Source organism: Acinetobacter bouvetii, assembly GCF_902753875.1.
GTDB classification, from domain to species: Bacteria; Pseudomonadota; Gammaproteobacteria; order Pseudomonadales; family Moraxellaceae; genus Acinetobacter; species Acinetobacter bouvetii_A.
The window spans coordinates 56,849-112,758 of record NZ_CADDTS010000049.1 but is presented as its reverse complement, the minus strand read 5'-3'; the positions used below and the strand labels follow the sequence as shown (position 1 = coordinate 112,758).

Sequence of the window (55,910 nt, the reverse complement as noted above, 5' to 3'; positions counted from 1 at the left end):
CCCTTGCTGGAATTTCAACTGGCCCATGCACAGGCCAAAGATGCGGTTTTAAAAATACTGGATGTGGCGTCACTCACCGAAAAATTGGCAAACCTCGACAGCGACGTTTTGTATATTCAAAGTTGCTCAGAAAACAAGGACTGTTATTTAAAGCGTCCGGATTTGGGTCGACAACTGTCGGAACCCTCTAGAGCATTATTGCAGCAATACAAATTGCAGTACCCAGATGACGATGATGTGGTGATTGTTGCCAGTGATGGTTTGTCTGCACGGGCCATTGAAGATAATGCCCCAGCTTTTATTGCACAATTACAGCAAGCCTGTATCCATGAAGGCTGGTCACTTGCCCCCCTCATCATTGCTACAGGTAGCCGTGTGGCTTTGGGTGATGAAGTGGCACAGATTTTACAAGCCAAAATGCTGGTCATGCTGATTGGTGAACGTCCGGGTTTAAGTTCACCCGACAGTATGGGAATTTATTACACCTGGAATGCCTATAAAGGTTGCCATGATGCGCTGCGTAACTGCATTTCCAATGTGCGTCCGGCCGGACTCTCCAGCCAGATTGCCATTCAGCGTTTAATAGCCTTGATGAGAAAGTCACGACAGTTGCAGCTGTCCGGGGTACAACTGAAAGATGAACATGAAATGACCGTTGAAGCTCAGGAAACGACACATCTGGAACGGCTTTTTTAAGCTGATGAGACTAGCGGTTTAAAGTTGAATCAGCTGAATTTCAGCATGTGAACAGGGGAGAGTTAAAAGAACGGGCAGATTGTTTTCTGACGCTAAAAAATCTTTAAATAACAACTTTTTCTCAAGCGCTATTTTAAGTAAAAATTACACGTTTTCACCATGTCACTATGCTTTTATACATAAGCTTGCTCTAAGTGTTGCTAAGATAAAAATACGGAAACGACATAAAAAGAGGGGAAGCAGATGACACACGATTTCAATAAGCCGCCTCATGTAACGACTCCAGAAGAAAAAATGCAAAAAAAGCGTTTACCTGTTTATATTTTAATTCTTGTGGGGGTGTTCTTCGTTGCATTACTTGTGTATATGTTTGCGGACACTAAGCCAAATCCTCAAGATGCTCCTCCAGGACATCCAAATCCTAGCGCTCAACCTGCGACTCCAAATAACACCACCACAGGTACAGCTGGGGATGAAGCGACTGCTACCGACAGCAATACGGCTACTGCCAAAGACTATTAATTCAAACCCGAAACGATAGGGTGATCAAAGCTCTAGCCTGAGAAGGCTAGGGCTTTTTTGCAATCTAATGTGCGCTTTTGTTGTATTTGTGATGGTTTGTATTGAATAAAAAATAATCAAATTCTAATGTTGTTTTAATTTCATCATTTTAGGTCATTAAACACCCTTCAAAATCACAACAATTTGTTTGCAATAGAACTTCACTAAGCAATAACAAGAGGAAGTGACAACATGAATGAATATTTTTCTGGAGGCCCTAGAGGGGGTGAATTCGATGCCATGTATTATTGGAATCAGTTTCATCCTGTTTTAGCCGCTGTTGCTATTTTATTGATTGGCTGGATTGTTGCACTGATTATTGCAGCAGGAATTAAAAAAGTTTTAGAAAAACTCGGGACAAATCAGAAACTTTCGAATGCCACAGGACATCGTTCAAATATAGAAAGTATTGTGTCGCGGATCGTTTTCTGGATTGTAATGATCATTGCGGTGATTGGCGCACTTAATGTACTGAATCTCACCAGTGTCAGTGGACCATTTAGCAATATGATCCAGCAATTCTTATTGTTTATTCCACAGCTTTTGGCTGCTATCGCGGTCGGATTTGTGGGCTGGATTGTGGCAAATCTGGTCAAGATGGGACTGCAAAAATTACTGGATCGCACCCAGCTGGATGAAAAATTGAGTGCAGATGTTGGTGTCAGTCCAATTAGCCAAAATATTAGCGATATTGTGTATTGGCTGATTTTATTGCTGTTTTTACCAATTGTACTGTCTATTTTGGGCTTGAATGGACTGTTGTATCCAATCCAGAACATGGTCAATGAAGCTGTTTCATTCTTGCCAAATATCTTTATTGCCGGGGTGATTATTTTTGTCGGTTATATCTTGGCAAAAATTGTCCGTGGCATTATTGAAGGTTTGGTGCGCAGCCTGAATTTGCAACAGCAGGCACAGAAAATTGGCTTGTTCAAGAACTCCAACTTACCGCAAGTGTTGGGTTCATTTATCTTTGCTATCATTATTATTACCTCACTGATCGTTGCCTTTGAAGCTTTGGGTATTCAAGCCATTTCACAACCTGCGACCGCGATGTTGTATGAAATTATGAATGCCATTCCGCATATTATTGCGGCAGGCTTGATCCTGATTTTGGCTTATGTAGTTTCTCGCTTTGTTGCCAATCTGGTGGTGGATGTGGTCGCGGGAACTGGTGTAGATGAAATACCAGCGAAAATTGATGTACAGCGCTTTTTAGGTAACACCAAAGTTTCTTGTATTGTGGGTTATCTGATCGTGTTTTTTACCATGTTGTTTGCGGTTTCAGAAGCAGCGAATCGTCTGGGCTTTGAACAGATCAGTGCACTGATTGCCATGTTTATCCAGTTTGGCGCCAATATTATATTGGGTGCGGTCATTCTGATGATTGGCTTCTGGCTCGCAAATTTAGTGGCGAAAGTGATTGGTCGTGGTGAATATAACAGTTCCCGCTGGTTGGCCAATCTGGTGCGTATTCTAATTATGGGACTGGTGATTGCTATGGGTTTACGTGCCATGGGTATTGCCGATTCCATCGTTAATCTGGCCTTTGGTTTAACGCTGGGCGCTGTTGCGGTGGCTTTTGCTCTAGCCTTTGGCCTGGGCGGTCGTCAGCCAGCTGAACGGGTTTTGACCGATCTGATTGATAAATGCAAAAAAGATGCGCAGCAGCCCAATCCGGATTATCAACCGCATGCACCAGTCACGCCTGCAAGTACTTCCGTTGCTACACCACCATCAACCATTGTGGATAATTCAAGCAATGAAGCGCGTTTGAATCCCTCTGATAATGGCATTCAGGTTGACCCTGAACATAAGCCATTGAATAACCCTTATGGTTCAACAGGTGAGCCTGAGCAGGATGTTGATATTCATCCTGAGGATGACTCAAAATAAACTTTAACTTTTACTCAAAATCGATCACAGTCATGTGATCGATTTTGAACCGATGAAGTGGAAATCAATATGACGAAAAGACCACCAAATAAGTTTATCGCGCCGATTGTGATTGCCGGCATTACGGCAGGATTTTTTGTGAGTGCCTATAAATTTGTATTTGCTAAACCCAAGCCGGCTGAGCAACAGTTAAAACAGGATTTGGCAGAACAGTCACCGCAAAAAAATGATGAAAAATAGTTAAAAAATAATCGTTTTTAGAATATTTTTATGCTATTTATAAAATCAACGATTTCATAAAATTTAAATATTTATTTTAATAAAATGAAATATGTACTTCGCATAATAGGATGTGTGAAGTGTGATAATAATAGGAGAAATGTAATGTTATTCACTAAGGTCGTAAAACTCGTTATTCAAAGACGAGCGCAGAATCAACCTGTATATGTCACAGCTGCAAGGGCAAAAATGGACTTGACCATTGCACGTTTGCAGCAAAATTCGCAGGTTCATTTACTTCGTACCGATTATCTTGAATAGACAGGATTGCTGTTAAACATATTGTGATGCGGCATGTGCAGATGACCATGCCCATTGAAAGTTAAAACCACCTAAATGCCCCGATACATCTAATACTTCACCGATAAAATATAAACCTTTCTGTTTCTTGCTTTCCATAGTTTTGGAGGATACTTCGGTGGTATCCACTCCGCCTAAGGTCACTTCCGCAGTACGATAACCTTCTGTACCAGAGGGCTTCACTTCAAAAGCATGTAAGCGCTGGGCGATCTGTTCCAGTTTCTCATCACTTAAATTGGCAATGGCAATATCGGCTGATTCTGCCCAAATCAGGTTTTGCAGTTCCAGCACCACGCTTTTAGGCAGATGTTCAGTTAATAAAGTACGCAGCAACACTTTCGGCTGACTGGTTTTTTTCGTTTTAAAGAAATCCACTAATTCGAGATACGGTAGGAAGTTGATATGAAAACTTTGTCCGACATTCCAGTAATTAGAAAGTTGCAGTGAACTTGGACCACTTAAACCACGATGGGTAAACAGCAAGGCTTCAGTAAAACTGTTTAAATCGTTAGACAGGGTAGCATCGACCGCATTACCGCTTAAGCGTGTAGTGACTTCCTTGAATTGGTCGGAAAAGGTAAACGGCACCAAACCTGCGCGAGTGGGGTGAACATAATGCCCAAACTGTTTAGCAATGTCATAACCAATGCCGGAACCGCCTAGTGTCGGTACAGATAAACCGCCCGTAGCCACAACCACAGATTCAGCCTGAAAATAACCGACAGAAGTTGCCACTTGAAAACCCTGATCATCCACAGGAGTTACCGCTTTGACTTCACAGCTGGTCTTGATCTCGACTCGGCCAGTTTTATTACATTCAGCAAGCAGCATGGACAAAATTTCTTTGGCGCCATTTAAGGTGAATAACTGGCCGTGTTTGCGTTCTTCATATTCAATGCCATGTTCACAAACCAGCCCAATAAAGTCCCAGTTGGTATAGCGCGTCAAGGCTGAAATCACGAAGTGCGGATTATGGGAAATAAAGTTTTCAGGTTCGACATACAGGTTGGTAAAGTTACATTTACCGCCGCCCGACATCAGGATTTTTTTACCCACTTTGTTGGCTTTTTCCATGACCAAAACTTTACGACCACGCTGTGCCGCCATGTAGGCCAACATCAGACTTGATGCACCGGCACCTAAAACAATGACATCGTACTGATTTGAAAACATGGACAAACTCGCGGGAGATAAAAGCAGGGCATTATAGACAATTTTGCCATCAATTTCAGGATTGATCTTGGTTGGTCATCTGACCTTGCAGGCCGCCAGTGTGAATGACCAAAATCCGTGTCTGTGCAGGAAAGTGATTTTGCCGAATCACATCCACTAAGCCCATCATCATTTTACCGGTATAAACCTGTTCTAAAGGAATATGGTGCTCTGCTTCAAAGGATTGCATAAACTGAAATAGTGCAGGTGTGGTTTTGGCATAGCCTCCACAACAATAGGTATCGGTCATTGTCCAGTTGGTTTTCGTGGTCCATTGCTGGATTTCACGCTGTAGAAAATCACCTTTTAAGGCAGAGAAACCCAGCACGGTTTGATGGTCAGCACTGGCTTCAATCAGCCCGGTAATGGTTCCGCCTGTACCTACGGCACAGCAGATCACGTCATAATTCTGCCGATCTTCAGCCGTTAAAATTTCCTTGCAGCCCTGAATAGCCAGCGTGTTCGTGCCACCTTCAGGAATGAGGTAATGCTCTGGGTAGTGCAGTTTTAATGCTGCCAGATATTCAGGTTGATCTTTTTGCCGATACTGTTCACGTGAAACAAAATGCAGTTGCATGCCAAACTGCTGCGCCGTGGCAAGTGTGTGATTGAGTGCTTTAACTTTAAGTTCTTCACCACGAATGATGCCCACACTTTCAAAGCCAAACAGCTGCGCTGCATAAGCAGTCGCGGCGATATGATTGGAATAAGCGCCTCCAAAGGTTAAGATTTTATGGAAACCTTGGCGTTTTGCCTCAGCAAAGTTGTATTTCAGTTTAAAAAATTTATTGCCGGAAATTTGCGGATGAATCTGATCCAGTCGTTTAACCGTGACCGTTAGATCAGTATCAAGATTCAGTTTTTGGTAGGCGACTGATTGCGCAATACGCTCAAACATTTCATTACCATTCATGAATATTCCCTCGTATTGTACGCAATTTGGCATGCAGATATTTCATCTGATGTTGATCAGGACTTTGTATCGACTGAAGTGACGACGGACATGCCCGGACGGAGTCGTTCAATCCCTTTCTGGTTTGGCTCAATGGCAATTCTGACCGCAATACGCTGTACCACTTTAGTGAAGTTGCCGGTGGCATTATCGGCTTTAATGACACTGAACTCAGAACCGGCCGCTGGAGCAATGCGTTCGACATGACCTTTAAATTGTTGATGATTGAGTGCATCTACAGTGAAAGTTGCCGGCTGACCAATATGCATATTGGCAATCTGGGTTTCTTTAAAATTTGCAATCAACCAGGTTTTTTTCGGGATGAGATAGAGCAGCTGTGAACCTGCGGCAACGTATTGTCCAATACGCGGAGTCACTTCACCTAACTGACCATCCATCGGGGCCACAATGGTGCTGTAGTTTTTGGTGGTTTCTGCCTGATCCAGTTGCGCTTGTGCATTGTTAACCTGAGCTTTTAAACCGCTGGCAGCCACTTGTGCAGTCTTAAAGGCTTGCTGTGCAACGAGTACATTGGCTTCAGCCTGTTTTAGCAAGGCCAGATTGTTTTTGACATCGGCTGCAATTTTATCTTGCTCCGTTTTAGATGCCGCACCGCTATCGCCTAATTGTTGATAGCGAGATAGCTGTTGTAGCGAAAGTTGATACTGTGCATTGGCCTGTTCAACCTTGGCTTGAGCTGCCACGATATCGGCCTGACGCTGTGCAATGATCTGGCTCTGGTTGGCAAGGCTATTCTTGGCTTGATCTACCGATGATGAGGCTTGAGTTACCTTTTGGTCATAGGTCGTGGCATCAATATGCATTAAAGGCTGACCTTTTTTCACCTCATCAAAATCTTTCACCAGCACATCTTTAACATAACCGTTGATTTGCGATGAAAGAATTGTGGTTTGACCGCGTATATAGCTGTTGTCGGTTTGCTGAACACTGCTGTTAAATGGACCGATTCGCCACGCCCACATAATCACAATAATGCCAATAATCAGCACCAGGAACATCCACAGCAAAGTTGATTTTTTTGTTGCAATCAGCTTGCTGGAAGGTTGTTCAGTTGTGCTAGATGGATCAGGCGTCGCAGGCGGCTGTGCTGTTGATGAGTTTGGTTCTGAGGCACTTGGTGTTTCATCATGCGGGTGCATCGTTGCTGCTGTTTCATCTGTTTTATTTACAGCTGGATTGGCTTTATTTTCACTATTGCTTTGATCTTGTGGCATCTTTATTTCTCGATTAATTTCTATATTTCATGATTCAGGCTTGTGCGGTTTCTTTACGACCACGCCATTTTGCTCGTGCGATGTTGAATCCACCCCACATCAACAGGAAAACTGCAAATATGCCGTTTAAGGCGATCACATCGTTATAGGCACGCACTTGTGCTTCACGGCTGATCACCTGATTCATGGTTTTCATTTCCTGATTTTGTTGCAATACTGGATCATTGACGGTACTGGCTGTACTTTTCTGATAGATCGCTAGTCGCTGCGCAACCTGTGGATTGGTTGGATTTAGCTGGCTACTTAATTCCGCACGATAGGTCTGGGTACGCTGTTGCTGATAAGTAGAAAAGAAAGATGAGCCGAGCAGGCCGCCAAAGGTTTGGGTCGCTGAAAACAGCACTACAAAAGTCACCATATGAGTAGGACCGTGCTGTAAGGCACTCATCACACCGACCAGCAACAAGGGACCAATAAACATTCCTCCGGCAAAACCGACTAGAAACTGGCTGGCAAAGAAGTTGGAGGGTCGAACATCGCTGGTTAGATTGTAATCAAGCCCACATGCAACCAAGATCAGCAGTTCGGCAAACAGCAAATGCAGGATAATGGTGTTGCGGGAAAAAGTTGCTGCGCTAAAAAGGGTTCCGGCGACAATACCAAAGAAAATGACCACATAGAAGGGAACAAACTGGTCAGGCCCCATACCCATGGTCTTGAGAAAATTGACCGCAGCATAGCTTTGTTCTGACATGATGAAACGTATGAGTAGTGCTCCGAGTATGAATTGCAAGGTTGACTTGGTGCCTAACCAGCGCGTCATAATCAGTGGATTGACCCGATAATGCTCATAGACTAAACCGACTACAATCAGCACAAAACTGGCAATTAAGGCATAGGCCAGTTTAGGCGAATCAAACCACCATAAAATAGGTCCCTGAGCCAGAACAAAACACAGCAGTGCAAAACCCGGAGCCAGCAAGAAAAAGGTGAAGAAATCTTGTTTCTCAAACACCTGAATTCGCATACTGCGGGGCAGTTTTAACGAGACTACCATGGCCAGACAGCATAGGGCTAAGCCAAGTTCAAAAGTATAAAGCACCGCCCAATCATTAACGTTCACAAGAGCAGGGGAAATAATCCAGGCCAGAGGCAGGCCCAATTGTTGAAAGCCCAGACCTATATATAAACCTTTGGCCATATCCACACGCTTAAAGGCTTGCATAATGTAATACATGCCCAGCGAACTTAATGGTGCAGCGGTGAGACCACTAATAAAACGCACAAACAGTGCCATTTCATAATTACGCACAAATAAATGTAAAATCAGCACGGCAATAAAAATCACCAGTCCGATTTCTGAAAAAATCCGTAGCCCATACTGTTGCCGCGCTTTAAATAAAATCAGATTCGAGCTGACATTGGCCATAACATAGACTGCAGGAATCCAGGCGGCTTCTATAGGCGTCAGACTATATTCACCTTGAATGGCTGGTAAATTTGCCATAATAAAGCCATTACTCAAACCCGCAGAAATCGCAACAAAAACGCCTATAATAAAATACAGCAAACGTTTGGGGGGAGAATGCAGAATTGCCCCTGGTGAACCGGGCAGTGTTGGCTTCTCTTCAGGCGTCCAATCGGGTACGGGTTCAAGAAAACGTGGTTGTTTGGCCATAATGCAGACTCTTAAATCCGGATGCCGTTTAACAATAAATCTATGGCACGGCTAGCCAGATGACGCTGTTCAGTTTCAGTCAAGCCTTGAAAAGAACTGCGTAAAATGGCAGTGATCATGCTGTAATCCTGCGTGGTCAAATCGGCCCGACAAACATTATGTTTAATGGCCTTGTCAATCAGCGGTTGCAGAATGGCATTACGATGCTGATAAATTTCGATCATGCGTGGATCATCACGCCCAATTACCCGCCAATATTCCATTAAGGCGGTTAAATAGGGTAGATTCTCAACATGGTTTTCAAGGAGTTGAATAAGGCCATCATTAAACTGGGCATAGTATTCGGCCTTTCTTTCCAGGCGTTGTAAGGCCTGTTCCATCAGTGCCAGCACCAATGCCTGACGATCCTGAAAATTTCGATAGAAAGTGGCACGTCCTAATTGTGCCTGATCAATCACCAATTGCAGAGGTGCATTGATCCCATGCAGGCGAAACACATGAATGGCCGCATCCAAAAAAGCTTGGCGGTTTTGTGCTGCTATCTCTTGGCGAGTAGACATAGGCAAATAGAGTCTGAAAATATAATTCATGCATTTAACGGACAATTTTGTCCGTTGTAAATATTATTCTTCGTATCAATTTGTAAATTTGATAAATCAATTGATTTTAAATCAAAAAAATATGATCAAAAAATCTACATTAATGCTAATCTAGGAGCATAACAAGGATGAAAAGAGGATATGTGATGAAAAAGCTATCCGTGGCTGTCTGTAGTTGCTTGCTGTTATTGCTGACTGCTTGCGATGCCAAAAATGATTACAATAAGCCGAAAACAGAAGTACGCAGCATGGTGATTGGCGGTGTGCCTGTGTATGATCAGGATTATCGTCTTTCTCAGCTTAGCGCGCGTGAAATTCAGTCCAACATAGAAAAGTAAATCTGTTTAAATCAATCGCAGTTTGAGTGAATATTGAAATCTCTGTGTATCAAATAATTTTTTATTAATTTTATATCGAGCTCAATTTATTTTTGGCTTTTGATATTTATTCGGGATAGATATCGATTTGCATATGATTCTGTGTGTGATTTGGTCAAATGCTAGTAAATTAGAAGTTAAAATTTAAAAAATGAAGCCAAATATAGCGAGATATTCAGTTTTTAAAATTGTAGAATGTTCACCTAATTTATTTGGATGGGTGTTGCTGTGGAATCAGTATTGATTTTGGGTTCAATTGCATTTGCTTTAATGCTAGGTGCAATGAGTCCTGGACCGACATCTATTTATGTTGCTAAAAATTCAATAGCTATTTCACGTAAGCATGGCCTGTTTACCGCTTTAGGCACGGGTACTGGTGCGGCTGTTTTTGGTTTATTGGCAGTGTTAGGTTTGCAAGCCTTTTTATTGGCTGTTCCTTCGGCTTATTTGGCTTTAAAAATCTGTGGTGGTGTTTATTTGCTCTGGTTGGCGTTTAAAATTATTAAACATGCCAAAGAGCCGATTGAAACGGAGCAGCATCAAGCTTCGCAAATGTCGCTACGTCGTGCATTTAGTACTGGTTTGATTACTCAGCTTTCCAATCCGAAAATTGCGATTGTGCTGGCGAGTATTTTTACTGCGCTTTTACCCAAAGAAATTCCGACCTATTATTATGTCGTGTTACCGCTGTTGTGTTTCTTCATTGATGCAGGCTGGTGTTCACTGGTGGCGGTTGCCTTGTCGGCAGAAAAACCGCGCCGTGTCTATTTGAAGTTTAAAGCAGGTTTTGACCGCGCCGCAGGTGGAATTATGACGCTGTTGGGATTGAAGTTAATTTTTGGGATGAAATAAATCTCAGTATGGGGGACTCAATTGTGAATGGCTTACTCATTTATTATTTTATAAATAGATCTCTTTCATAAATCAAAATATTTAATATTAGATTTTTTAAATCAGCACAGCCATCATTTGATGGATTCAATTTCTATGTATTTGCATAGGCAATATCTCTACTTTTGAGAGGTTAACATGAGGATTCTCAAAATATATTTTGAGTCCGCAAGAAAACCATTGTCATCTAAAAAAACCTGTTCACCGCTTGAATCTTTTTCATTATTTCGCAGAAACAACATTATGCAGAGTACACGCAGGTTGTGGATGACGTTTCCGAGTCTCATTTTGATTGTAAGCTGTTGAACTCGAGTTAAGTCAGCATGATAGAGATCGTCTGTATATTCCAGACTGACATAAGATTAAAATAGAATGTAGAAAATAAAAGACCGACGATTCGAGTGATGATGAAATCGTCGGTCAAAAAATCTGTTGCAAGTTTTAGCTCGGGCTGCTGTTCCTTACTAAAACTTGAAACCAAGTTTATTGCTTTAGAAAAAGTTCACCGAAAATATTGTGGATGCCGGTACAAATTAACGGTTTATGAACTTCGTACACTATATAACGCAGCCGTTTACAGATTGGTTGACAAGAAAATGAAAAAAAATTCATTTTTTTTTATACTGGTCATCTAAAAGTTGCTCATGCAGGCCCATCGTGTCACTAACTCGATATTTTTTATGGTTTTTTTTATTCTGTTTTATTTTTACCTGTATCTGCGGTGTACTGGCTGCTTTACTGCCAACCGGTATGGGCGGAATTCTGACCATCGTACCCTATTTAACAGCCATGATTTTAGTGCTGTATAAGTTTTTAAAACAACAACAACGCGCTCCAACTGCTCAAGAACAAAAAAAAATCACCTTGGGATTTACCCTGATTTTCTGGGGTTACAACCTGGCCTTTTTATTGCTTGGCATTGTCCTGTTTGCCAAGAATGATCCAGAAATCTGGCAGAATTTTCTTTTATATCTCAAGAATCCGCAATTTATGAGTATTGTGCTGATCATGTTCTTGCTCGTTGCCATTCCGCTTTATCTGTTGACCTACTGGTTTTATGGCAAACAGGCCCAGCGCATGGCGCAAAAAATGTTTGGCTAAACGACACCGATGTATGCTTGAGTTTTAGACAGTCTTGTTCTATAGATAAGAAAAAACAGGCGAGACGCTAAAATGCAAAAAGCATGTGTTTTGATTACCGGCGGTAGTGGTTTTATCGGCTCGCATTTGCTGCCTTATTTGCTGGAACGTGATTATGCCGTGGTGGGGCTGACCCGTCAGAAAAATAAACGCTCAAATCATCCGGATCTCAGCTGGATTCAGCATTTAGATGAACTGAAAACCGACCGGATTGATTATGTGATCAATCTGGCGGGGGAAAGCATTGGTCAGGGACGTTGGACTGCGCAAAGAAAGCAGGTATTGATTGAGAGCCGGGTGGAAACCACCTATCAACTCTATCGCTATTTGGAAAAAAGACAGATTTTTCCGAAGCGGATTATTTCCGGTTCTGCTGTGGGCTATTATGGTATCGACCCGACCGAACAATGGTCCAATATCTGTACCGAACAGTCTGAACCCCAAGGCATTTTTATGTCGGAACTGTGCCAGTTATGGGAGCAGGCCGCCTTAAGTTTTAGCCAGCAAAAGACCAGAATTATTCGACTCGGTATCGTGTTTGGTCAGCATGGCGGGATTCTGCCGCGTATGCTCATGCCGATTAAACTCAATCTTGCAGGACGCATTGGCCATGGGCGACAACCGGTGGTGTGGGTGCATGTGCAAGATGTGCTGCGAGCGATCGAATTTTTAATGCTGCATGAAACCGAGGCACGCATATTTAATGTGGTGTCGCCAGAAAGGGTTTCACAAGCGCAGTTTGCCAAAACCGCTGCCGAGATTTTAAAACGTAACCCCTGGTTTTTTGTACCGGCTTTTGTTTTGCAATGGATGCTCGGTGAGCAATCGCAACTAGTACTCAATGGTCAATATGTAATGTCCAAAGCTCTGCAAGAGGCCGGTTTTGAGTTTAAATATCCAACTTTAAAAATGGCACTGGAAGAAGTCTTACTGCGCCATTAAACCCGCAGATTTCAGCCGCTCGGTACTATAGGCCGCAGGATGGGTCAGAGGGGTTTGATTCAGCATCAACTGTCTGAGTAAACGTGCAGAAGCCGGTCCCATACAGAGGCCATTACGGAAATGGCCGAAGTTGGCCCACACATTATCGATCTCCGGCATTTTCCCGATATAAGGCACACCGGTTGGGGAACCCGGTCTTAAACCAGCCCATTGTTTTTCAATCGGAAATTCGGCCAGTTCAGGCACCATCTCGAAACAGGCATCTAAAATCTTCTGCTTGGTGGCTGCAGTCGGGGTGGTATCAAAACCACAATCTGCCATGCTGGAACCGCACACCACATGACCATCCAGACGTGGAATCAAGTACATCACATCATTCATGCACATGGTCGGCAACCAGTTTTCCGGGGTTTTAAACAGCACCATTTGCCCCTGAACCGGATGAACAGGAATTTCCAGATCCAGTTGTTCAGACCAGTGCTGCGACCAGGCCCCGGTGGTGATCACAAACTGGTCTGCCTCATAAGTTTGGCTATTTTGCGCAACAATAGATTGAACCTTGCCATTCACCATCTGGAATTGTTCAATCGGACAATGCTCGATAAATTCCACTTGCGGATGCTGTTTTAAATAATGGGTGATGGACTGTAGTAAACGTGGATTTCGAATATTGGCAATTTGCGGAAAATAGATCGCGTGTTGAAATTTGGAATCAATGAAAGGATTAACCTGTTCGATCTGTTCTTGTTGTAGATATTCACATTGCTGCATCGGTTCCTGAAACTGCTGGGCATAATTCAGACCGGTTTCAAAATCGGCTTCATCGAAAATCAGCAAACCCGTTTCATGAATTTCAAAATCAATGTCTGAAACCGGTTTTAACTTTTCATTCCACTCTAAATACAGTGACTTGCCATATTGTGCCAGCTGATTCACGGCTTGTGGATAGCGCCAGGGATACATGGGGGAGAGAATGCCTCCACCGGCCCAAGAGGCCGCTTTGCCCGCCTGCTGCTGATCAAAAATCATCACGGAACATCCCTGTTCCACCAGCTCTAAAGCAGACATCAAACCACTGATGCCTGCTCCAATAATGGCAATTTTCATCGCGTGCGCCAATTATCCTTATTTCATGTCTTTCAGTTTAAGCGCAGCTTCTTCTGCAAAATAGGTCCAGATACCATCTGCACCAGCACGGCGGCAGCTCATCAATGCTTCAATGATCACGCTGTCGGATAGCCAGCCATTTTGAATGGCGCCGGCTAACATGGCATATTCACCGCTAACTTGATACACGAAAGTCGGAACGCCAAAGTTGTCTTTCACTTCACGAACGATATCCAGATAAGGCATACCCGGTTTCACAATCACCATGTCTGCACCTTCCTGAATATCCAGTGCAATTTCATGCAGGGCTTCGGCACGGTTGCCAATGTCCATCTGGTAATTGTATTTGTTGCCGCCTTTCAAGTTGCTTGATGAACCGACTGCATCACGGAAAGGGCCATAGAAGCTGGACGCATATTTGGCTGAATAAGCCATGATGTTGGTATAGATATGACCATTGGCTTCCAAAGCCTGACGGATTGCACCGATACGGCCATCCATCATGTCACTTGGCGCCACGACATCTGCACCGGCTTCGGCATGACTGAGTGCCTGTTTAATCAGACATTCAACAGTTTCGTCATTTAACACATAGCCTGTGTCATCAATGATGCCGTCCTGACCATGGGTGGTGTAAGGATCAAGAGCGCCATCGGTAATCAGTACCATTTCTGGTAATTCTTTTTTCAGTAGACGAACGGTATTTTGTACCAGACCGTCTTCACGCCAAGCCGCTTCAGCCAACAGACTTTTGTCTTCTTGTGGAGTTACCGGGAATAATGCAAGCTTCGACACACCCAGTTCCAGTAAGTGTTCGGCTTTTTTAAGCAGTAAATCAGCAGAAAGGCGCTGTACATTCGGCATGCTTGGAATGTCTTGGGTTTGGTTTTGCCCCGGAAGTACGAATACTGGGTAAATGAGATGATCGGTCGTCAGCTGGGTTTCACGCACCATGGCACGTAATTGGTCATTTTTACGGATGCGGCGCATGCGGGTGGCAGGAAATGCTGGACGATTGAACGTATAGGTCATAACAATCTCAATAATCAGTATTAAACTTGGGCTATTGTAGCCCTAGAATATGTTTTTGGGTGATGTTTAACAGATTTTTATTCGATAAGGAAAATCGGAAAAATGGCGAACGAAGCAAGTAAAAGTTGGACCGGCAATATTCATTTAGGCGCGCAGGTGGATATTGATGTAGTGCTGAAGCAGCTCTGCAAGGCATTTAATAGTTCTCCTTTTTTTCATCATAATGGCATGACCATGCGGGTAGTGGATGGGCAAATTGAAGCCTATATTGAAATGCAGCCGTTCATGATTGGCAATGTCGCGTTCCAGATTTTACATGGTGGTGTAGCTGCCACTATTCTGGATAGTATTGGCGGCATTACAGCCATGGGAGAGTTGTATAGAAAAGCAACGCCAGATGATTTACCTGAAACCATTAAAAAAGTATCGCGTCTGGCAACGGTGGATATGCGGGTGGATTATCTGGCACCGGGCCGTGGCCAGTTCTTTACTGCACGTGCCGAGACGCTACGCTTGGGCCGTAAGGGATGCACCATGCGCATGACCTTGGTGAATGATGAAGGGAAGCAAATTGCTACAGCAATCGCGTCTTATGCATACTAATTGCAAATGTAGCAAAACTTTATTTTCCCAGCATGGCGTGGCGGTTTAATCGCCATTGAATGCTGGATTCGTTTTTAAGACTGACGAGTTACATTTTTATTCTCAAATCATGAAACTTTCACATTAAAATCACGCCATAAAATTGAAAAAAATGACTTTCTCATCCACATCTTAAGACAAATATTGTCTCTGTGCGTAGATTTAAATGATTCGCACTGAGGATGGCTGGTGACCAAGTCTGTTGGATTTAGGATATATTGATGACAGATGCTCAAAACACCCTGCCAGAAACCAAACAAGATGAACCCGCTTCAGATGCGGCCTTAAAAGCCAAACGTAAAAAAGCCTTGGGTTTTGTCGCGCTGATTTTAATCATTGCTGCAATTCTGTATGCCATCTGGAAATTACTGCTCAGCCATTCTGTGGATACCGATAATGCCTATGTGGGCGCAGAAACAGCTTCCATCACCTCGATGGTGACGGGACAGGTTGAACAGGTACTGGTGAGTGATACACAAACGGTCAAAAAAGGGCAGTTGCTGGTTCAGGTCGATCATCGTGATGCAGAAATTGCGCTGGCGGCAGCCAAAGCGGAACTGATCAAGGCACAACGTCAATACAAACAAACCCAAGCCAATAGCAGCTCGCTGAATTCACAAATTTTTGTCAGTGATGATGCCATTCACAGTGCCGAAGCTAAAGTGGCTCAGGCCAAAGCTGAAATGGACAAGGCTCAGGATGATTTAAATCGTCGTGAAAAACTCAGTGCTTCTGGCGCCATTTCTAAAGAAGAACTCAGTACCGCACAAAGTGCTTTCAATACTGCTAAGGCTGGTTATGAATCGGCTCAAGCCGGTCTGGCACAAGCCAAATCCAGCCAAAAAGCGGCGCAAAGTAATTTGGCGGCCAATGAAGCACTGATTCGTGGTGCTAATGAAAATAGCACGCCCGATGTTTTGGTTGCACAAGCCAAATTGAAACAGGCTTTGTTGGATCTGGAGCGGACTGAAATCAAGGCACCTTTTGATGGTGTGGTGACACGCCGTAATATTCAGGTCGGTCAACGTGTGGCACCGGGGACAGTCTTGATGATGGTAGTTCCGACCTCACAGCTGTATGTCGATGCCAACTTTAAAGAAAGCCAGCTGGAGAAAGTCCGTCCGGGTCAAAAAGCGGTGTTAACCTCTGACTTGTATGGCGATTCTGTTGAGTATCATGGCACGGTAGAGGGCTTCTCTGGTGGAACTGGTTCTGCCTTTGCCTTAATTCCTGCACAAAATGCAACGGGTAACTGGATTAAGGTGGTTCAGCGCTTGCCAGTTCGCATCAAGCTGGATCCTAAAGAATTGGCTGAACATCCGTTACGGGTGGGCTTGTCCATGGAAGCGAAGATCGATTTGTCTTCGAAGTAGTCATTTATGAATAACTACACTCCGATACCGAATCTGACCGGTGGCCGCCTACTGCTGGCGGCATTTGTACTGGCCTTTGCCAACTTTATGGTCGTGCTGGACATGACCATTGCCAATGTCTCAGTGCCACATATTACCGGTAGCCTTGCCGTTTCTGCATCGCAAGGGACTTGGGTCATTACCTCCTACGCCGTTGCCGAAGCCATTTGTGTACCTTTAACCGGCTGGCTGGCGGGACGCTTTGGTACAGTCCGCATCTTTGTGATCAGTTTGTTTGGCTTTACCTTATTTTCGGTATTGTGTGGCTTATCCACCAGTCTGGAAATGCTGGTATTTTGCCGAATTGGACAAGGCCTGTTTGGCGGACCGATTATGCCACTCAGTCAAACCTTACTAATGCGTATTTTTCCACCGGAGAAACAGTCGCAGGCCATGGGGATGTGGGCCATGACTACCGTTGTGGGACCGATCTTAGGGCCTATTCTGGGCGGAACCATTAGTGATAACTGGTCTTGGCACTGGATTTTCTTTATCAATATTCCGGTCGGAATTGGCTGTGCACTCGCCGCGATGCGTTTGCTGAAACCTGCTGAAACGGAAACCAACAAACTTAAAATTGATCTGGGGGGATTAATGCTGCTGGTCTTATGGATTGGGGCATTGCAGTTGATGCTGGATTTAGGCCATGAACGTGACTGGTTCAACAATCCGTTTATTGTCATTCTGGCGATTATCGCCTTGGTTGGGCTCATCATTTTTACCATTTGGGAACTCACCGAACGCCATCCGGTGGTAAATATCCAGATTTTTAAATATCGTGGATTTACCATTTCCGTCTTGGCTCTGGCCTTTGGCTTTGGTGCATTCTTTGGCAGTATTGTCATGATTCCACAATGGTTACAGATCAATCTGGGTTATACCGCCACTTGGGCTGGTTATCTGACCGCGACCATGGGATTCGGCAGTTTGCTGATGTCTCCGATTGTGGCCAAACTGGCGACCAAATATGATCAGCGTGCATTGGCCAGTTTTGGATTATGTCTGCTGGGTGGTGTGACCCTGATGCGGGCCTTCTGGACCACAGAAGCAGACTTTATGGCCTTGGCTTTCCCGCAAATTTTGCAAGGTTTTGCTGTACCGTTCTTCTTTATTCCATTATCCAATATGGCCCTGGCTTCTGTATTGCCACAGGAAATGGCTTCGGCTGCGGGGCTGATGAACTTCCTCAGAACCATGGCTGGAGCCATTGGCGCCTCTATTGCCGTTACTATTTGGGATGATCATGGCAAAGTGGCACGTAGTGAAATGGTCGGAACTTTACATGTCGATGAAGTGCAAAATACCCTGATCCAAAGGGGAATGACCCCGGAAAGCAGTTTGGGTTATATTGCCAGTCTGGTTGATAAAGAAGCCTCGACCTTATCGGCAAACCATGTGTTTTTAATTTTGGCGATGGTATTTATTTTTGCTGGACTCATCATCTGGCTCTGCCCACGGCCGAAAGTGGGTGTCACCGGTGGTGGTCATGCACACTAATAAAAAAACCGCTTTTCGAAGCGGTTTTTTACAGTTTTGGATAAGCAGGTTTCTTACATAAATCAAAAGGTGTTTAATCTTGGATTATTGTTAAATCAGTACGGCCCCATTTGATGGATTAAATTTTTATGTTTTTGCGTAGGCAATATCTCGACTTTTGAAAGGTCAAAAGTCGACAAAAACCTTTTGTTTCCCATACACGACGTCCTGAGCCAGTTTTAAGCACTGCTTTAAAATGCAGCGCAAGGGATGGGAAACGTGTGGCATCCATGCCACATTCATAAATCCAATACCTGCTAAAATCTATTTTTTTATTTTGGTAGTACAAACAACTTATAGTTATTGGAAAATGATTTATGAAAGAAGTCTAGAATTTAAAGGTATTAAATATCTGATTTAGCCCGTTTTAAGGCCGTTTGCCATTTGTCTAGATGAAACTGGCGCTGATCTTCATTCATCTTGGGCTCAAATGAACGCTCTAGTTGCCAACAGGCTGAAATATCCGAAAGACTGGAAAATACCCCAGATTTTAATCCAGCCATGGCTGCAGCTCCCCAAGCGGTAGATTCCAGCATTTTAGGCCGCAGGACAGGCACATTTAAGATATCAGCCTGAAATTGCATCAACATATCATTGCTACTTGCACCGCCATCGACACGCAGTTCTTTTAAGGGATGGGTAATATCGGATTGCATGGCCATAAGGACATCAGATACCTGAAAGGCAATCGATTCCAATGCCGCACGGGCAATATGGGCTTTATTGGTTCCACGCGACATGCCGCAGAGCAGGGCACGAGCCTCACTGTCCCAATGCGGCGCACCCAGTCCAGTAAAAGCAGGTACGAGAACCACGCCATCAGTATCCTTTACTTGGCAAGCCAGCTGTTCGACTTCACTACTTTTATGAATAATTCCTAAACCATCACGCAGCCATTGCACAATGGCTCCGGCCATAAAGACGCTCCCTTCCAAGGCATAGCTGGTTTTTTTACCGCATTGCCAGGCTAAAGTACTCAAGAGTTTGTTGTGACTTAACTGAACTTCATGGCCGGTATTAAACAGCATGAAACAACCCGTCCCATAAGTATTTTTTGCGCTCCCCACTTCAAAACAGGATTGCCCAAAAAGTGCCGATTGCTGATCGCCTAGAATGCCCATAATGGGGATATTGGCGCCGAGCAAGCCTGTAGCCGTGTCTGCCACATAGCTGTCTGAACTGATGATCTGAGGTAAAACCGAATGCGGGATATGAAACAGCTCCAGTAGCTCTTCATCCCAAGCCTGAGTATGCAGGTTCATCAGCATGGTACGCGAGGCATTACTGGTCTCTATGACGTGTTCTGCACCTTGAGTCAGATTCCACATGAGCCAGCTATCGACGGTACCAAAGGCTACATGACCTTGCTCGGCCAAATCACGTAAGCCTTGAATATTTTCCAGCAGCCACACAAGTTTTCCCGCACTGAAATAGGGGTCGATTCTTAAACCGGTTTTTTGCTGGATTTTATTCTGCAAATTTTGTTGTAGGAGTTGGCTGCACCATTCAGTTGCACGACGGTCTTGCCACACAATGGCAGGAGCCAGCGGTTTACCAGTGCGTTTATCCCAAACCACAGTCGTTTCACGCTGATTAGTGAGACCAATGGCTTTGATATCTTTGGCCAGAATACGCGCCGAAGCAAGAGCTTGTTGTACCACAGCAATTTGCGTGGTCCAGATTTCCTGTGCATCCTGTTCTACCCAGCCTGAATGTGGGGTTGAAATATGCGTTTCACGCTGAGCTGTTGCATGAACTTTTCCTTGTTCATTAAAAATGATCGCACGGCTAGAGGTAGTTCCCTGATCGAGTGCAAGTAAATAGCTCATAAATTTTTCTTTTATTGGACTTGAAAAATAAAATATTAGCGCAATTATTGAATTAATCGCATCTGTTTGTGTAAATGTTTAAAAAACGCGCTGCAGATTTGAACATTTATGCTATGATTGTGATTACTTTGGGGGTGTTTCTGGCTTCGACGCTGGTGATGAAACTCATAGATGCATGTCGAGAGCGCATTTTCTCTCGTAAATCAAATTTGCATTTTAATAGTCGCAAACGACGAATCATACGCTCTAGCTGCCTAAGGGCAGCTTGTCCGCCTCTCCGAATACTTGTGGTTAGAGAGTCCGACTGAAGCGCACGCACACAAGTCCGTATAAAGCCAAGCCTCGGGGCTTTGTACTAAACTTAGAGGATCGCGATTTGTACCCTGTTCGTCGGGTCACAAAGAGTTAAAACAATAGACGATATCTAAGCATGTAGTATTCTCGAGCGTAGTGCTGGCGGACGCGGGTTCAACTCCCGCCACCTCCACCAAATATCAATTCAGAGAAATCCAACTGAATGTAAAAAAGCCCTTAAAATCAATATTTAAGGGCTTTTTTATTGCCTTGATTGTCCGATACTGTTTGAACCGTTCTGACCTGATTTTTGCTATTTATGGGTAAAAAGAGGGAAAATTTTACCCACGGAATATGTAAGTTTTCGGCTTTTTTTGCACTAATTTGCTTTTTATTTTGCACTGAATAAATTGCAGTTATTCTGCACTGAATGAAAATCTAACGCTTTACATCAAAAGCGTTAGATGACTATAGATCAAACAGCACTAGATACACGAGCAAAACCATTTGCACCGTCACCACCGACTATATAGTTAGCAGGTGTGACCACAGCACCATTTTCACCTGTAGTTAATAAAGATTGTTCACCTTTACCAGACTGACCCACATATAAACGTGCATACTGAGTATTGGCCGTATTATTGGTATAAATAATAGAAAGTCTTGCGCCTTCACCCGCACCACCGCCAAAGCCTTCAGTCGCAGTCAAATAACCATTTGCACCGTCACCACCAGCACCGCGTCCAGTTGAATCCGTTTTCGCACCTTTATGATTAGCACCTGTTGCATTACCTGCCTGGCCATTGGTTCGAGTAGCAGAAGTATATTCACCACTTATGGTCCACAAGCCACCTTCACCAGCCGTACCATTGATGTACTGACCAGATCCACCATCTACACCACCTACGCCAGCTTTACCGCCGCCAGCTGTAAATACAATAGCAGTACCATCAATGGATAAATAAGTATCCTGGCCGTTTGCGCCTTTGAGTTGTGCTGGATTTGAGTTTGCCACTAGATCTTCATAACGTGATGAACCAGCCCCGCCACCGGCACCAATCAATAGGAATGACTTGGATTCTCCAGCTAGAATTGGGAAAACTACAGGTGTTCCCGTATAGACATAATCACCATTCCCGGCTGATGAAGTCAGGCCTTCAGTTTGGAGAATAGACCAGTTAATATTGCCTGAATAGCCAACACGGGCAGTACCAGATCGATTAAAAACATCAATACCAATTCTATTATCTTGTCGTGAAATGCCCCAACCTTCATGGTAGCCTTCTGGTATGATCTGAATAGCATAGCGGGTATCAAGAAAGCTAATATTGCTGCCATCAGGCTTTTTGATTTCAGTAGCTTGTCCTGGCTTAATTACACCCGCCATAATCACTTTTGGATAAAGAGAAGCTAGGCCACTAGATAAATTGGAAATTTGTTGTTGCAACAGCTCAATTGCATCTTGTAACTGGGTTTGCAAGATATTGTCAGCTGTTTCCTGATCCTGCTGAGCTTGCTGTAGGCGATCTTCAACAGCGGAACTGAGTGCCAATAAACTTTCTTCAGTTGCTAATAAATCATATAACTGTGCATTGTTATTAGCATTCAGAACTTTGCTATTCATTTCCAGTAGGTTAGCCAATTCTTCCTGAATCGCATTTAACCAGCCCGGTGTCAAATAGGTCGCATCTTGACCCGCCAAATCCGCATTGTCATGAAAGCCTTTTTTACCGGTCCCGTTTACATCAGCGCGAGCGTTTACGCTATCAATTCGTTTCATGATAGTTCCTTAAGTTCTTAATGTTTTATTGAGTTCGAGTTGGGAGAACAGATCAGTTAATTTCACAAACTGTTTTGATTCGTCTGTGCTGAAGATACTGTTTGCAACTGCTTCAGCATAAGTTTCAGCAAGTAGTGAAATTGCTTGATTTGAGTTTTGAATGTTTGAAATGATTTTTTGTGCTATTTCACCGAAAGTTAAGCGGGTTTCATTCGGTAGAGCTGATGGATCATAAGCATTATTTTCTTGTCTACTCCAGTAGCTTGAACCCTTGTTCCCACCATATGCACAGTTAAATGAAATTACATCAAAACTATTTAAATATCGATATTCAGCAGCACCGACGGGTTTTATTGTTTGACAAACACTCTCAGCTTTTGTTATTTCAGTAAAGTATGCGATTGTTTTCAATGTATCTCTTCCGTACCACACATATTCTGATGTCGGGCATTTTGATCCACTACAATCATCACTTAAGCTACTATTAATGTATTTGATAACTTCATTATTTGTGTCAAAAGTCCATGTTTTACCTGATGTTAATGCACTACAAGCATCTTTCACCGCTTGCCACTGTTGCATATTGGCATCATGCAATGAACGCACAATTGCTTCAGTTAAATCTAATTCTGCGTTGCTATCATAGTATTCACGCTGGTTTGTTTTATATGCCGTGTAATGTGCAATACCGGTGGTATTTACAGTAACGCCAGGGTTAAGAATCCAATCTCCCCAAGGCATATCAACCATCCATTCAATACGTAAATATCCTGATAAATAGTTTTCAATAATGCAGTTCATATCCGCATTCATTGGATACTGAAGTCTTAAAAAGACTTTATAGCGTAGCTGCTCTGTATTGACTGGAGAATCACATGCTGCGGTGCATAACATAGGCTTAAACTTCACCACATCTATTAAAACCACACCAAAAATAGCTAAAAGCTGCTCTAAATAAGCCCGATTCAATACATTTCGACTGGTACGCACCCAGTTTAAAATCTGAAGCCGTTCTTCAACAGTTCGGCTAGCATTTACAGTACATTTCAGCGGTAAGCCATATTCTGCTTCATATTCATCAATCAGCTCAGGTGGAATTGCTTCCAAAATGCCTAACAGTCGTTTGGCATCTAAATCTGCCTGTGCCAACAGTTTGGCATGTGCATAGACGTCAATAGCTAAAGTGGTACTGGGTGAATTGTCATAACCACCAACTGGCAGTAATTGACGTAGTACTGATGCATAAAGCTCGGTCGTTTGTTCTAAGGTCATGATGCAGCACTCACTGTGACAGTGCCGGCACGTAACCAATAGGTGTACATCCAGTTCACAATCGGCTGAACATTAGAATTAGGCGTTAAGGTGACATCTTCGACATTTGCTAAAGCCATAATTCGAGTGACCAAAGTATTGGCATGATACTCTTCAACAGGAGCAAGTTCAGCCATATAGTCTCGGATCGTCGTTTCCACGTCTGTGTAATTCACACCAGCACCTTTCACCACAGCACTGATATTTAATAGTTGTTCGGTTGGTGAATACACTCGGCAATCCGCCCAAAACCCGGCTTCTTCATCTAATACGATTTGAGCCGCATCTATTAAGGCCTGGGTGGGCAATGTGGGAGGGCTGCCGACCGCAGTGATGGCGACATCCATGGAACCCAAGCCACGACGCTTTTTATAAATATAAATTTTATCTACGCCAGGAACACCTTTCATGGCCCGTTCAAGGTCAGAACCACGGTCACGGGCCTGTCCAAGCTGTTTGCTTTCAAGCATACGGGCACGCCATGCCTCAAGCTCTTCTTCATCAGAGCCACCTGCAATGGATATGACTTCAGCAGTTCCACTCAGGCCTGCAATTGGGCTGACCCAAAGTAAAGATGTACCTCTAAAGTTCCAGGAAGCACCCACCTGATCAGCATTTACGCTAATTTCAGTTGTAATATTTGGCTGAACTACAGTTTCAGAAATAACACTCCAGAAATGACCTTTGCCATCGGTTACTTTTGTCCCGGCTTCAATGGTAATTTGCGCGTTAGATTTAGCTTTAACCGTACCAGCAGCACGTGTACCGCCTAAACGCGGGACACTGAGTTCTTCAGCATGAATATATAAATAAGGTTCATCTGCAGTTTGAACAAAAAGCTGACGTAGAATATAAGCTTGGTGATGATATAAGCCTTCAACTAATGAAACTTCACCATCAGTACGGATGGATGCATCAGAATCTGATGTAATCGTTAAGCCAGTTGGATTACGGATTTCCTGAACAACAACTTGATGCAATTTAGTAAAAGTAGGAATTGAATACATGCTCAGCCTCCAACTGGAACAAAATAAAGAATCTTTTGGCTTTCACCTGTAAGGCGTGTCACATCAATGGTTAAATCAACTCGGCTTTGTTCCGACTGGGATGCATTGACCACAATAGAGTCAAAACGACCTGGTACTAAATCTTCAAGCGCTTCTTCTGCATATTGCTTAGCTAATAGAACATTCCGGCTTAAGTCTTTAGATTGTTTTAAGGTATAAAGTCGGCTTCCGCGATTAGGATCTGCCCAATATTTCCCACGATGAATGCCTAAGCGCAGGCAAACACACTGCACATCGTCATTGATGAATGCAGCATCTAGGCTGAGCAGCACATAATCACGAGTTTCTAAATTGATCGTTGCCATGTCATCACCTACATTTGCTGGCTTGGTTGTGGTGTGTTGCCATTGGTATGGCCGTTATAAATCTCACGCATCTTTTGCATGGAGCTTTTCTTATCAGATACATCACCAGTGGATTGAAGATTTCCATCCACAAACAAATCACCCTTAATATGTGTGCCGTCTTCCTTCAGCCAAACGCTGTGGCCGTGTTGGTCATAAATACAGGTTTCACCTTCAGCAACTTCAACCACAATTGGCGCACCATCAGTGGCAATGACAATGGAGCGTGAAGTTTTGCCTTGGAGAGGGATAACCACCACTCGGCAACCATCTGGGATGTAAGAACTAAAACCGACTTGCTGTAAAAGTTCAGTTTCATCCAGCACTTCATCTGCAAAGCCTGTTAGCTGAAGATTCTTTGAACTACCCCGTGCCACAATCCCAAGGAATGACTGTCTAATTTGACCAAGACCTTTTTTTATTTGGCGTTGCACAGCTTCAATCATTTCTTTTCATCCTTATCTAATTTGGTGGCTTTGGTCTTTTTAGATTTTTTTGACGTGGTATTTTGAGGCTCTTTATAGAGTAGGGGTTGTGCCCAATCACCTTGACGATGCAATTTAAGAGATGTCTTCTTACCACCGCTTCTGGATAACGTGAGGGTGCGCCCGATCACAGCCCATTTTGCTGTTGCGCGAGTTAAACGATTGGTTTGGAAATTGATATACCAGCCCGCTGAAAAAACCTTGTCATCCAGCGTCCAGTCAGACGCAGTGGCCAGCATGGAATAAGCTTGAAGATTGTTATCTTTTTTAATTTTTTCTAACGCTGCATCAGCTTCAGCTTTAGTTTCAACATCGTTTAATGAAACGATTTTTAAACGCTTATGACTAAACTGTGTATCCGCAGTAGCACTGGCTAAAATATGTTGACCTTTGGCATCCTGACTCAAAATTTTAATGTCAGTAAATACGTTAGAGATATCTTCGGTATATCGTGCATCCAGTACATTATTGGTGTTGTCATACTTTATTAATTTTAGGCTGGTACTAGCTTGATAAGCATCCTTGAATGGATCACCAATAACAAGAGTTCCGTCTGGCTCAAGCCATACATGCTGACCAGTCACTTGAGCTGCTTTTACAATGGCATCCCATAATGATTCTCCTGGTTCAACAGAGACTTTATTTTTTAGCCAGCTATTATTCTGGATTTTGAATTTTGAAAATAAGCTGCTTAAGTTGCCTGATAAAACAAACTTATTAATCAGTTCTTCCAGGTTAATTTGACGGCCATTAAAGACAGGAACTGAGCAATCAATTAATTGACCTGCCAAATCACGGCCAGAGATTTTAAGGGCATATCCAGTACGGTCACAGCCTTCTTCAACAGCATCAGCAATGCTGGTTAGGATTAGCTCATTCCCATAGTAGGCTTGTATTTTTGCGCCGGCTTTAACTGACTCTGGAAGTTCTAAATCATCTTCACTGAATAGACTAAAACTCCAGTTTTCGGCTGGCGTATCAATCTGACTATCAATAGAAGCATCATCCCAAGTATTGATCTCAAAGCCGCCAATGATCAAGCGAATTGCTGTATCCGTATTATCGAGCATAGATCGTAATCTCCATGCCAGGCTGCAATACAGCAGGGTTAACCAAATCAGGATTTAAACGACGGATTTCACCAGCACGTTCCATATCTTCATATAAAAAATGGGCTAACCAATGAAGGGTACATGGCACTTGAATACGTGCAGTTGTAATTGGCGGACGGATCTCAATGAGTTCTTGGATTTGTAAATGAACCTGATCAGCAATGTCCTTATAAACCTGAATCTGGCTAACAGCATCGATACCCAAAACATTTTGTTCACGTTCAAGATTAATGACTTCTTGTAGGGTTTGACGGTTCTGTTGACGAATCGTTGCAAGTTCAACTGGAGTAAAACTGGTTTCCTGATTTTGTGCCATTTCATTACGCACAGTTGCAACGACACTTTGTGAGATGGCAATGACAGATGCAACTTGGGTAGCCCGCCATAACTGTTTTAATTCAGCAGGTTCATGCTCAGTATCATCAGTATCAAAAAGCCTATCAAAGCGTTGAATACGCTTAATTACTTCACGCCATTTTGAAATGGCCGAAATGCTGGTATCGAAAGTAACAAGCTTGGTGATGTCATCAATTAAACCAGTCGCCCAGGTCTCTGGAGATAAAATATCTTCGATGGCATTTTTAGCGATGCCCATAATATTACGGACGGTTTGTAAGCCAGTACGAACTTTATTAATGACGCTAAAAAATGCATTCTTATCGTTTAGCTTTAGCTTTTCTAACGCTTTCTTAAATGCTTCAGCAGGGTTTGAAATAATATCAATCGGCTGAATAAAGTTTTGTGTTCTTACTGGAATAAAACGTTCTTTCTTTTGACTTTGTGCAATCACAAAATCAATTGAAAATGAACAAGAGTCATAATTATCAACATCATGATTGACACTATGGTTTGTGACTTGAGCGTAGCAGATGCCAAAAATTGGATGGATAAGTTCACCAGGTCCATTTTCTTGTAAAGCTGCTAAAAGGGCATTTAGCCAGGTTAGATAGTCTTCACCTGCATAAAGTGCCTGAATAGAAATTCGACGCGGTTCATTACCCATATCTTCTACAGAAGCATCGTTAGAGTAGGGTGCTTGATGGACAGCAATAGTTTTAGACCAAGAGTCGTTAATCGTTGTACATTCAAACTGTACCCCGCGAAAACTTGCATCATGTAAATCAGTTGCCCAACCCATAAAAAAACCTCACATCTAGTGAGGCTATTTTCATGAATTAATCAAAGGTTTAAGCGTGGAAACACTTCCTTATTTCCGCATTAAATAGGCGGGTGGTGCCCCATGTCGCTTCTCTTCATTTGAAGAAGTAGAAGACATGGATTGCATGAGTGGACTGCCAGATAAATTAATGACCGGTTTATTGTTTTGAGTGACACTAATTAATGTGCTGAGTTTACCAGATAAATCGGATGCTAGTTTGTTGGACTGTTCTTGCTGGGCAATCATGGCATCGTACTTAGCTTGGGATTCTAGTGCGGCTTTAGCATTATCATTACCAAAAAATGCCAGCGTTTTAGTGATGCTTTCACCAAGTTTGTCATCAAAACTTTGACCTGCTTCAGTTGTCATATAGGCACCACGAATACCAGTACCAATTCCATAACCAGCGACACCGGCAATAGCCACTTGACCTGCTGTGCTCATTGCGCCTGTAGCCAGCAGACTTCCACCTGCACGTGCAGCTGTTGCTGCGCCACCTAACATTTTACCCGCACCACCTTTACCACCACCTAAAACAGTACCTACAGCTCCTGCTGCTGCCACGGCAGCCAATGCAACAGAAGCCTTATATGCATTAGCAGCCAACTCCTCATGCTTTTGTGCCCAATCTGTAATATTTTCTTTTACCTTCCCAAGCGTTTCAGATACTGAATCATAAGCTTTCGATTGAGCAAATAAGCCTTCTTGATCTGCAGCTTGATCTTTAGCCCATTCAGTCTGTTTAATCATGCTTAGGTCGGAATCAACAGTACCTGCAGCATTACCAATTTCTTTTTCCAAGGCAACTGTCTTATCCTTATTATAGACAGCAGCCATTGCCGCCAATAAAGCCTGACGATCTGCCAAAAATTGTCCTAACTCGCTGCCCATGGCAATGTTGCTCATATCTTCAAGTTTGGCTTTGCGTTCTTCATCAGTTTTTGCTGCATTCGCTTCTTTTTGCAGTTTGGTATATTGAGCATTACCCTGTAATTGACGTTCAAGCAACTTTACGAAAGCTTCAACACCGTATACACCCTGTTCACGCTGCTGGGTGGAATAAGTGGCCCAATCAAATTCCTGACTAACGACTTGTCCTTTTTTATTCTTGACAGCTTTTGTCGGTAGACCATCTGTATTGCTAACCTTATCAGCCAAGGTGTCAGCCAATTCACGGCTGGATAATTTTTGAAGCAGGTTTACCACGTTATTACCAGCTTCAGAACTATCAGCAGCAGTGCTTTTTGCAGTCTGGTTTAAAGCCAACAGTTTTACTAGACCTTCATCACCTGAATACCCAAATGATTTTGCCATTGCCATTTGTCCAGGTAAAAATTTAGCCAAGTCTTTATATTCAAAACTTCCGACTTGACCTGCACGCATGGATCTATCCTGAGCAAGATCAAGATTTTTAACACCAAAATTTTGCATGGCAATGGTCATCTTTGCCGCATCAACAGTATCAGCACCTGCAGCAAAAGCCGTTTTTGAAGAAGACAAAAGGGCAGAGGAAACATTGGATTCATCATACTTGCCGGATGCAATCAGCTCATTTAATGCAGCAGCAACATCTTCTCTTTTCCCACCGCCATTGCGTACAGCATTTTTTACAAACCCCTCAAAAGTTGAGGTTTTAGCAAGACGTTGTTCTGCTGTTAATCCCTGGCCACCAGTAGCGGTTGCAGTGATATACGTCATTTGCTGTGCATAATCACGTGGTTTTTGTAACGCACTGGAAACAACAGCACCACCAGCTACAGCAGCACCGCCGAGCGCAACACCTTTTTGCCAGAGTGAAACAGTTTGCTGGGCTTCTTGCTTGGTTTGCCGGCTTGATTGTGCGACCTGTTTCATCCAGTTCGCCATTTGCTGAGCACTAGATTGCTGTTGTTTCAACTGTTGGCTTTGCAACTTGGTCTGAATTGATTGCTGGCGAAGTACGCCCTCCAGCATCCGGTTGGTGCGTAATAAATTTTCACCTGCGCGTGCCGTATTGACAGTGGCTTGAGTTCCAGCTTTCGCTGTTTGTACAAACTTGGCATTAGCGGAACCGATCTGTGTCCATTGCTGATTAATTTTAGTTGTCGCTTGAATTTGCTGATCGGAAATTTTTTTCATTTCCTGACCCGCATTGCCTTTAATCTGCAGCGTTAATGAGACCGTAGTATTTTTTCCGCTCATAGTTTATGCCTTTGGTTTTGAATGCTTGCGAACAGTTGAAACATAGGTGGTATTGCCAGATGATTTAGGCACGTTAGATTGTTGTGGAACAGCGTTAGATTCACGAGGTTTATTCTGATGAGTATTGTCTAGCCGCTCATCACTAAGTAGTGCCATGGCCAAATGTAGAGGCATATTTTTGGCCTCTACATAAGGTATGCCTATAACGAAAAGGGCACGAATTAACCGTGCCCTAAGTTTTAGCTCTCGGCTTGCTCCTTTGCTTCAAGCTCTTCTTTTTTTCTATTCAAATAGTCCAGGTTGGACTTAGACGAATGCCCAAGCATGTCATAAGTAATCTCATGCTCTTGGCCGTCCTTATCGACCAGTTTAGTCATGGCAACCAGATCACCAATGCCAATATATTGCCCTGGCAATAGCTTCGCTTGAGCATCATAGTATTCGATTGCCGTAAGCTGTTTCATGACAATTTGCTTACTTTCAATTGTAGTTTGACCCACCAACTTTTTTAATGCGACAGGCAAGGTGCCTTCAATTTTGAGCTGATCCATTACATGCTCTCCTTAAGCATATCGAGAGCAAACATAGACAGGTTACGACGGGTTTCACCTTCAACACTGTAAGACTCGCTGACTTCACTTGTAGAACAGTCGATGTAAGTTTCACGGAATCCACCAGTAGGGGACTCAATAGAGATACGGGCATCTACGATATTGTCCCAATCCACGGTGTCTTTGCCATCAGGAATGATCACTGCAGCATTTAAAGTGTATGATTTAACGCCGCTAGTACGATACTTATTACGACGTTCACGGTTCATTGTGGGTACTGGACGACGGCCTGTTTGTTTTTGTGTTTCACATGAGGCGCAGTCATATTCTTTGCCATCCACAATCAGGACGATTGATCCAACAGCTTCTTCAGCCATTTTTAAAGCCTCTTATTAAAGATGACTTACTTTTACAGACTTTGATATATGTTTAATGCGGAAATATTTCCATAAAAAAACCACCCGTGAAGGTGGTTTTTTAGGTCGATAGCAATTATTCATTAATCGCATTTAACAAATGAGAGGCTCGGAAAAGACGCTCTTTTAGAAGATAACCTTCTAAAGCCCATATTTGACGAAATGCATTTTTATAAGCCAATTCTTTACCTACTTCCACATCATAGACTTCACGGCTAATACAAGCTGATTGTCCTGTAACGGTATAACCATTCTGTAAAGTAATAATACAGAGGGTTAAGCAATCGGTACTTTTATCATTCTCATGCCCTTCAGCAAAACGGTCAGGAGTTAGCTCACTACCAAATACCCAGCGTACTGCAACAATCTTATCTTCAAGTTGTTTTTGGGTTAAGCGGGTCACGTCAATAATTAAATCACCCATTTTAAATTATTCCCAATTTAATAAACATTCAACGTTACAGCAACTACGTGCATACCACGCACCCAGTCAGCTGGAATCGAAACATTCACACGATAACGATCCGTTGCATCTTCAGTTACAGTCAATTGATCAGCTGTTGCTTTCACATTCTGTAGAATTTCAGCATGATCCAGCTTTAATGCTTCAGCCAAAAAGATTGAACGCAGGTTACGACGCTGAGGTGCGGTATTTTTACGACGACGCTCTTTAGAAGCAGCTGTACGCATGACTTTACGCACGTAATCAATTGTTAAAGCACCATTAATGTCCAGCATTAAATCATCAGCTAAACCGGTATCTGGATTTTTCCGATAGGTTGACACTGCACGAACAATTTCAGGTTTACCATCAGCACCAGTGGCAATCACACAAACACCTGCTTTAAGGGCGCGTTCCTGACGTTCAAAAGTGAGTTTGTAACGGTCTTCAACTGGCTCAACCCCACCCAAATTTACCCCATTGAATGGTACAGCCGGATCGTTAGAGTCAGCCAATGCAGCAGCCATTGCTCCAGCAATTTCAGCCTCTTGACCTGTGGCACCATGATAACAGGCAACAACAATTCGATAGCTTGTTTCAATTGGAGCCTGGGCAGCAAATGCGGTTGCTGCATCAATATCCGTAAAAGGAATAACCAAAATAGCCGGACGTTGTTCAATTGCATCACTGACAAAGTGTAAATGGTCAGTCCATGCCATGGTCTGATCACCTACAGTCGGTGCGCTATTTAAGGCAATAATGGTATGACCCAAAGGTGAAATGATGTCTAAGGTTTCATCTACATCAATAAATGGCACTTGAGGATCTGTATTATCCACTGCCAAAGTAATTGCATAGGCATCAACCAAACGATTCGTTTTAACAGCAGCTTTAATCATCTTGCCGACTTTACTGTTGGCAACAATCTTATCTGCTGCATCAGCTTCATCATAAATCGCAACAGGCTGAGTCATTATTTTTGCATCGTCGGTTACAAATAAAACTTTATGTTCATTTGATGGAAGACCGGCACGCTGCGTATTGATATTTACGTCAGTATAAATACCTGGTGTTTTAATACCTGCTTGAACTGGCGGCATATTTATTATTCCTTCAGATTGACTAAATCACTTTCATCAACATGCGTATCATTAGGCTGAAAGTAATAATCAAAATTAACTTTATGGATTTCAGATTCAGTTTCCGCTTCTTCACGGTCCCAATCTGAAGCAGTAATGGTGTATTGCGTAGTGAATTCTTGAGACAACACACTGATTGATTGGCTACGAGTTTTTGTATTGAAAATGGTTTTAGTTTTGCCGAGTTCTAAAGGCCTCAGTCCTTTTACACCTTCAGATGACAAATCATTCCCGATCAAAAGGTTTTGAACCTGATGAAGCATGGCAAAGGTGCCAATGTCTGAACCTGCACCATGCCGTCTGGCTTCTTCATTTCTAACGGATTGAGCACCCACCAGAACCACAAAAGTAATCGGATATTCAGTCTTGTTATGACTGCTTTTTTTAGGCGTTCCAGAGCCTACGAAAGCCACCCAGATAGCAGGGAAGTGATTCACGATAGTGGAAATATCGTCATCAAATTCACCGCCATAGGTTTTAATTTCTCGAATCCAATCCCATGCTCTGCTCTGAACCTGTTTTGCCAGCACATCTTTAATGGCTTGCTCAATGGTGCCTAAATCCAGATTCACCATCCACGACCTCCGAAGTCATGCCGTCCAATGTTTATCACCACGCTATTATTTGAAGTTTTTACTGGAGTGCTTTCACCAACAGGTGAACCACCTAAAGCAAGCGTTCCTTTTGAAATTTCTTTCAAGGATTTAACCGCATTTTCATAACGGGTTTTAATGGGATCATTATCTGACATTGCCCCGGTGCAGGCATGGTAGCGTGCCATGTGGCACGCTAAGGACTTAAGAAATGGCGGCACAGTTTGCAACGGCAGGGAATAACGAGCAGCAATATAACCTTCGATTTCACTGTTTGCTTCATCCATCGCAGCATTCAGTTTGTCCATGTTAATTACGTCTTGATAAGGCTTTTCATTGTCCGTAAGGCCAATGAGTTCACGAACACCAAATTTTTCCGTCATTGCTTCAAGCGTTGCAAACATAGACATACTCCTTAAGCTACAGTACCATCAGAACCATAGGCAGTTTGCCAGTGACCATAGCCAGCAGCACCGCGTGCTTCAGCCCCAAACTTGAATTCACCTTCCATAAACACAGCATCTGATTCAACTTTGGTTTGTTGTACAAATACAGGTTTTTTACGTGGTTGATAAATGAATGGCTTAAGTGGTTTAGATGTATCTAACAAGAACCATGCATCTGGATCAGTCAGCCAAGCAGCAACAATCACTTTGGCCGTACCTTTATATAAGTTGGCTTTGCCATCATCCAGACGATCAGAATTGATCAGTGCATTTGCAGTCGCCTCCAACGCAGGTGGCACTAAAAGCACGTTCGGATTGACATTTAACGGACGTCCATCTTCATCCTTCATGCTCATTAGGGTAGTTCGAGCAGTACCGTAGGAAGCCATTGCTGCTTCTTGAGAAGCTGCTGAAAGCTTTTTCGTCCCTTTATTGCTGACACCACTTTTTCCAACAGGGTGGTTTGTAGCAAAGAACGGTTTGCCATCGTAGCATTTCTCGGTGAAGCCTTTATTGACGACACCAAATACCAGCTCATCCGGCCATTGTTTTGCAGAATGACCTGCACCTTGTGCCTGTGCCGCATAGATGCCCAACTGATCATCTTCAATGTCATCACGCTTCACTGCAATGGTGGCTTCATATGGCTTGTTGACCAACACATAGGTGTATTCAGACAGTTTTTTGATCTGCTTTTTACCCACCCATTCTTTCATGCCAGGGAAGTTAGACAACCAGGTATAGTCATTGTATTTACCTGAGCTTGGCACCTCAGAGGCAATTTCTTGCCACTGGCTCGGTGCTGCAGTAAATGCACCGGTGAAAGCTTTGCTTAAATTTAAAAAGAGTGCTGAAATTACAGCGCCATTAATTTTCATGCGATCCATACCCCTTCAGATGTAACTTCTAAAACCACGCCAGCTTCAGATTTAGTGTTGGTTGCTGATGTTGCTGACACGGTTTGCGCATCAGTGATGTAGCATTTTTTACCGACTAAGGCCTGAGTAACCTTGTCTGCACTGGCATTGTCAAATAAGAATGCCTGGTGATTACGAACCTGAACAACGCAGTCACCATCTGCACCGCCTGTGTTGTCGATGGTCTCGTCAAACACACCTAAATAGGTTAGGCCTGTGGCCGTTTTGCCTTCTTCTGCAAAACCGGTTGCACCCGCTACTGCAATATAGCCGGCACGTACAATGGCGTTTGCTTTAACAGGCACCACAATTAACCCTAAATCACGACGTGGGGTTTGACGGTCTGATCCGCTTAAAATACTGCTCATGCGTTAGCTACTCCTAAGTCAATGCCCATTTGTGCAGCTACAGCTAAATCTTCAGCTGTGTACTGACCAGGCTGTTCATGATTGGCGGCAAGATTCACTTGGCTGGTCTGCTGCTGACTAAGTGCCGCGATTTTGGGCAAGTCTCCTAAATAAGACTTCACAAATTCCGGATTGGTTTTGGCCTTGTCTTTGACCCAATCAATCGTGGCCTTACCTGTCAGACGACCGTCAGAACATGCCGCTAAAATCAGGTCATCCACTTCTTTGGCTTGCGCATTGGCAGCTACAGAGGTTGCCTGGGCCAAAGCTTCTTTATGAACAGCCATAGGTACATATTGAGTTGGATCTGGTTCTAGTTCCGCTAAAGTACTACCTTTAATTAACTGTGCTGCATTAACCAAGTCATATAAGTTTTGACCATTAGCAGCTAAATTAACGGCTGTTTTTTCTTTAATCTGTGCCTGCAGCTTGCCAAGCTCTGCCATAATTTCTTCCGCTGTTGCAGATAAAGGCAGATTCAGCATCCAGCGCAGCTGTTCTAATAGCTCTTCCATTGTGGAATCCTGTTGTTGTGAATTTTGAGATAAAAAGTTTTGAGCAGCTGCTGCAAGTTTGGCTTCAGGCAACTGATCTAAATTAGGTTTATTGGTAAGTGCAACGCTATGCAGTCCGATAACTGCACCGGTTTTGTTGTAGAAGAGCACTGGAGAGATGTATTTGTATTCATCCGAAGCGATAAAGTTTTTCGCTTTATCGGTCCATTCAAATTGAGTACTACATATTCCGACTCCTTCCACATAGACAAAACCATTGGGTTTTAACCATCCAGCAGCAGGAGCAGGCTCACCAGTTTCAACTGCCTTTAAAGTGGCATGCTCATAATCAATGACCATGTCAATGTGTCGTTGATTCAGTACAGCGACAATTTCATGACCACGCTCTGGAGTTAAAATCCATGCCGGCGCATCAAATGGACGACCATCGATACCGCTGAATTCACCTTCAGGGATAATCACGAAATGTTCAGACTGTGCTGATAAACTCATTGAGCAAGCAGCAATCAATGTTTTAAGCTTCATACTTCTGCTTCAGGTTTTAAGAAGTTTGAGTATGAGAAAAAGAGAAGGGTTTTAGGGTTGGAAGAATTTCCTTATTTTGCGTATTTTTCTATTTCCCGTTGTAAGGCGATTTAAGACACAAAAAATATTTCATTCAAGATTCATCAAATACATTTTTAAAAGATCATCAAAAGCAATCTAACGGCTATCTAACGCTATATTTAGTTCAATCGAATAGTTTCTGATAAAAATAATCTACATCGTCATAAATGGCGTTCTCGGCTTCAAGCTGTAAATTGCCGTTTTCATCCATAGGCATAAAGGAGCGGGCAGCAATGTCCCCCCAGGGCAATGGTCCACCTCGTGAGGATTTTCCATATTGACCTTGTTTGGCACCAAATTGATGAGTTGCAGCTTTAGGATCGGAAGTACTTATACTGGCTTCAGTATCGTTAGAGTCTGGCTGAATACTGTCTCTAAGTTGTCCAGACTGGCTTAGAATTTTGCCTGGCTTACGTCTAGCCTCAGTAACTGGACTTAATCCAGCCCAAGCTGGGCGACCCTGGGCATCAAAGTTGTCTTCAACAATGGTGAGGAAGCTACCAGCAATTGCTGAAGTTAAGTCCTTCGGGCGGCTCAATCCCAAAGCGACTTTAGTGAACTTTCTGACTAACTCGTCATTATTGATTTGTATGATGCTCATAATCTATACTGAACTCTGAGATGGTAGTTTCCAAATAGAAAGGTTATGAATGCCGCAAGGCATTGATATTATGCTGTGCAAGTCGGCCGCCATCTCACTCTCGAATGACTTCATATTGTCCAGATCGGATACCTGCTGAAATATCTAGCTGCTTCACTTTAAAAACACTCACAATTTCAATGACGCCATTTTGAGCGCGTAAAGAAAGCTTAATAACTTTTTGCTCCTCACCATCCATACATCTAAACACATATAAAACACTGTCATTGTTTACATCATATAAAACAGTTTTTACTTGAGCGATGAGTAGCGGCAGCTCCTGCCATTCCGCAGTACTTAAAGCATCTCCAGCTGTTTCATGCCGTTTTGCTTTTTTGCCAATCAATAGACGGTCAGCAATGGTCACGATCGGGCTTTCAATGGATTGGCCTTTATTTTGTAAAAATACTACATCTTCAGTCTGTAATATGCCTACAGTGCTGGTTTTACCTTGTGCCTTGCCAAAGCTCAGCGCATTATCAATAAAGGCATGATGTGCCTTTTGCCGAACTGGTGCCGTAATGATTTGCTGAACCTGTTTTAACCCCTGTTCATTGCCCAGATACTTGGTGGCACGGTTTGCCAGTACCTGATCCATGGCGTAACTGGTGGCAGGCGAGTTATTAAATCCGGCAGCAGGGCTAAAGGTCAGTGTGGTGCCATCTTGAGTAGGAATGTCAAAACGTTGCCGTGTTCCATAAACATCTGCTCCCGTAAAACTATCTACGCCAATTTTTTCAGAGTATTGGGTTTGATATCCTTCACTGCTTAAGATCTCTTTACCTTCGACTTCACTGGCTGATTTAGCAATGACACGACAGTTACAGCCAAACTTAGAAGGCGGATAGGCCACCGTCCAGAAAGGGTCATCTGCTCTTAAAATACGTCCATTCCAGGCTTTATGTTCTTCCCGGTAGTTCACCATAGTGATATGACGGTATTCCCAGAATGGCCGTGTTGCCGTTGCTTCCAGCATGGCTTTATAACGTCCGGCACTAAAGGCTGAACGCATATTGGTATGGTAAATCGTGCGTAGTCTTCGTGGTGATCCAAGCTGAACTTCCTGTTCCTGGCCAGCAGGATTGATCACAGTCTTTTTCCCCCACCAGCCTTTTTCCTGAAGTATAGGCTTAATGTCAGCCTGCCATTTTTCAAAACTCTGACCTCTTTCCAACGCAGTAATCAGGGATTTCCGAATATCCTGAAGTACATCCAGCTTGGCGACTTTAGCCACAGTAAATGCACGGCTATTAGCATCATCCAAAGTCTGATGCCAGTCCCAGCCAATCTTGTAGCCTTTGGATTGCAGGTACTCAATAGCATCTGCAGGAGGCTTATTAAACAGGGCATTTAGTTCAGGACGGTGAGGGGTTGGCATTATTCAGCCTCCGCTTCAGCACTTAAACGGCCCAGCATTTCACATGCAAAAATCAGTTGAGTCAGCTTTTCCTGCAATGCCGGTTCATCATCATGCGGATGCAGATCCGACAGCAGCTGTAGTACTTCTTCTTCATTTCCGGTTTGTAATTTCTTGACTAAACCTGAAAGCCACTGCTCTGATACAGCCTGACTTTTTTCTACTTGTTCGTTTAATAGCAGTTGCATTGCCTGGTCTTCTAACGGGACGCTCACTGTATTGGCAGCCAGACGTTGCGTTAGAAGCTGAGGTAAAAAAGTATTGGCTGCAAGGTTAGGGGCGGGACTTACAGATTGTGCAGGCTGTTTCTGCAGAATTTCTTCCTGGTCATCTGCAGGCATAGGAATACCGGTTCGCTCATGTGCCCAACGTACTGGAATTTTCATACCATTATCTACAAGGGCGCCAATGGATTCGCTAAATACTTTGAGGTCTTCTGTTTCCGTTAAATCAAAGTAAAACTTTGGATAACGGTCTGGGGTGATATTGGGGTAGTTCAAACGCATGAGATGCGTCACCAGCGAATCATTGATGGATCGGGCAAGCTGCTTGGCATCCGATTTCATAATGACTTCAAACTGATTTTCATGGGTTTGGCTTTGTGCATTGGTGCTGGTCTTGCCATCTGCCTGGCTAAGTAATGTCCCACCCACAATGACTTTAGACTGGGTCTGCTCACACCATTTAATGAGTGCCATGTGATTGTCAGTATCACCATTGGCTGCATCTTCAAAATCAATGGTCATACCTTTAGGAATCACACCACCAGCATTACGTCCAACACTCATTACGGCTCGAAGCAAAGTCATTTTTTCTTCAGCCGTTGCACCTTCAGGATATTTACCAATGCGGATCGGCAAGCCATAGATTTCCAAAAATTCCATGACATCACGGATGCCATAGTTCTTAAACAGGAAGGGCCAGCTTAATACACGGTGCAGGCCTGAACGGGCAATATAGCCGGACTTGGCTTTGTGGCGGTGAATAAACCAGCCAAAGTCCCAGAACTCGGCACCTTCCATAGAACCATCATTCAGTCGAAGTTCATTTGGCTGATTGACTGGGGTCATGAAATTGCGTGCTAGCTGATACTCAAAGCTTTCTGGCAGCCATAAATTACCCAAGCGCTGCCACTTAATTTCCTGGCAACTGTAGCCATGACCAACTGCGTCCATGGCATCAAAAAGAAACATCTCAAAGTCTTGAATTTCATCGATCCATTCCTGGACTTCTTCTGCAATTTTCTTTTCCTGGTCAGAGGCATTTTTAGGGGGATTGACTCCCCATGGCAAGCCATTAACGCCTTTCTTACGTTTATCCATTTCACTAAAAATATGACCGTCACGTTCTTCCATATCTGCGAATAGATCGGCTTGGGCTTGTAAGCTGCCTTGTTCTGCACCTAACAGCAACTGGTGAAGGCGTGAAGGCGTTAAACCTACAACAGGGTGTTCTTGCCATTGGTTTTGAAACCATGCAACGTCAGCGGTTTGAGTGGTTTCTAACGCTTGTTTCTGAGATTTATCTTTTTTAGCCATAATAAAAAAGCACAATACGGATATTGTGCTTAGTTTGAATTAGCATTGTACAGTTTTGCTGTGGAAGTACTTCCATTAAGTTGAAACAAAAAAGCCCCCCATTTAGCGAAGCTTAATTTCATTATTTATTAGTAGGGATGTCCAATATTCCAACTATAAAAATTGAGTTGGTATATTTCGCTGCAATATTTTTATATTGATAATTTTCAAGTGCAATCCCGCAAAATCTTACTTTAGAGCCTTCAACAATGTTTTTTGTAGATTTTAATAGAACCGCTTGGTAGAACTGGGATGGCACTTTTCGATCAACTAAGGTTGCAAAATAGGAAACATTATCTTTATCTCGTATGGTATATATCTCAGATACACGAACATCGGCACAGATTTTTTTGCCCTTTTCGCTAAATGGGTCTTTTCTAAATTCGTTATAGGTTGTACTTGGAATTTTATCAAATGAACTCCATACCAAGTGATCTTGTGCCCACCAAATAAGGCCACTTGCACCCAGAGAAACACTATCTTTTTCCTTGTCCTGAAATTCCACTCCTAACTTGGGAGCTGCTCGGCTTACCGCTTCATCTAAGGTTGACGCAGAAGCAACATTTTCAGCGAACTTCTTATCTTTTTCTTCTTGAGTGAGTTCTTTTTCAACCTTTTTTTCTGACACAGCTGTCGGTTCAGCTTTACCTTCAGAATTTGAACACCCTGCCAATAAAACTAAACAAAATGTGCTTGCTAAAATTGTACCTTTCATTACACCCTCATTATTTTCATACAAGATTTTGAATATTTTAGTTATTTTTTAAACAAATCAAAAGGTTTAAATACATCCAACATCCCTATCCTAATCATAACCCTCATTATTCATTTCTAATTCCATCTCATCCTTGGATGGAATCGCAATAAACTCAATCGCCGCACTTGGATTCTTGCTGGCATAGTCCGCCAGCAAGTGGGCAATTGCACTGTCACCATGTCGTTTTAATCCATCTGCACCAGTGGATCTCTTTTGCGGAATACGTGCTACACCATTCACCAGTACAAATGCACGATGGTCATCCATAATATCTTTGTCTTTTGGAATGATGGCAATATCACCATCTTCTAACGCTGCTTTAAAATGTGGCGTATGTTCCCGATACCAGCCTTCACTTAGATGAATCGCTTCAATTTTTTCACCAAAGGCTAGTTGCATAGCTTCAGCCAGATAACCACCGTTACCCGTGGCATCGTGTGCACCCTTGCTAAAGTTTGGTAATGCTTTGGCAATCAACTTAAACAGCTGCTCTTGCTGTTTGTACGGCATGTTGGAAAGCTCAAGCACAAAAGGGCAGTGCTTGCGAGTGTCCTGGTATTCAATTAACGGCCAAAATACACAAAGGTCAGAACGACGGGCAAAGTCCAGACCATAGAAGCTTTTAACTTTCTTAGGCAATGAGTCAATCAGTGGCTTAATCAAAGTCTCAAACAGCACTTCAATTTCAGTATGCCGTGACTCTTCAGACCATTGTTCAAAGTTTTTTGGTGCAGACCAGCGGATAATCGGAACTTCTTTTTGACGCTGTTCCAGCAATGCCTGGCTTAACCATCGGCCACCGCCTTTACTTGGAATCACATCCAGTTCTTCATCGGCTGCATCACCATAGAAACTATAGACATCATCCATCCATGCCTGTTCTTCAGCCTTGTTATATTCAATGCCTTTGCGCAGGCAAACACGCTTATATAAACCTTGATCAACCGCTTCACGGAAGGTGGTGCGGTGTACCGTACCTTTTCGTTTTCCGGCACGGATCTCTTTGATTAATTCATTGAATGGATTATCTTCACCGTCATGAGTACTGATCACACGGACGCAACCGCCCCAAATGAGTAGTGCCAAAGCTGCTTTAAGCAGTTCATCCAAGTTCTCATGGAAGCCCGCTTCATCCAAAATTACTCGACCTTGGCGACCACGTAAGTTTGACGGTCGGCTAGTCAGTGCTTCAATCCGTTTACCTGAATTAGGAAAGCGAATGATAAAAGTCTGAATGTGCTTATCGGCATCCTCCCAGACGCTTTCTTCAATTTCGGTGGCTGCGGCATCAAAAGCCTTTGCCCACATGGCACAGGCTTGTATATATTCGACCGTCATGTCTTTGTTATAGCCAAGGTAATAACAGTTCTGACCGCCTTCAGACATCGCATCCAGTACAGCATCTGCAGCTTCTGCCCATGTCAAACCAATACGACGTGACTTCTCAGCGACTTTGAGTTGGCTTGTATCTGCAATCCATTCTTGTTGATAAGGTAATAGGACCGCAGGGACTTCACCATCAAAGTCGGCTTCAAGTACTGGCGTGACAGGTGCATTCATTATTTGGCAATCCCTAAAATTTCTTTACGAATAGTGGCTTTAGCTTTTGGCGATAAACCGCCTTTAGTAACAATTTCCTCAACAGCTTTCGCCACTTTTTCAACACGGTCACGCACATCCAGCATCCATTTCTTTTGACCAATGGACGCTTGAGCTAATGACGCAATACCTTTACCACATTGTGAAATCAGGGCTAAACGCTTGGCTGGGTCGACGCCTTCAGCACCTGCTTCTTGTAATGCAATAAGCGTGTCAAATAATTGCGTTTGCATCAGGGATAGTACGGCTTGTGTACGCATATCGCTGTCATCAGGCGCGGCTTCTGAAATCATAATTGCGGCTTGGGTTGATGCCTGAACCGCTGCCAACTTCTGTTCTAACTTTTGACCATAACGATGCACACTGGATTTGCTGACGTTATAGCCACGTTCTGCAAGCAGCTCTGCAATTTCCACATAACCACAAAAACCTTGGTCACGCAGTCGAGCATCAAGCCACTTGCGGTCAGCTTCGTCTAATTGATCAATTGCAGATTGCTTCGCCATTTATGCACCTCCCCAGTACTTTGTAGGACGAGCAATACCAGCAGGGCAATCAACTGTATATTCCACCATATCAATCCCGTTAGAATTGAGAATAGAATGCCAATGTCCATCCGGTTGCCGTTCAATATCCACCAGCTCTTTATTTTCTAAATATGCTAGTTGTGCATGCAGTTCATTGGCGGTGGCATCTGGATAAATGGCTTGCACGACTGTTAGAACGAGTACATCCATAGCCCCCAATGGACGCGCATTGTTTAGTGCATTCAGTAACAACCAGCGCATATTTTCCCGGCGGGCTTTTACAAGATCTGTCATGGTTTATTCATTCCTTGGCGTATTTGAACGTTCTCGATTTTTGAAGCCAGTGCATCAAGCTTGGCTTCAATCACAGTCTGACCGCGAATGTAGTCTTCACGGGCAACATAGGTATGTGGCAAATCAATCTGAAACTTATAGAACTTGCGTTCCAGATCACGGATGTCATCCGAGTTTTGAGCAGATTGCTTAGCAACATCTTCAAGTTTGTTTTGCATCACTTGAAAGTTGTTATTCAGGTTTTCTTCAATTCGACCCCATAAAATTTTAATGGTCGTAATAACTGTGCCTATGATCGAGATCAGGATCATGATCCATTGATAAGCTTCTAATTGAATCGCCACATTTCCCCCTTAACCTACAAAGGCCTGAAGAACGTGACGGCCACTGTTCAGCATGGAAATCAACTGATCAATAAACCAGGACACCGTAGTTCGCCAGCCAGACCAGATCTGTTTAATTTCATCTTGAGTTTCTAAGTATTCTTTAACTATGAATTCAAGCACAGCTTCCTTCTTGGCAACGCCTTTAAGAACACCTTCATTCTCAACTGCTTGCATATATTTAGCTGTTGTTTGCAACATGTCATAGACTGCTAAAGCCGTCAGTTTTGAATTGCTATAAGTTTTTTTGGTGGCAATAATCCCAGCCTCAATCGTCTCGCTGATGTGCCCGTAATTTTTCAGAACATAATCTGCAAGACTGATGATGGCGCTTTTTGAAAAAATTACTTTTTGCATGTTTTATTCTCTTATTAAACTGTTTGATGCTTTGGATCGAATGCCGTATACCTTCAATGATGTCAAAGAGGGCATACACCAAAGAAGCCTCGATACGCTTACGAACGAAGACTTTAAGGATCATGATTTAATGCCATGGCTTTGATTGATATAGCGTCCGACCATGCCGCAGAAAGCAATCCAGGCAATCACATAGAAACGGATATGTTCTGGGAGTACTGCAAGCAGTTCTGGTGGAAGCGGGGTAACAGCAAAGAACATCACCAAGCCAAAACACCAGTTACTGAGCCATTTCCAGCTGTCACGCCAGTTGTGGACAATGAAGCTTTTATCCACAAAACCTAATGCCGCTAAACTTTGTTGTTCCTTCTTGAAGGTTTCAAAGTTATTTTTTGAAACTTCAAGCTGACGTTCCAATTCCAGGATTTTCTGATTTTTTTCTGTATTGCGTTTGGTTGCATCATGCAATAAACGGTTTTTTTCGCTCAGTGTGAATGCCTGTTGATCCAGCTGACTTTCTAAACTTGAAATGGATAAACGCAGCTTTTGAATCTTTTCAGACTCATCTGCATTAACTAGGGCTTGCAGATCTTTTTGGCCTTCTTCATAACCTTCGCGGTAATCAGCATCACAACGTTTTTCCAGCTGCTCTTGAACCCCTTTAGCAACAAGAGATTGAATTAAGGAGTGTGGAATTTTTGATTTTTTATGGGTCATTAGTCAGCTCCTCAAATTTCAAAATGAGGTGAGTCATATTCACCTTTTTCGCGGTATTTACCGTCATTGTCCCAATCGGCACCCCAACGGATCGACACACCTAACTCTTTTGCAGCAGCAAACATGGCTTGAGCAACTTGGTTAAATTTAGATAAGTCATTCCAGTCCACAGGGTAAGGCACTAAATCTACTGCTTTACCAGTTACGTGCTTGCTAGAAAGTGGATTAGTCAGCCAGGTGACTTTGGCAAGTTTTGGCTGGGCATATTTTGCAGGTACACCTTTAGCTGTGCATTGTTCCCATGTTCGGCCTTTGCCATAGTTGATATAGCATTGCTCTTCAGTTCGAATGCCTTCAACGACCAGGAAATCCTGTAGTGTGATTTCAATTGCTCGTTTAACCACTTTGACTAAATCTGGGTGAACACCTTCAAGACGGCTTAAGCTCAGCCTGGATAAAACAAATTTCTTTTTTTGTACTTCAGACATTGAAATAAACTCTTATTTAACGTCTTGTAAGTTTTGATGATTTTGCAATCTATTCCTTGCGGAACTACTTCCATAAAAAAACCGCCCGGAGGCGGTCAGTGGAGAAAAAGTAAAAGCAATTAGCAGGCAAACATATCGAGCTGTCGGTCATACTTTGAAACGGCTGGCGTCTTACTGACCTGATTTTTACGGACAGACCGAATCCAGCGTGTCGTGACATTATATTTTTTAGCTAGTTCACGCTGAATATTCGATGATGCACCTAATTCTTCCAGGTCTTGTTCAATACGCTTATCACGTAAAATACCCAGATAACGGTCAGATTTAGGAATGTAAACAGTATCGCCATTCCAGAACTGACAGAGCTTTTTAAGATTATTGAATCCTAACAGCTCAGCAAGTTCATGGCTTTCAGAAATAGATTTTAGGGGAGGGAAACTATAGTCCGAACCGCCATAATGCTTAATCAGAATCATGGCAGTTCTATAGTCAGTGAGCTGAATAATCAGCCGAAGGTTTTCAGGAAGTTTGTCTAAATACTCGTCTTGTTTCATTAGTGGCCCGCTTAGCTTTGTACTCCAATGCTGCCACTATACGCCACAGTTCATTTTCTGTACAAAATTCTAACGCCTCTTTTTGAAACATTTGTTTTGCAATGCCTTTTGCATAATTCCAATGCAATTTATGCTCGGTTAAATGTGCCTCAATTTTGCCAATTAATGCCTCCTTAGACAGCTTCACTTTTGGCTTTTTGCCAAAATTGCGTTTAGAAAATCCAAGCTGATCCAGATGCTGGATGACTTTAAGCAAGTCATTCATGTCCATGTCTTTGGCAGATCGCTTACCAGTGACATGCTCAAGCATGTCACGGTAAGTATCCTCATCCAGATTCAGCGCTTTTTTGCCCATGTGAATGGCAGCTAAGCGTTCATTGCGGGAGGATTTTTTCATAATGCCACCTTTTCATCATTTTCAACTTCTAACATACCCCATGAAATTTGATCCCATTTTTTCAATGAGATGCCATTTTGGTTTTTTGATATTTGGGACGTATATTGTTTTGAACAATTGAGCTTTTTGGATAAAGCTAAACTTCTACCACGTTTAGCGCATAACCACTCCCTTAAGGTCTCATTTGGAATTTTTCTTGTCATGCTGCCATCTCCGTTAGAAGTTCAATTGAATCGCTGACTTTGATAAGGTGTGAAAGAGCAGCTTTTGGTGAAGTGAAATAACAAGATTTCGCCTCAATGACCTTGTCTAATTCAGGAAATGATTTTTTGGCTTCACGTTTACCAAAAACTTTAATGATTTCAGCTTTAGATTTCTGACTGTATATTTTTACTTTTTTAGTCGGTAAAAATTTTGCCTCTGGATGTTTATCTGGTTCAGTCAGCCAGATCCCCTTAAACATCTGGTCAACGTAAATATCCACGACCAATTTCATTTTCATGCGTACCAGTCGAAGTGTGACATCGTAGCCATCACAATGCAGGATGACTTTGTTGTAAGGAATGTCTAATTCTTTGAGTACATGATCTTGCTGTTCTTTAGTAAGCATGGTTTTTCTCCTGTACTTTGGTCATTTCTTTTTGTGCTGCAAGGACTATGGCGTTATAAACAACGGTTTGTCGTTCATTGAAAGTTCTGCGACTAAGTGATCCGGTTGTAATAGACTCTGTTTGTAATTGTTCAAGTTCTAGATCAGAAGCCGCTAAAATTTTAGTAAACTCAGCTTCAACAGGTTCTGAGTTTTCAATATTGATCTTGATATTTAAGGTATCTAGATTAATTCCCTCGTTTTCGATTACGGCTTTAAGTAGTTGAATCAGTAATTTTGTTGAGTTAGTTTTCATAGTATTTCCTAAATTTTGGCCAAAAAAATCCCGCCAAAAGGCGGGACCTTTTGTTTTTGTTAAATCAGTTGGTTTTGATCTGCATTAATTCACAGCATCTTTGAACGCTTTACCAGCCTTGAAAGTTGGGTTATTGCTTGCTGGGATAGTCAGCGTTTCACCCGTTTTAGGGTTACGTCCTGGGCGCTCTTCACGCTTGGTAATTTTGAAAGTACCAAAGCCTTTAAGTTCTAACGTTTCCCCATTAGCCAGGCTATCAATAACAGCCGTTTCAAATGCCTGAAGGGCAGCTGTAGCTTGAGTTTTATTAATTCCAGCAGTAGTTGCGATGTGTTGAATAAGTTCTGCTTTGTTCATGGTTTTATTACCTGTATTTGTTGAAGTTTAAACATTGGCAAAATCGAGCGAAATCGCTTGATACTTGCCTTCACTGTCACGCTCATAAAAGCGCACATAGTTTTTGCTGTCAGTCACGATAATGCTGTCACTGATTGCATCCATTGCACGTAGCCACTTTTCATCCCGAATGTCTAAACGACGCAGGCTGAGTACACGACCAGTTGAAATTTTTCCTTCTTTGTCTACCTGGAAGGCATCATTGATCAGTACACGAATGTTGTCGTTAGATCCGGCAGCCCATTCAGAAATACATTCATCAATTAACGCTTTGGCAGCCTGCAAGCTTTCATCAAAACGAATGCTTTCCTGGCTTTGACGCACAATTTTGTACTTGCCGTCAAAGCTGAATAACGTCACGTTGCCTTTGTTGCCGCCTAATTGAACGCCATGCTGTTCAGCAGAAAGCTGAATAAAGGCAGCAATATCTCCAAATGCCAGTTTTTTAAATGCCAGCATTTGTTGCTGCAGCAGCTTGGCACCACCAATCAAACGTTCGACCAAGTCACTACGTTCAATATCAATCGCTTTAATTTGATCAACCGGGATCAAACGTCCTTTGGCATCAATACGATAACCTGCTGGAACTTCTACAATTGCGTTCATTATTTCCCCATTAACGATATTGTTTGTTTTGAATTTCAACTACCGTTTGGTAGTCAATACAAAGTGTCACACCACCCAAGGCACGACGTTGTTCTGGAATCTGGCAGCCACATTCAAGGCATTCAAACTCACTTTCAGCGTTATATTGCTGACGGTTTTCAAGCGTATGAGCCAGGCGCTCATCAGCAATTTCACCAGCAATGTCTGCTAAATCAGCCATCTATTTACCCTCAAAAAATTTCTTTACGTTTTTTCTTTTTGCAAGCCACATCACATTGCTGACAAGCTCGCCAGTGCCGCATTTCTGCTGGGTTCTGAGTAGGTGCATCACGTTCACGGAAGTTAATGCACTCATCAGGGCTGAGTTTCTGGTTCAAGTGAGGGCAGTGAACACTACCCAACACCTTCATAACTGTTTGCTCTAAGCGGTCTGTATTGCCAACATATTTACCGCGTAGAGCCAGTGACAGACTGGGTCTGGCATATCCCAACTCTTCAGCAACTTTTTGAATGCTTCCGAGCTGTTCTATGCGCTGTTCAACCAGTACGATCCATTCCGGTTTAGCTGAAGTTCGAGACATAAGCGATTACTCCAATGAGCACCACAATGATGAACATTAAAATGCCAATCACATTGCGGCTGCGGTATTTGGTGTTATAAAGATCGCGTTCAAAGTTTTCAGCTAAAGCCTTGAACTCATTGCGTTCTGTGAATAAACGAATTCGGTCTTGCTTAACAAAAGCATGTAACTCTGGATCAATATGGGCTTGGTTATTCATCATTAATTTCCTCATGGTTGAGCAACAGCGTCCCATGCTTCAGTTCTTCTTCGAGTTCTGGGCGTTCTGTGTACATCAAGGTATTTGTGTTTGGGTCAAAAACTTGTTTTGCACGTTGGATCTGTGGGGGAATAGGCCCCGTATTCATATGTGGCAGAAGAAGATATTTGGCTTTACGTACTGCATGGTGAGCTGCGCGTGCAACTTTCAAATACCCTGCATGGAACAAAAAACGTAAATAACTATCTGCTGTTTCTACTGAAACTGCTTGTTCGTCTGTACTCGACAAAGCTGCAAGTTCATGTGCATTGACGGGCTGCTTGGTAATACGCAAGGTATTCCACATCGCCTTATTCACAGTTGCCTTTTTACCCAGTAAATTTCCCTTTCGATCAACTGAAGGGGCGTTATAACCATAATCTTCAACCAACTGGAAAAAGATCAGATCAATTTTTTTACTCATATTTGGCAGCTTTTCACGTCTTACTTCAGCAATGATTCCTGCATTTTTTAAACCCGTGATAAAGTCACGAGCACTGTCATATTTCATTTGACCTAATTCAGCGACCTGCTGAATCGTGAATTCATTACGATGCTTACGAATGGCAGCCCAAACCCGTTGACGCGGTGATTGGTAAGGTTGTCCTGCATCCATAAGATTTTTCCCCTGTGTCAAAATTGACGAATTTGTACTAACTTGCATTTACAACAATCCTTAGAAACTACGTGGTTTAGGGCTTTCGCCAGTAACAAAGCCTTCAGGCAACAATGTTTTTAAGGTTTTTAGACTGATGTGTTTAACCCCATTTTCGAGTGCGGTTTCATTCAGCATTTCCAGATTGGTTGATACCCGACGGGTTGAACCACGTACTGAACTCAAGAGCTGTTCAAGCACAGGATCTTCAATCTCCAGTTTCGGTGCATAAATACTGCATAGCAGTTTGGTGTCAGACAGATCGGCTGGTAGGGCAGGCACCCAGTTCAATATACGGCCGTGAAAGCGTTCCCATTTTTCCAGCTTGCGTGCCAACATTTCTTCACCAATGATCAAAAACGTCCCTTGGCTGGCTTCATAAAGGTCACGTACAATTTCAACCTTGTTGCCAACAACAAGATGGTCAAATTCATCAATGATGAGAGGACGACCAGACTTCGCCAATTCACTACTCGCCAGTTCCATCATTTCAGACAAAGTTGCTGGATAAGGAATACTCATCTCACGCAGCAAAGCCTGCAAGAAAGCTTTTTTCGTGTATGTACTTTTTACCTGTACATAAAAAGCATTGGTTTTGGTTGCCACGAAATTGGCAGAGGTAGACTTACCAAAGCCACTTGGGCCGTAGTATGCAGAGATACCAGGCAACAGCGGATTGCGCTCCAAGGTACGCTTCACAGCGGTATAGCACTGTGAAATATTGCGGATCTGTGCAATTCCAGCAGGAGCACTCATCTCCATTGCATTGACATTTGAGTTCATATAAATCACCATTAAATTGTTGTTAAGTAGTTTTTAAAGTGGTACGGCAAATACCGCTTTATCCCTGACGCTGGGCTAAATAGCTTTTTAGTTCAGCGTCTTCTTCTTCAAGTTCCCCAAACTTTTTAGAGGTTTGGAAAAATTCCCAGAAAGTTTTGTCTGTTTCGTTCATCTCCTCATTACGGTTAAATTTTTGGTCTAAACGAATCCATCTCTGAATTTTGCTTTCAGTCATAGATGGCATCTCATCGTTCACTGTTTTCAATGCACTGGCTTCTTTAAAATAAATCACGCCATCTTTAGGTTTTGAAATAGGCAAAGCATTCAGCTCAGCCATCAATTCAGCATGTTGGTTTTGGTTAAATGGAATAACGGTTTGATTCTCGATATGCTCAATAACCAACTGTGGATTAACTTCCTGCAAGACTTCATCCTGCTTCACAGCCAGGCGGCGTAAACGTCCGTCAGCACGACGCTGGCGAGCTTGTTCAACCTTGGTCATCGGGAAGTAACTGCGTTTATTGGCATTCCAGAATGCATAACAAATCAGGCGGCCATCTTCATCACGCACCGTAATTCGGTCAGCATTGTGGATGTCATAACCAACACAAACTGTATCCCCATGGTATTCAGCAAGTTCCTGGCTAAAGTAGCGGTTCCCGAACAGCTCAATCTCGCCACGACGTACCTTGCGTTCTTCATAAGGACGGAACAGATCCTCTGCGTCCCAGTCTTCAACACAGTCGATCGGAGCACCCATTTCTAACGCTTCGTTCCAGGCTTCTAACGGACTTTGATGACGTTTCTTTAAGGTCACAGCATCGGTAATGCGTTTCAGACTGCTATGCGGTTTGTTGTTGTAGTTATTGACTACTTCAGCCGCATAATTCAGAAAGTCAGTCCAGCTCATCAGACCCTTGGAAACACCAATCTGTTTGATTTCGCTACGAGTGAGCTTGAACATCTTGTTGCTGGCTTCAGCATCCATGTCTTTACCTATATAAGACGGTAAATTTTTGGCAGCCTTCACCCATAAAGTCTGGTGACTACGTTCAATCAAGCCTTTGGCCTGGGAGTTATATGGCAGGGCATGGCTCATTTCAGTATTTAAACGTGCCATCACACCACGGCCTTTTGCTCCCATCATTTGGTTCTTATAACCAGAACCGTTGTCCACATAAAAAATGGCAGGGATACCGCATTCACAGGCACTCATACGTACTGCATCCAGTACTGCCCAACCACTTTCCGCAAGGTCAATAGACCAACCAACCAGCCGACGAGTAGCCACATCAATAATGGACGTAATCTCAGGACGGAAAGGCTTACCATGCATAGGGTGAGCAACTTCCGCATCAAAGCAGTGACCATCTGCGGTATAAACATCAGTTGGCAAAAGCTGCTCGGTATCACGACGGATAAAAGGCTGTAAGTTCTTTAACTCACGGTTGCCCATACGTCCGCGCTGCGCCTCAACATTACCCATTTTTTCTTTAATAAAACGGTATGCCTGGTTGTAGGTAGGACAAGGCACATCGGCTTTTAAATAATTTGGAAGTAATTCCAACACAGCAGCCAAGGTCGGTTTTTGTGGTTGTGCCCAAAGCTTAAGTAAATCCATTGCCCAGACTGGAATATCTGAACGACGGGCTTTAGGTGCCAGAACACTAATCACATTGATTTTATGTTGTTCAGCTTCCTCTACCGATTTAACCCAGTCGAACACGCTACGACGTGAAACGGTACGGCCTTCACCAGCTTTGGCATTGGCTTTTTGAACAGCAAGCTGCATTTCTTCAGGCAACAAAAGCTCTTCAGCATCAGCAATAAATTGCTCGATCGCCGGTGTCTTTTTAGTACCTTGTTTGATTTGCTGCTGAATGTAGCGCACGACAAATAAACGGTTTTCAGCAATTTCCCGTTGCCAGTTGAACAGCTCAGCCACGTTTTGAGCTACTGGTGCAGCAGTTTCCACCACTGCCAGTTCTTGAACAGATTCATCCTTGGCCTTTGAAATGAGAACTAAATTATGAATCTGGTTCATAAAATTACTCGGCGGTGCATACTCTTTGCGAACTCCACCTATGCCTCGGGACGAAACTTCTTTATACTCCCAACTGTTGCGTAATAAGTACTTATCTAGTCCTTTGCGAGTTTTAGGTAAGCCACTTAAATTCAGCTCAAGCAATTCAGCAACGCTGTAGTGTGTCTTCATACTTCACCTGCCGAATTGATCTTGTTGCAACGTGGGTAAATACGCTTGTTATCTTTAGTCCAACGATCTGGAAAAAGCTCATGAACCGGCATTCCCAGAAATTTGGCGATAGCAATTTCTCCGCTTTTGCTTGGTTTATCCAAGGCATTGCGGACTGTTTGGGCAGGCATGCCGTATGAAGTTGCAATTGAAGTTAAGGTATGACCTTTACGCTCAATTTCAGCTTTAATTGCATGTCTGTCCCAAACTTTTTCAGTGGGCATTTGCATTGTTCCCATGAAAAACCTCCCTGCCATTTGGCATTTTTTTTACCCGTTAGATTGGGCGTTTGCCCTTTCTAACGCTAGATTAAGTTCTTAAAAGAGAACTGTCAATAGTTCCTAATTTAATTTAGGAACTATTTTTTAGTTCTTTTTTAAATATTAATTAAAACAGTGACTTATAAATTAAGTACACAAAAGGACAGATCAGGCATGAGTTCTCAATTCGGAAAAAATAATTCGGAACTGAATAATCCATTAAAAGAACGTATAAAATTGCTAATGACAGCCGAGGAACTTGAGAAACCTTATAGCTTTGCAACACGTGTTGGTTTATCAAAAGGAACTTTTACTGGAATTTGGGTAGAAGGCCGTACTTCATTACAGAAAAAGACCATCGATAAAATTGCCGAGGCAACTGGTGCAGACCCAGTATGGTTAATGACAGGGGAGAGAGAACCTTTTAAAGAAGGGCAAAGTTCGCAAAAGGTGGAGCAACCTAGGGAAAAGTACGTAATTGAAGCTGTTCAAATAAAACCAAAACAAGCGAAAAATGTAGATAGTAGCGATAAACTGGCATTTAAAACCGCACTAGAACCTCAGCAGCCAGAAAATAACCAGGATTTGCGCAAACTACTGACAGCCTGCTATGAATCAACGGAAGGTGCGCTCTATGCGACTTACCGAATGATGGACCCAGATGATAAATCGGAATTTATTTTAAAATTTTATAAAGCTATATTGGCCGAAGAAAATATTAATCTTGATATTGATGAAGATACCTTGCTTTTAGCGATTTTCACTATTGAGGTGGCTTTATATTACTCGCGACGTGTAATGTCGCCTGAATCAAAAACAGAATTGATTACAGATATTTATAAACAGTACGATAGCAAACCTGAAATGAAACAACAGACTTTAAACGAGTATAAAGAATACAAAAGGAGAAAATGATTTATGCCAGACAGTACCAGCGGTCTAGTACAGCAATTTATGGAGGCCTCCAAGCCTCAAGAATTTAAGACAAGTGTGAAGTTTAGAGTACTAGATCAGATAGTTTTTGAAATTGATGTGAATAGCAACTATCCAGAGGAATATCACGAGCAATTGTATAATGTAATTGATCGCGCAATCAGTTCAGCAGCTAGCAGTATTATTAGTGCAAAATAAAAACAAAAAAAATAAGCATGCCAGGTAATTTTTAAAATTCAGTGCAAAATAAAGGGCAAATCAAGTTCAACCTGGTTTGCCCTTAAAAAATTCCTCAAATGCTTATCAGCTCAAGCTTTCATCCCACGTTATCCCAGAACTTCCCGAATCTTCCCGCATATCTCCAGTGCAGAATGAATTAATAAGTCACAGAATAGCGATCGCTAGTGGGGAAAAGATCTAATGGCTTTAACGGATATAGAATGTAAAAAGGCGCAACCGCGTGATAAACAATATCGTCTTTCAGACTCCAATGGCCTATCTCTACAAGTAAACCCCAATGGGAAAAAATATTGGAATCTACGGTTCACTGTGAATGGGGAGCGCAGATCCGAGTCTCTCGGTCAATATCCTGATATAGGACTTAAAAAAGCTCGTGAATTAGCCTATGAGCTTAAATACAAGTTTTCTCGTGCAGATGGGATGGAAGAGCTCAAGCCACTCTTTCGGGAAGTTGCAGAAGACTGGTTCCATAACCAAAAAGAAACCTGGTCGCATAAACATATTTTGAATGTTCGAGCTTCTCTAGATGAACTGTACATTTCATTAGGTGATCAGCGTATCAATAAAATCACTGCGCCTGACATATTAAAAACAATTAAGAAAATCGAGGCCCGTGGATCGTTAGAAGTAGCCAAACGCACCTTGTCACGATGTGGCATGGTCATGAAGTATGCGATTGCGCATGGCTACCGTTACGATAATCCCGCAGGTGATTTGGTCTATGCTCTGAAATCAAAGAAAGTCACCAATCTTGCATCTTTACCTGCTTCTGAAATGCCACAATTTTTAGCGAAGGTACGTGCTTATCCAAGTGATGCCCAGACACAACATGCCATTATGTTGATCATGCTGATGGGTGTACGTGTAAGTGAGTTGCTTCAAGCGAGATGGGAGGAATTCGATTTAGCAGGACGTAAATGGGATATTCCTGAAGAGCGTATGAAGAACCGTTTGCCTCATCGGGTGCCTTTGACTGATATGATGATCCAGGAGCTTCAGGCATTGCGTTTGACCCATAATCAAGACTTGTTATTTCCTCATCGCTTGAATAACAAGGAAGCGATGCGTAGTGAGACGATTTTACAGGTGATTAAGCGTTCAGGTTATGCAGGTCGTATGACGACTCATGGTTTTCGTTCACTATTCAGTACCGTATTAAATGAGTCAAATCTATTTAATCCTGATGCGATTGAACGTCAACTTGCTCATGTGCCCCAAAATAGAATCCGTTCCGCATATAACCGTGCCCAATATTGGGAGGAGCGAGTAAAGATAATGGAGTGGTATGGGGATCAGGTAATAAAGTGGTTAAATGACGAATTGTTAAAAGGCTAAATCGGAACTTCGTCTTGGATAATGCAATACTATGAAAAAAAAGTAAACATATGCTTTATTTCTTAAAATTATTTTTTAAAAATCTGGTTGAAACGACTAGATTTTTTTTACTTTTAAATTAAAAATAACTTTTTTCTTACAACAACAAGGATATTAACAATGTTTGCAATCCCGTCAGTAAATTTTATTAATTTGGATAATATTATTGATGAAAATGGGCAACATATTAATTTTCATATCAATCATATCGTGAATTTAACACAGGTTTTATCTTTTAGTGTGCATCAAGTTTATAGTCAACAATTTACCCAAATTCCAAGTGATATGGGATTAAGATATGGCATTCAATTCAATATGATAAATGGTTTGATAATTCAGTGGTACTTTAATGATGTTAAGGAACGAGATGACCAATTAAATACAATCATACAAAAAATTCAATAAAAAAATGATTGTCTTATTGGGTAGAATGTTTTTTTATACATAAATTTAAAATCCAAGTAATTATTTTGGTTTTTTATATACACTAAATTAGGTTATTAATTTTTAATTTTCTATTAAGTTATTGTAAAAATGGTGGTTTTTCTTGAAGATTTCGATAGATCAGTTGATTGATGAGATTGACATTCTCATACAAGAATTGGAGCAAAATATTCATTTTTTTGACACAAAGAGTACGGGTTTTACTTCGAATCTTTATCATGAAAATTTTCAACGAGCAGCCAAAATAGAGAAATTTATCGCTTATATTTCAAAATATAAGAGTAATTTGTTTCGGCCAGTCCCAGCATCAGATGGAACTTTTTATTTTTTTCCCACAGCACTATCGAATCGTTTTAATCCATATGATTTTGTTTACTATCAAGCCGTAAATACGGAAACTTTTTTCCCGTCTTATCATCACCTTAGTCAAAATGTACAGACTTTTGTTAATAT

Annotated in this window: 67 protein-coding genes, 1 other RNA gene and 1 pseudogene (2 of these 69 running past the window's edge); 18 read left to right on the top strand and 51 right to left on the bottom strand. The window is 42.6% G+C overall.

The genetic code is table 11. The features are described from left to right. The 5 genes from eutC to FB6_RS15820 form a co-directional block, all read left to right on the top strand. Positions 1–696: the 3' portion of an ethanolamine ammonia-lyase subunit EutC gene (eutC, locus tag FB6_RS15840; protein ID WP_174560842.1), read on the top strand. It extends 123 nt beyond the left edge of the window; the window shows 696 of its 819 coding nt (coding positions 124–819); its start codon lies off the left edge, out of view; its stop codon occupies positions 694–696. Between the two features lie 243 nt (positions 697–939). After that, entirely contained in the window at positions 940–1,218 is a 279-nt protein-coding gene (locus tag FB6_RS15835; RefSeq protein ID WP_174560841.1) for a hypothetical protein, read from the top strand. A gap of 231 nt (positions 1,219–1,449) precedes the next feature. Beyond that, entirely contained in the window at positions 1,450–3,153 is a 1,704-nt protein-coding gene (locus FB6_RS15830) for a mechanosensitive ion channel (protein ID WP_174560840.1), read from the top strand. A 69-nt stretch (positions 3,154–3,222) separates the two neighbouring features. Then, positions 3,223–3,393, top strand: a complete 171-nt coding sequence (locus tag FB6_RS15825; RefSeq protein WP_174560839.1) for a hypothetical protein — start codon at positions 3,223–3,225, stop codon at positions 3,391–3,393. Positions 3,394–3,537: 144 nt separating this feature from the next. Further along, positions 3,538–3,693: a hypothetical protein gene (locus tag FB6_RS15820; RefSeq protein ID WP_174560838.1), complete on the top strand. Its 156-nt coding sequence runs from the start codon at positions 3,538–3,540 to the stop codon at positions 3,691–3,693. Between the two features lie 12 nt (positions 3,694–3,705). Here FB6_RS15820 and FB6_RS15815 read toward each other — a convergent pair whose 3' ends face one another. The 5 genes from FB6_RS15815 to FB6_RS15795 all read right to left on the bottom strand — a co-directional run bounded on the left by FB6_RS15815 (position 3,706) and on the right by FB6_RS15795 (position 9,369). Next, the gene (locus FB6_RS15815; protein WP_174560837.1) at positions 3,706–4,905 is read right to left on the bottom strand and encodes an NAD(P)/FAD-dependent oxidoreductase; all 1,200 of its coding nucleotides are present in this window, start codon (positions 4,903–4,905) and stop codon (positions 3,706–3,708) included. A 55-nt stretch (positions 4,906–4,960) separates the two neighbouring features. Beyond that, entirely contained in the window at positions 4,961–5,842 is an 882-nt protein-coding gene (locus FB6_RS15810; protein ID WP_174560858.1) for a 1-aminocyclopropane-1-carboxylate deaminase/D-cysteine desulfhydrase, read from the bottom strand. 71 nt (positions 5,843–5,913) lie between these two features. Further along, complete coding sequence (locus tag FB6_RS15805) at positions 5,914–7,056, bottom strand: HlyD family secretion protein (RefSeq protein ID WP_174560857.1); 1,143 nt, start codon at positions 7,054–7,056, stop codon at positions 5,914–5,916. A 109-nt stretch (positions 7,057–7,165) separates the two neighbouring features. Beyond that, positions 7,166–8,809, bottom strand: coding sequence for an MFS transporter (locus FB6_RS15800; RefSeq protein WP_174560836.1), 1,644 nt, complete (start codon positions 8,807–8,809; stop codon positions 7,166–7,168). Positions 8,810–8,820: 11 nt separating this feature from the next. Further along, on the bottom strand, positions 8,821–9,369 hold the full coding sequence (locus FB6_RS15795) for a TetR/AcrR family transcriptional regulator (RefSeq protein ID WP_174560835.1): 549 nt from the start codon (positions 9,367–9,369) through the stop codon (positions 8,821–8,823). Positions 9,370–9,554: 185 nt separating this feature from the next. Between FB6_RS15795 and FB6_RS15790 the strand changes: the two genes are divergently transcribed. From FB6_RS15790 to FB6_RS15775, 4 genes are all read left to right on the top strand, one after another. Further along, positions 9,555–9,746 (top strand): NF038215 family lipoprotein, encoded by a 192-nt coding sequence (locus tag FB6_RS15790; RefSeq protein ID WP_174560834.1) that lies wholly within the window; start codon positions 9,555–9,557, stop codon positions 9,744–9,746. Positions 9,747–10,013: 267 nt separating this feature from the next. Continuing rightward, entirely contained in the window at positions 10,014–10,637 is a 624-nt protein-coding gene (locus FB6_RS15785; protein WP_174560833.1) for a LysE family translocator, read from the top strand. A gap of 693 nt (positions 10,638–11,330) precedes the next feature. Further along, positions 11,331–11,777: an ABZJ_00895 family protein gene (locus tag FB6_RS15780; RefSeq protein WP_174560856.1), complete on the top strand. Its 447-nt coding sequence runs from the start codon at positions 11,331–11,333 to the stop codon at positions 11,775–11,777. Between the two features lie 72 nt (positions 11,778–11,849). Next, on the top strand, positions 11,850–12,758 hold the full coding sequence (locus FB6_RS15775) for a TIGR01777 family oxidoreductase (protein ID WP_174560832.1): 909 nt from the start codon (positions 11,850–11,852) through the stop codon (positions 12,756–12,758). On the opposite strand, the gene thiO is transcribed toward FB6_RS15775, so the two are convergent. Next, complete coding sequence (gene thiO / locus FB6_RS15770) at positions 12,744–13,865, bottom strand: glycine oxidase ThiO (RefSeq protein WP_174560831.1); 1,122 nt, start codon at positions 13,863–13,865, stop codon at positions 12,744–12,746. The genes FB6_RS15775 and thiO overlap by 15 nt on opposite strands. 18 nt (positions 13,866–13,883) lie before the next feature. Then, entirely contained in the window at positions 13,884–14,897 is a 1,014-nt protein-coding gene (gene hemB / locus FB6_RS15765; protein WP_174560830.1) for a porphobilinogen synthase, read from the bottom strand. Between the two features lie 102 nt (positions 14,898–14,999). Between hemB and FB6_RS15760 the strand changes: the two genes are divergently transcribed. The 3 genes from FB6_RS15760 to FB6_RS15750 all read left to right on the top strand — a co-directional run bounded on the left by FB6_RS15760 (position 15,000) and on the right by FB6_RS15750 (position 18,448). Next, a complete protein-coding gene (locus FB6_RS15760) occupies positions 15,000–15,500 on the top strand; it encodes a thioesterase family protein (protein WP_174560829.1) in 501 nt (166 codons plus the stop codon). A gap of 260 nt (positions 15,501–15,760) precedes the next feature. Further along, positions 15,761–16,912 carry an HlyD family secretion protein gene (locus FB6_RS15755; protein ID WP_174560828.1) on the top strand — a complete coding sequence of 384 codons (1,152 nt, stop codon included), beginning with the start codon at positions 15,761–15,763 and terminating at the stop codon, positions 16,910–16,912. Between the two features lie 6 nt (positions 16,913–16,918). Beyond that, positions 16,919–18,448, top strand: a complete 1,530-nt coding sequence (locus tag FB6_RS15750; RefSeq protein WP_174560827.1) for a DHA2 family efflux MFS transporter permease subunit — start codon at positions 16,919–16,921, stop codon at positions 18,446–18,448. A 383-nt stretch (positions 18,449–18,831) separates the two neighbouring features. On the opposite strand, the gene glpK is transcribed toward FB6_RS15750, so the two are convergent. After that, positions 18,832–20,316 (bottom strand): glycerol kinase GlpK, encoded by a 1,485-nt coding sequence (gene glpK, locus FB6_RS15745; protein WP_174560826.1) that lies wholly within the window; start codon positions 20,314–20,316, stop codon positions 18,832–18,834. A 130-nt stretch (positions 20,317–20,446) separates the two neighbouring features. Between glpK and ssrA the strand changes: the two genes are divergently transcribed. Beyond that, positions 20,447–20,806, top strand: a transfer-messenger RNA (tmRNA) gene (gene ssrA, locus FB6_RS15740). Between the two features lie 279 nt (positions 20,807–21,085). Here the strand turns inward: ssrA and FB6_RS15735 are convergent. The 43 genes and pseudogenes from FB6_RS15735 to FB6_RS15525 form a co-directional block, all read right to left on the bottom strand. Then, positions 21,086–22,390, bottom strand: a complete 1,305-nt coding sequence (locus FB6_RS15735; protein WP_174560825.1) for a hypothetical protein — start codon at positions 22,388–22,390, stop codon at positions 21,086–21,088. Between the two features lie 753 nt (positions 22,391–23,143). Beyond that, positions 23,144–23,662: pseudogene (locus FB6_RS15730) on the bottom strand (hypothetical protein); the annotation flags it as partial. Continuing rightward, the gene (locus FB6_RS15725; RefSeq protein WP_174560824.1) at positions 23,659–24,708 is read right to left on the bottom strand and encodes a baseplate J/gp47 family protein; all 1,050 of its coding nucleotides are present in this window, start codon (positions 24,706–24,708) and stop codon (positions 23,659–23,661) included. The gene FB6_RS15725 and the pseudogene FB6_RS15730, both read right to left, overlap by 4 nt. A 2-nt stretch (positions 24,709–24,710) precedes the next feature. Beyond that, positions 24,711–25,073, bottom strand: coding sequence for a phage GP46 family protein (locus FB6_RS15720; protein WP_174560823.1), 363 nt, complete (start codon positions 25,071–25,073; stop codon positions 24,711–24,713). Between the two features lie 8 nt (positions 25,074–25,081). Beyond that, positions 25,082–25,558: a phage baseplate assembly protein domain-containing protein gene (locus FB6_RS15715; RefSeq protein ID WP_174560822.1), complete on the bottom strand. Its 477-nt coding sequence runs from the start codon at positions 25,556–25,558 to the stop codon at positions 25,082–25,084. After that, positions 25,555–26,667, bottom strand: a complete 1,113-nt coding sequence (locus tag FB6_RS15710; RefSeq protein WP_174560821.1) for a phage baseplate assembly protein — start codon at positions 26,665–26,667, stop codon at positions 25,555–25,557. The genes FB6_RS15715 and FB6_RS15710 overlap by 4 nt, the downstream gene beginning before the upstream one ends. After that, positions 26,657–27,847, bottom strand: coding sequence for a DNA circularization protein (locus tag FB6_RS15705; protein ID WP_174560820.1), 1,191 nt, complete (start codon positions 27,845–27,847; stop codon positions 26,657–26,659). The genes FB6_RS15710 and FB6_RS15705 overlap by 11 nt, the downstream gene beginning before the upstream one ends. 69 nt (positions 27,848–27,916) lie before the next feature. Continuing rightward, positions 27,917–30,049, bottom strand: coding sequence for a phage tail tape measure protein (locus FB6_RS15700; RefSeq protein ID WP_174560819.1), 2,133 nt, complete (start codon positions 30,047–30,049; stop codon positions 27,917–27,919). A gap of 3 nt (positions 30,050–30,052) precedes the next feature. Further along, the gene (locus tag FB6_RS15695; protein WP_016167220.1) at positions 30,053–30,223 is read right to left on the bottom strand and encodes a hypothetical protein; all 171 of its coding nucleotides are present in this window, start codon (positions 30,221–30,223) and stop codon (positions 30,053–30,055) included. A 65-nt stretch (positions 30,224–30,288) separates the two neighbouring features. Beyond that, complete coding sequence (locus FB6_RS15690; protein WP_174560818.1) at positions 30,289–30,600, bottom strand: hypothetical protein; 312 nt, start codon at positions 30,598–30,600, stop codon at positions 30,289–30,291. Beyond that, the gene (locus FB6_RS15685; RefSeq protein WP_174560817.1) at positions 30,600–30,977 is read right to left on the bottom strand and encodes a hypothetical protein; all 378 of its coding nucleotides are present in this window, start codon (positions 30,975–30,977) and stop codon (positions 30,600–30,602) included. The genes FB6_RS15690 and FB6_RS15685 overlap by 1 nt, the downstream gene beginning before the upstream one ends. 115 nt (positions 30,978–31,092) lie before the next feature. Then, positions 31,093–31,440 carry a Gp49 family protein gene (locus FB6_RS15680; RefSeq protein WP_174560816.1) on the bottom strand — a complete coding sequence of 116 codons (348 nt, stop codon included), beginning with the start codon at positions 31,438–31,440 and terminating at the stop codon, positions 31,093–31,095. 17 nt (positions 31,441–31,457) lie between these two features. Continuing rightward, entirely contained in the window at positions 31,458–32,267 is an 810-nt protein-coding gene (locus tag FB6_RS15675) for a phage tail sheath C-terminal domain-containing protein (RefSeq protein ID WP_174560855.1), read from the bottom strand. Positions 32,268–32,563: 296 nt separating this feature from the next. Then, positions 32,564–33,172 (bottom strand): phage protein Gp37, encoded by a 609-nt coding sequence (locus tag FB6_RS15670; protein ID WP_174560815.1) that lies wholly within the window; start codon positions 33,170–33,172, stop codon positions 32,564–32,566. Next, positions 33,166–33,594: a gp436 family protein gene (locus FB6_RS15665; protein WP_174560854.1), complete on the bottom strand. Its 429-nt coding sequence runs from the start codon at positions 33,592–33,594 to the stop codon at positions 33,166–33,168. The genes FB6_RS15670 and FB6_RS15665 overlap by 7 nt, the downstream gene beginning before the upstream one ends. 11 nt (positions 33,595–33,605) lie before the next feature. Further along, a complete protein-coding gene (locus tag FB6_RS15660) occupies positions 33,606–34,514 on the bottom strand; it encodes a Mu-like prophage major head subunit gpT family protein (RefSeq protein WP_174560814.1) in 909 nt (302 codons plus the stop codon). Further along, positions 34,511–34,921: a hypothetical protein gene (locus tag FB6_RS15655; protein WP_174560813.1), complete on the bottom strand. Its 411-nt coding sequence runs from the start codon at positions 34,919–34,921 to the stop codon at positions 34,511–34,513. Before FB6_RS15655 ends, FB6_RS15660 begins: the two co-directional genes overlap by 4 nt. Next, positions 34,918–36,000, bottom strand: coding sequence for a phage protease (locus FB6_RS15650; RefSeq protein ID WP_174560812.1), 1,083 nt, complete (start codon positions 35,998–36,000; stop codon positions 34,918–34,920). Before FB6_RS15650 ends, FB6_RS15655 begins: the two co-directional genes overlap by 4 nt. A 205-nt stretch (positions 36,001–36,205) precedes the next feature. Then, the gene (locus FB6_RS15645; RefSeq protein ID WP_174560811.1) at positions 36,206–36,682 is read right to left on the bottom strand and encodes a phage virion morphogenesis protein; all 477 of its coding nucleotides are present in this window, start codon (positions 36,680–36,682) and stop codon (positions 36,206–36,208) included. Between the two features lie 94 nt (positions 36,683–36,776). Beyond that, on the bottom strand, positions 36,777–38,099 hold the full coding sequence (locus FB6_RS15640; RefSeq protein ID WP_174560810.1) for a phage head morphogenesis protein: 1,323 nt from the start codon (positions 38,097–38,099) through the stop codon (positions 36,777–36,779). Further along, entirely contained in the window at positions 38,099–39,676 is a 1,578-nt protein-coding gene (locus tag FB6_RS15635) for a DUF935 domain-containing protein (protein ID WP_174560809.1), read from the bottom strand. Before FB6_RS15635 ends, FB6_RS15640 begins: the two co-directional genes overlap by 1 nt. A gap of 121 nt (positions 39,677–39,797) precedes the next feature. Beyond that, on the bottom strand, positions 39,798–40,430 hold the full coding sequence (locus tag FB6_RS15630; RefSeq protein WP_174560808.1) for a hypothetical protein: 633 nt from the start codon (positions 40,428–40,430) through the stop codon (positions 39,798–39,800). 90 nt (positions 40,431–40,520) lie between these two features. Beyond that, positions 40,521–42,032 (bottom strand): hypothetical protein, encoded by a 1,512-nt coding sequence (locus FB6_RS15625; protein WP_174560807.1) that lies wholly within the window; start codon positions 42,030–42,032, stop codon positions 40,521–40,523. Continuing rightward, positions 42,032–42,577, bottom strand: a complete 546-nt coding sequence (locus FB6_RS15620; RefSeq protein WP_174560806.1) for a DUF3486 family protein — start codon at positions 42,575–42,577, stop codon at positions 42,032–42,034. The genes FB6_RS15625 and FB6_RS15620 overlap by 1 nt, the downstream gene beginning before the upstream one ends. Further along, on the bottom strand, positions 42,578–42,892 hold the full coding sequence (locus FB6_RS15615) for a hypothetical protein (protein ID WP_174560805.1): 315 nt from the start codon (positions 42,890–42,892) through the stop codon (positions 42,578–42,580). Next, positions 42,889–43,236, bottom strand: coding sequence for a hypothetical protein (locus FB6_RS15610; protein ID WP_016167204.1), 348 nt, complete (start codon positions 43,234–43,236; stop codon positions 42,889–42,891). The genes FB6_RS15615 and FB6_RS15610 overlap by 4 nt, the downstream gene beginning before the upstream one ends. A 9-nt stretch (positions 43,237–43,245) precedes the next feature. Further along, positions 43,246–43,632, bottom strand: coding sequence for a hypothetical protein (locus FB6_RS15605; RefSeq protein ID WP_174560804.1), 387 nt, complete (start codon positions 43,630–43,632; stop codon positions 43,246–43,248). Positions 43,633–43,752: 120 nt separating this feature from the next. Continuing rightward, positions 43,753–44,349 carry a hypothetical protein gene (locus FB6_RS15600; RefSeq protein ID WP_174560803.1) on the bottom strand — a complete coding sequence of 199 codons (597 nt, stop codon included), beginning with the start codon at positions 44,347–44,349 and terminating at the stop codon, positions 43,753–43,755. An 11-nt stretch (positions 44,350–44,360) separates the two neighbouring features. After that, positions 44,361–44,837 (bottom strand): M15 family metallopeptidase, encoded by a 477-nt coding sequence (locus tag FB6_RS15595; protein WP_174560802.1) that lies wholly within the window; start codon positions 44,835–44,837, stop codon positions 44,361–44,363. A gap of 119 nt (positions 44,838–44,956) precedes the next feature. Beyond that, on the bottom strand, positions 44,957–45,391 hold the full coding sequence (locus tag FB6_RS15590) for a Mor transcription activator family protein (RefSeq protein WP_174560801.1): 435 nt from the start codon (positions 45,389–45,391) through the stop codon (positions 44,957–44,959). Beyond that, a complete protein-coding gene (locus tag FB6_RS15585; RefSeq protein WP_174560800.1) occupies positions 45,357–45,788 on the bottom strand; it encodes a gp16 family protein in 432 nt (143 codons plus the stop codon). Before FB6_RS15585 ends, FB6_RS15590 begins: the two co-directional genes overlap by 35 nt. After that, positions 45,785–45,991, bottom strand: coding sequence for a hypothetical protein (locus tag FB6_RS15580; protein ID WP_174560799.1), 207 nt, complete (start codon positions 45,989–45,991; stop codon positions 45,785–45,787). Before FB6_RS15580 ends, FB6_RS15585 begins: the two co-directional genes overlap by 4 nt. Beyond that, a complete protein-coding gene (locus FB6_RS15575; RefSeq protein WP_174560798.1) occupies positions 45,988–46,398 on the bottom strand; it encodes a hypothetical protein in 411 nt (136 codons plus the stop codon). The genes FB6_RS15580 and FB6_RS15575 overlap by 4 nt, the downstream gene beginning before the upstream one ends. Beyond that, positions 46,388–46,693: a hypothetical protein gene (locus FB6_RS15570; RefSeq protein ID WP_174560797.1), complete on the bottom strand. Its 306-nt coding sequence runs from the start codon at positions 46,691–46,693 to the stop codon at positions 46,388–46,390. The genes FB6_RS15575 and FB6_RS15570 overlap by 11 nt, the downstream gene beginning before the upstream one ends. A gap of 84 nt (positions 46,694–46,777) precedes the next feature. Next, positions 46,778–47,050: an HU family DNA-binding protein gene (locus tag FB6_RS15565; RefSeq protein ID WP_174560796.1), complete on the bottom strand. Its 273-nt coding sequence runs from the start codon at positions 47,048–47,050 to the stop codon at positions 46,778–46,780. A 27-nt stretch (positions 47,051–47,077) separates the two neighbouring features. Next, entirely contained in the window at positions 47,078–47,695 is a 618-nt protein-coding gene (locus tag FB6_RS15560; protein ID WP_016167194.1) for a DUF3164 family protein, read from the bottom strand. 10 nt (positions 47,696–47,705) lie between these two features. After that, positions 47,706–47,915: a TraR/DksA C4-type zinc finger protein gene (locus FB6_RS15555; protein WP_174560795.1), complete on the bottom strand. Its 210-nt coding sequence runs from the start codon at positions 47,913–47,915 to the stop codon at positions 47,706–47,708. 10 nt (positions 47,916–47,925) lie between these two features. Further along, entirely contained in the window at positions 47,926–48,276 is a 351-nt protein-coding gene (locus FB6_RS15550) for a LysR family transcriptional regulator (protein ID WP_174560794.1), read from the bottom strand. Beyond that, positions 48,257–48,475, bottom strand: coding sequence for a hypothetical protein (locus FB6_RS15545; RefSeq protein ID WP_174560793.1), 219 nt, complete (start codon positions 48,473–48,475; stop codon positions 48,257–48,259). Before FB6_RS15545 ends, FB6_RS15550 begins: the two co-directional genes overlap by 20 nt. After that, positions 48,468–49,130: a hypothetical protein gene (locus FB6_RS15540; RefSeq protein WP_174560792.1), complete on the bottom strand. Its 663-nt coding sequence runs from the start codon at positions 49,128–49,130 to the stop codon at positions 48,468–48,470. The genes FB6_RS15545 and FB6_RS15540 overlap by 8 nt, the downstream gene beginning before the upstream one ends. 60 nt (positions 49,131–49,190) lie before the next feature. After that, positions 49,191–49,952, bottom strand: coding sequence for an AAA family ATPase (locus FB6_RS15535; protein WP_254592257.1), 762 nt, complete (start codon positions 49,950–49,952; stop codon positions 49,191–49,193). A gap of 58 nt (positions 49,953–50,010) precedes the next feature. Then, positions 50,011–52,167 (bottom strand): Mu transposase C-terminal domain-containing protein, encoded by a 2,157-nt coding sequence (locus tag FB6_RS15530; RefSeq protein ID WP_174560791.1) that lies wholly within the window; start codon positions 52,165–52,167, stop codon positions 50,011–50,013. After that, positions 52,164–52,445, bottom strand: coding sequence for a helix-turn-helix domain-containing protein (locus tag FB6_RS15525; protein WP_174560790.1), 282 nt, complete (start codon positions 52,443–52,445; stop codon positions 52,164–52,166). The genes FB6_RS15530 and FB6_RS15525 overlap by 4 nt, the downstream gene beginning before the upstream one ends. Before the next feature lie 195 nt (positions 52,446–52,640). Between FB6_RS15525 and FB6_RS15520 the strand changes: the two genes are divergently transcribed. From FB6_RS15520 to FB6_RS15500, 5 genes are all read left to right on the top strand, one after another. Then, positions 52,641–53,381 carry a hypothetical protein gene (locus FB6_RS15520; RefSeq protein ID WP_174560789.1) on the top strand — a complete coding sequence of 247 codons (741 nt, stop codon included), beginning with the start codon at positions 52,641–52,643 and terminating at the stop codon, positions 53,379–53,381. Between the two features lie 3 nt (positions 53,382–53,384). Then, on the top strand, positions 53,385–53,597 hold the full coding sequence (locus FB6_RS15515) for a hypothetical protein (RefSeq protein ID WP_174560788.1): 213 nt from the start codon (positions 53,385–53,387) through the stop codon (positions 53,595–53,597). Positions 53,598–53,819: 222 nt separating this feature from the next. Further along, positions 53,820–54,974, top strand: coding sequence for a tyrosine-type recombinase/integrase (locus tag FB6_RS15510; protein WP_174560787.1), 1,155 nt, complete (start codon positions 53,820–53,822; stop codon positions 54,972–54,974). A gap of 159 nt (positions 54,975–55,133) precedes the next feature. Next, positions 55,134–55,418 carry a hypothetical protein gene (locus FB6_RS15505; protein ID WP_174560786.1) on the top strand — a complete coding sequence of 95 codons (285 nt, stop codon included), beginning with the start codon at positions 55,134–55,136 and terminating at the stop codon, positions 55,416–55,418. Positions 55,419–55,560: 142 nt separating this feature from the next. Then, positions 55,561–55,910, top strand: the start of a protein-coding gene (locus FB6_RS15500) for a hypothetical protein (RefSeq protein ID WP_174560785.1). It continues 808 nt past the right edge of the window; 350 of the gene's 1,158 nt are visible here — the first part of the coding sequence; its start codon is at positions 55,561–55,563; the stop codon falls past the right edge of the window.

What these genes read in the sequence shown, in the direction of transcription:
- FB6_RS15835 (WP_174560841.1), top strand. Translation starts at nt 940, where the DNA reads ATGACACACGATTTCAATAAGCCGCCTCATGTAACGACTCCAGAAGAA.
- FB6_RS15830 (WP_174560840.1), top strand. Translation starts at nt 1,450, where the DNA reads ATGAATGAATATTTTTCTGGAGGCCCTAGAGGGGGTGAATTCGATGCC.
- FB6_RS15825 (WP_174560839.1), top strand. Translation starts at nt 3,223, where the DNA reads ATGACGAAAAGACCACCAAATAAGTTTATCGCGCCGATTGTGATTGCC.
- FB6_RS15820 (WP_174560838.1), top strand. Translation starts at nt 3,538, where the DNA reads ATGTTATTCACTAAGGTCGTAAAACTCGTTATTCAAAGACGAGCGCAG.
- FB6_RS15815 (WP_174560837.1), bottom strand. Translation starts at nt 4,905, where the DNA reads ATGTTTTCAAATCAGTACGATGTCATTGTTTTAGGTGCCGGTGCATCA.
- FB6_RS15810 (WP_174560858.1), bottom strand. Translation starts at nt 5,842, where the DNA reads ATGTTTGAGCGTATTGCGCAATCAGTCGCCTACCAAAAACTGAATCTT.
- FB6_RS15805 (WP_174560857.1), bottom strand. Translation starts at nt 7,056, where the DNA reads ATGCACCCGCATGATGAAACACCAAGTGCCTCAGAACCAAACTCATCA.
- FB6_RS15800 (WP_174560836.1), bottom strand. Translation starts at nt 8,809, where the DNA reads ATGGCCAAACAACCACGTTTTCTTGAACCCGTACCCGATTGGACGCCT.
- FB6_RS15795 (WP_174560835.1), bottom strand. Translation starts at nt 9,369, where the DNA reads ATGTCTACTCGCCAAGAGATAGCAGCACAAAACCGCCAAGCTTTTTTG.
- FB6_RS15790 (WP_174560834.1), top strand. Translation starts at nt 9,555, where the DNA reads ATGAAAAAGCTATCCGTGGCTGTCTGTAGTTGCTTGCTGTTATTGCTG.
- FB6_RS15775 (WP_174560832.1), top strand. Translation starts at nt 11,850, where the DNA reads ATGCAAAAAGCATGTGTTTTGATTACCGGCGGTAGTGGTTTTATCGGC.
- thiO (WP_174560831.1), bottom strand. Translation starts at nt 13,865, where the DNA reads ATGAAAATTGCCATTATTGGAGCAGGCATCAGTGGTTTGATGTCTGCT.
- hemB (WP_174560830.1), bottom strand. Translation starts at nt 14,897, where the DNA reads ATGACCTATACGTTCAATCGTCCAGCATTTCCTGCCACCCGCATGCGC.
- FB6_RS15760 (WP_174560829.1), top strand. Translation starts at nt 15,000, where the DNA reads ATGGCGAACGAAGCAAGTAAAAGTTGGACCGGCAATATTCATTTAGGC.
- FB6_RS15755 (WP_174560828.1), top strand. Translation starts at nt 15,761, where the DNA reads ATGACAGATGCTCAAAACACCCTGCCAGAAACCAAACAAGATGAACCC.
- FB6_RS15750 (WP_174560827.1), top strand. Translation starts at nt 16,919, where the DNA reads ATGAATAACTACACTCCGATACCGAATCTGACCGGTGGCCGCCTACTG.
- glpK (WP_174560826.1), bottom strand. Translation starts at nt 20,316, where the DNA reads ATGAGCTATTTACTTGCACTCGATCAGGGAACTACCTCTAGCCGTGCG.
- FB6_RS15735 (WP_174560825.1), bottom strand. Translation starts at nt 22,390, where the DNA reads ATGAAACGAATTGATAGCGTAAACGCTCGCGCTGATGTAAACGGGACC.
- FB6_RS15725 (WP_174560824.1), bottom strand. Translation starts at nt 24,708, where the DNA reads ATGTATTCAATTCCTACTTTTACTAAATTGCATCAAGTTGTTGTTCAG.
- FB6_RS15720 (WP_174560823.1), bottom strand. Translation starts at nt 25,073, where the DNA reads ATGGCAACGATCAATTTAGAAACTCGTGATTATGTGCTGCTCAGCCTA.
- FB6_RS15715 (WP_174560822.1), bottom strand. Translation starts at nt 25,558, where the DNA reads ATGATTGAAGCTGTGCAACGCCAAATAAAAAAAGGTCTTGGTCAAATT.
- FB6_RS15710 (WP_174560821.1), bottom strand. Translation starts at nt 26,667, where the DNA reads ATGCTCGATAATACGGATACAGCAATTCGCTTGATCATTGGCGGCTTT.
- FB6_RS15705 (WP_174560820.1), bottom strand. Translation starts at nt 27,847, where the DNA reads ATGGGTTGGGCAACTGATTTACATGATGCAAGTTTTCGCGGGGTACAG.
- FB6_RS15700 (WP_174560819.1), bottom strand. Translation starts at nt 30,049, where the DNA reads ATGAGCGGAAAAAATACTACGGTCTCATTAACGCTGCAGATTAAAGGC.
- FB6_RS15695 (WP_016167220.1), bottom strand. Translation starts at nt 30,223, where the DNA reads ATGCCTCTACATTTGGCCATGGCACTACTTAGTGATGAGCGGCTAGAC.
- FB6_RS15690 (WP_174560818.1), bottom strand. Translation starts at nt 30,600, where the DNA reads ATGGATCAGCTCAAAATTGAAGGCACCTTGCCTGTCGCATTAAAAAAG.
- FB6_RS15685 (WP_174560817.1), bottom strand. Translation starts at nt 30,977, where the DNA reads ATGGCTGAAGAAGCTGTTGGATCAATCGTCCTGATTGTGGATGGCAAA.
- FB6_RS15680 (WP_174560816.1), bottom strand. Translation starts at nt 31,440, where the DNA reads ATGGGTGATTTAATTATTGACGTGACCCGCTTAACCCAAAAACAACTT.
- FB6_RS15670 (WP_174560815.1), bottom strand. Translation starts at nt 33,172, where the DNA reads ATGGTGAATCTGGATTTAGGCACCATTGAGCAAGCCATTAAAGATGTG.
- FB6_RS15665 (WP_174560854.1), bottom strand. Translation starts at nt 33,594, where the DNA reads ATGTTTGCAACGCTTGAAGCAATGACGGAAAAATTTGGTGTTCGTGAA.
- FB6_RS15660 (WP_174560814.1), bottom strand. Translation starts at nt 34,514, where the DNA reads ATGAAAATTAATGGCGCTGTAATTTCAGCACTCTTTTTAAATTTAAGC.
- FB6_RS15655 (WP_174560813.1), bottom strand. Translation starts at nt 34,921, where the DNA reads ATGAGCAGTATTTTAAGCGGATCAGACCGTCAAACCCCACGTCGTGAT.
- FB6_RS15650 (WP_174560812.1), bottom strand. Translation starts at nt 36,000, where the DNA reads ATGAAGCTTAAAACATTGATTGCTGCTTGCTCAATGAGTTTATCAGCA.
- FB6_RS15645 (WP_174560811.1), bottom strand. Translation starts at nt 36,682, where the DNA reads ATGAGCATCATACAAATCAATAATGACGAGTTAGTCAGAAAGTTCACT.
- FB6_RS15640 (WP_174560810.1), bottom strand. Translation starts at nt 38,099, where the DNA reads ATGCCAACCCCTCACCGTCCTGAACTAAATGCCCTGTTTAATAAGCCT.
- FB6_RS15635 (WP_174560809.1), bottom strand. Translation starts at nt 39,676, where the DNA reads ATGGCTAAAAAAGATAAATCTCAGAAACAAGCGTTAGAAACCACTCAA.
- FB6_RS15630 (WP_174560808.1), bottom strand. Translation starts at nt 40,430, where the DNA reads ATGAAAGGTACAATTTTAGCAAGCACATTTTGTTTAGTTTTATTGGCA.
- FB6_RS15625 (WP_174560807.1), bottom strand. Translation starts at nt 42,032, where the DNA reads ATGAATGCACCTGTCACGCCAGTACTTGAAGCCGACTTTGATGGTGAA.
- FB6_RS15620 (WP_174560806.1), bottom strand. Translation starts at nt 42,577, where the DNA reads ATGGCGAAGCAATCTGCAATTGATCAATTAGACGAAGCTGACCGCAAG.
- FB6_RS15615 (WP_174560805.1), bottom strand. Translation starts at nt 42,892, where the DNA reads ATGACAGATCTTGTAAAAGCCCGCCGGGAAAATATGCGCTGGTTGTTA.
- FB6_RS15605 (WP_174560804.1), bottom strand. Translation starts at nt 43,632, where the DNA reads ATGCAAAAAGTAATTTTTTCAAAAAGCGCCATCATCAGTCTTGCAGAT.
- FB6_RS15600 (WP_174560803.1), bottom strand. Translation starts at nt 44,349, where the DNA reads ATGACCCATAAAAAATCAAAAATTCCACACTCCTTAATTCAATCTCTT.
- FB6_RS15595 (WP_174560802.1), bottom strand. Translation starts at nt 44,837, where the DNA reads ATGTCTGAAGTACAAAAAAAGAAATTTGTTTTATCCAGGCTGAGCTTA.
- FB6_RS15590 (WP_174560801.1), bottom strand. Translation starts at nt 45,391, where the DNA reads ATGAAACAAGACGAGTATTTAGACAAACTTCCTGAAAACCTTCGGCTG.
- FB6_RS15585 (WP_174560800.1), bottom strand. Translation starts at nt 45,788, where the DNA reads ATGAAAAAATCCTCCCGCAATGAACGCTTAGCTGCCATTCACATGGGC.
- FB6_RS15580 (WP_174560799.1), bottom strand. Translation starts at nt 45,991, where the DNA reads ATGACAAGAAAAATTCCAAATGAGACCTTAAGGGAGTGGTTATGCGCT.
- FB6_RS15575 (WP_174560798.1), bottom strand. Translation starts at nt 46,398, where the DNA reads ATGCTTACTAAAGAACAGCAAGATCATGTACTCAAAGAATTAGACATT.
- FB6_RS15570 (WP_174560797.1), bottom strand. Translation starts at nt 46,693, where the DNA reads ATGAAAACTAACTCAACAAAATTACTGATTCAACTACTTAAAGCCGTA.
- FB6_RS15565 (WP_174560796.1), bottom strand. Translation starts at nt 47,050, where the DNA reads ATGAACAAAGCAGAACTTATTCAACACATCGCAACTACTGCTGGAATT.
- FB6_RS15560 (WP_016167194.1), bottom strand. Translation starts at nt 47,695, where the DNA reads ATGAACGCAATTGTAGAAGTTCCAGCAGGTTATCGTATTGATGCCAAA.
- FB6_RS15555 (WP_174560795.1), bottom strand. Translation starts at nt 47,915, where the DNA reads ATGGCTGATTTAGCAGACATTGCTGGTGAAATTGCTGATGAGCGCCTG.
- FB6_RS15550 (WP_174560794.1), bottom strand. Translation starts at nt 48,276, where the DNA reads ATGTCTCGAACTTCAGCTAAACCGGAATGGATCGTACTGGTTGAACAG.
- FB6_RS15545 (WP_174560793.1), bottom strand. Translation starts at nt 48,475, where the DNA reads ATGAATAACCAAGCCCATATTGATCCAGAGTTACATGCTTTTGTTAAG.
- FB6_RS15540 (WP_174560792.1), bottom strand. Translation starts at nt 49,130, where the DNA reads ATGGATGCAGGACAACCTTACCAATCACCGCGTCAACGGGTTTGGGCT.
- FB6_RS15535 (WP_254592257.1), bottom strand. Translation starts at nt 49,952, where the DNA reads ATGAACTCAAATGTCAATGCAATGGAGATGAGTGCTCCTGCTGGAATT.
- FB6_RS15530 (WP_174560791.1), bottom strand. Translation starts at nt 52,167, where the DNA reads ATGAAGACACACTACAGCGTTGCTGAATTGCTTGAGCTGAATTTAAGT.
- FB6_RS15525 (WP_174560790.1), bottom strand. Translation starts at nt 52,445, where the DNA reads ATGGGAACAATGCAAATGCCCACTGAAAAAGTTTGGGACAGACATGCA.
- FB6_RS15520 (WP_174560789.1), top strand. Translation starts at nt 52,641, where the DNA reads ATGAGTTCTCAATTCGGAAAAAATAATTCGGAACTGAATAATCCATTA.
- FB6_RS15515 (WP_174560788.1), top strand. Translation starts at nt 53,385, where the DNA reads ATGCCAGACAGTACCAGCGGTCTAGTACAGCAATTTATGGAGGCCTCC.
- FB6_RS15510 (WP_174560787.1), top strand. Translation starts at nt 53,820, where the DNA reads ATGGCTTTAACGGATATAGAATGTAAAAAGGCGCAACCGCGTGATAAA.
- FB6_RS15505 (WP_174560786.1), top strand. Translation starts at nt 55,134, where the DNA reads ATGTTTGCAATCCCGTCAGTAAATTTTATTAATTTGGATAATATTATT.